The organism is Psychrobacter sp. 1Y4, from assembly GCF_051847555.1.
In genome coordinates, this window is sequence record NZ_JBPYDE010000010.1 from 57672 (window position 1) to 115342 (window position 57671).

The 57671-nt window shown below is 42.6% G+C and carries 47 protein-coding genes (2 of these 47 cut by a window edge); 17 read left to right on the forward strand and 30 right to left on the reverse strand.

Translation table 11 applies throughout. The features are described from left to right. Together ACS8FC_RS09880 and recD are read left to right on the forward strand one after the other, a co-directional pair. On the forward strand, window positions 1-122 hold the 3' portion of the coding sequence (locus ACS8FC_RS09880; protein WP_439296621.1) for a UvrD-helicase domain-containing protein. 4468 nt of this gene lie to the left of the window's left edge; only the last 122 of its 4590 coding nucleotides appear in the window; the start codon falls outside the window, past its left edge; its stop codon occupies window positions 120-122. A gap of 103 nt (window positions 123-225) precedes the next feature. Continuing rightward, window positions 226-2487, forward strand: coding sequence for an exodeoxyribonuclease V subunit alpha (gene recD / locus ACS8FC_RS09885; protein WP_439296622.1), 2262 nt, complete (start codon window positions 226-228; stop codon window positions 2485-2487). 106 nt (window positions 2488-2593) lie between these two features. Here the strand turns inward: recD and ACS8FC_RS09890 are convergent, their stop codons facing one another. Next, window positions 2594-3157 carry a hypoxanthine-guanine phosphoribosyltransferase gene (locus ACS8FC_RS09890; protein WP_299220671.1) on the reverse strand — a complete coding sequence of 188 codons (564 nt, stop codon included), beginning with the start codon at window positions 3155-3157 and terminating at the stop codon, window positions 2594-2596. A gap of 111 nt (window positions 3158-3268) precedes the next feature. Next, entirely contained in the window at window positions 3269-3937 is a 669-nt protein-coding gene (locus ACS8FC_RS09895; protein WP_439261357.1) for a hypothetical protein, read from the reverse strand. Window positions 3938-4278: 341 nt separating this feature from the next. Here ACS8FC_RS09895 and ACS8FC_RS09900 point away from each other — a divergent pair, with 341 nt between their 5' ends. From ACS8FC_RS09900 to ACS8FC_RS09910, 3 genes are all read left to right on the forward strand, one after another. Then, window positions 4279-5958 (forward strand): carbon starvation CstA family protein, encoded by a 1680-nt coding sequence (locus tag ACS8FC_RS09900; protein WP_439296623.1) that lies wholly within the window; start codon window positions 4279-4281, stop codon window positions 5956-5958. Between the two features lie 153 nt (window positions 5959-6111). Next, the gene (locus tag ACS8FC_RS09905) at window positions 6112-6387 is read left to right on the forward strand and encodes a cory-CC-star protein (protein WP_439296624.1); all 276 of its coding nucleotides are present in this window, start codon (window positions 6112-6114) and stop codon (window positions 6385-6387) included. A gap of 83 nt (window positions 6388-6470) precedes the next feature. Beyond that, window positions 6471-7499, forward strand: a complete 1029-nt coding sequence (locus ACS8FC_RS09910) for an ArsA family ATPase (RefSeq protein WP_439296625.1) — start codon at window positions 6471-6473, stop codon at window positions 7497-7499. Between the two features lie 134 nt (window positions 7500-7633). On the opposite strand, the gene ACS8FC_RS09915 is transcribed toward ACS8FC_RS09910, so the two are convergent. The 4 genes from ACS8FC_RS09915 to ACS8FC_RS09930 all read right to left on the reverse strand — a co-directional run bounded on the left by ACS8FC_RS09915 (window position 7634) and on the right by ACS8FC_RS09930 (window position 12294). Next, complete coding sequence (locus ACS8FC_RS09915) at window positions 7634-9322, reverse strand: DUF3482 domain-containing protein (protein ID WP_439296626.1); 1689 nt, start codon at window positions 9320-9322, stop codon at window positions 7634-7636. A 21-nt stretch (window positions 9323-9343) separates the two neighbouring features. Further along, window positions 9344-9541: a hypothetical protein gene (locus ACS8FC_RS09920; RefSeq protein WP_439296627.1), complete on the reverse strand. Its 198-nt coding sequence runs from the start codon at window positions 9539-9541 to the stop codon at window positions 9344-9346. Between the two features lie 155 nt (window positions 9542-9696). Then, the gene (locus ACS8FC_RS09925; protein ID WP_439296628.1) at window positions 9697-10674 is read right to left on the reverse strand and encodes a sterol desaturase family protein; all 978 of its coding nucleotides are present in this window, start codon (window positions 10672-10674) and stop codon (window positions 9697-9699) included. Window positions 10675-10890: 216 nt separating this feature from the next. After that, entirely contained in the window at window positions 10891-12294 is a 1404-nt protein-coding gene (locus tag ACS8FC_RS09930; RefSeq protein ID WP_439296629.1) for a DUF2868 domain-containing protein, read from the reverse strand. Window positions 12295-12701: 407 nt separating this feature from the next. On the opposite strand from ACS8FC_RS09930, the gene ACS8FC_RS09935 reads away from it, so the two are divergent. Next, window positions 12702-14192 carry a nucleobase:cation symporter-2 family protein gene (locus ACS8FC_RS09935; RefSeq protein WP_439296630.1) on the forward strand — a complete coding sequence of 497 codons (1491 nt, stop codon included), beginning with the start codon at window positions 12702-12704 and terminating at the stop codon, window positions 14190-14192. A gap of 152 nt (window positions 14193-14344) precedes the next feature. After that, window positions 14345-15127 carry an SDR family oxidoreductase gene (locus tag ACS8FC_RS09940; RefSeq protein ID WP_439296631.1) on the forward strand — a complete coding sequence of 261 codons (783 nt, stop codon included), beginning with the start codon at window positions 14345-14347 and terminating at the stop codon, window positions 15125-15127. Between the two features lie 88 nt (window positions 15128-15215). Here ACS8FC_RS09940 and ACS8FC_RS09945 read toward each other — a convergent pair whose 3' ends face one another. The 5 genes from ACS8FC_RS09945 to prpF all read right to left on the reverse strand — a co-directional run bounded on the left by ACS8FC_RS09945 (window position 15216) and on the right by prpF (window position 21361). Then, window positions 15216-16712, reverse strand: coding sequence for a bifunctional 2-methylcitrate dehydratase/aconitate hydratase (locus ACS8FC_RS09945; protein WP_439296632.1), 1497 nt, complete (start codon window positions 16710-16712; stop codon window positions 15216-15218). A gap of 204 nt (window positions 16713-16916) precedes the next feature. Next, the gene (locus ACS8FC_RS09950; RefSeq protein ID WP_439296633.1) at window positions 16917-17525 is read right to left on the reverse strand and encodes a GNAT family N-acetyltransferase; all 609 of its coding nucleotides are present in this window, start codon (window positions 17523-17525) and stop codon (window positions 16917-16919) included. A gap of 12 nt (window positions 17526-17537) precedes the next feature. Continuing rightward, on the reverse strand, window positions 17538-17930 hold the full coding sequence (locus ACS8FC_RS09955; RefSeq protein ID WP_439296634.1) for a hypothetical protein: 393 nt from the start codon (window positions 17928-17930) through the stop codon (window positions 17538-17540). 43 nt (window positions 17931-17973) lie between these two features. After that, window positions 17974-19839, reverse strand: a complete 1866-nt coding sequence (locus tag ACS8FC_RS09960) for an ABC transporter ATP-binding protein (protein WP_439296635.1) — start codon at window positions 19837-19839, stop codon at window positions 17974-17976. A 286-nt stretch (window positions 19840-20125) separates the two neighbouring features. Then, window positions 20126-21361 (reverse strand): 2-methylaconitate cis-trans isomerase PrpF, encoded by a 1236-nt coding sequence (prpF, locus tag ACS8FC_RS09965; RefSeq protein ID WP_439296636.1) that lies wholly within the window; start codon window positions 21359-21361, stop codon window positions 20126-20128. A gap of 100 nt (window positions 21362-21461) precedes the next feature. Between prpF and ACS8FC_RS09970 the strand changes: the two genes are divergently transcribed. Together ACS8FC_RS09970 and ACS8FC_RS09975 are read left to right on the forward strand one after the other, a co-directional pair. Continuing rightward, window positions 21462-21683, forward strand: a complete 222-nt coding sequence (locus ACS8FC_RS09970; protein ID WP_058368813.1) for a TA system antitoxin ParD family protein — start codon at window positions 21462-21464, stop codon at window positions 21681-21683. 17 nt (window positions 21684-21700) lie between these two features. Beyond that, a complete protein-coding gene (locus ACS8FC_RS09975) occupies window positions 21701-21991 on the forward strand; it encodes a type II toxin-antitoxin system RelE/ParE family toxin (protein WP_439296637.1) in 291 nt (96 codons plus the stop codon). Here the strand turns inward: ACS8FC_RS09975 and ACS8FC_RS09980 are convergent. The 6 genes from ACS8FC_RS09980 to ACS8FC_RS10005 form a co-directional block, all read right to left on the reverse strand. After that, window positions 21975-22223 carry a type II toxin-antitoxin system Phd/YefM family antitoxin gene (locus ACS8FC_RS09980; protein WP_439296638.1) on the reverse strand — a complete coding sequence of 83 codons (249 nt, stop codon included), beginning with the start codon at window positions 22221-22223 and terminating at the stop codon, window positions 21975-21977. The genes ACS8FC_RS09975 and ACS8FC_RS09980 overlap by 17 nt on opposite strands. A 117-nt stretch (window positions 22224-22340) precedes the next feature. Next, a complete protein-coding gene (acnD, locus tag ACS8FC_RS09985; protein WP_439296667.1) occupies window positions 22341-24986 on the reverse strand; it encodes a Fe/S-dependent 2-methylisocitrate dehydratase AcnD in 2646 nt (881 codons plus the stop codon). Window positions 24987-25200: 214 nt separating this feature from the next. Further along, entirely contained in the window at window positions 25201-26331 is a 1131-nt protein-coding gene (gene prpC, locus ACS8FC_RS09990) for a bifunctional 2-methylcitrate synthase/citrate synthase (protein WP_439296639.1), read from the reverse strand. Window positions 26332-26396: 65 nt separating this feature from the next. Beyond that, on the reverse strand, window positions 26397-27287 hold the full coding sequence (prpB, locus tag ACS8FC_RS09995; protein ID WP_299220726.1) for a methylisocitrate lyase: 891 nt from the start codon (window positions 27285-27287) through the stop codon (window positions 26397-26399). A gap of 446 nt (window positions 27288-27733) precedes the next feature. Beyond that, entirely contained in the window at window positions 27734-29011 is a 1278-nt protein-coding gene (locus ACS8FC_RS10000) for an NRAMP family divalent metal transporter (protein ID WP_439296640.1), read from the reverse strand. A gap of 309 nt (window positions 29012-29320) precedes the next feature. Beyond that, window positions 29321-30319, reverse strand: a complete 999-nt coding sequence (locus tag ACS8FC_RS10005; RefSeq protein WP_439296641.1) for a LysR substrate-binding domain-containing protein — start codon at window positions 30317-30319, stop codon at window positions 29321-29323. Between the two features lie 154 nt (window positions 30320-30473). Between ACS8FC_RS10005 and ACS8FC_RS10010 the strand changes: the two genes are divergently transcribed. Then, window positions 30474-31487: a hypothetical protein gene (locus ACS8FC_RS10010; RefSeq protein WP_439296642.1), complete on the forward strand. Its 1014-nt coding sequence runs from the start codon at window positions 30474-30476 to the stop codon at window positions 31485-31487. Between the two features lie 580 nt (window positions 31488-32067). Next, window positions 32068-35211 carry an ESPR-type extended signal peptide-containing protein gene (locus tag ACS8FC_RS10015; RefSeq protein WP_439296643.1) on the forward strand — a complete coding sequence of 1048 codons (3144 nt, stop codon included), beginning with the start codon at window positions 32068-32070 and terminating at the stop codon, window positions 35209-35211. Between the two features lie 289 nt (window positions 35212-35500). On the opposite strand, the gene ACS8FC_RS10020 is transcribed toward ACS8FC_RS10015, so the two are convergent. Continuing rightward, window positions 35501-35986 (reverse strand): hypothetical protein, encoded by a 486-nt coding sequence (locus ACS8FC_RS10020; RefSeq protein ID WP_439296644.1) that lies wholly within the window; start codon window positions 35984-35986, stop codon window positions 35501-35503. Between the two features lie 155 nt (window positions 35987-36141). On the opposite strand from ACS8FC_RS10020, the gene ACS8FC_RS10025 reads away from it, so the two are divergent. Both ACS8FC_RS10025 and ACS8FC_RS10030 read left to right on the forward strand, forming a co-directional pair. Further along, window positions 36142-36816: a hypothetical protein gene (locus tag ACS8FC_RS10025; RefSeq protein ID WP_439296645.1), complete on the forward strand. Its 675-nt coding sequence runs from the start codon at window positions 36142-36144 to the stop codon at window positions 36814-36816. Between the two features lie 368 nt (window positions 36817-37184). Next, the gene (locus tag ACS8FC_RS10030; RefSeq protein WP_439296646.1) at window positions 37185-38105 is read left to right on the forward strand and encodes an alpha/beta hydrolase family protein; all 921 of its coding nucleotides are present in this window, start codon (window positions 37185-37187) and stop codon (window positions 38103-38105) included. 65 nt (window positions 38106-38170) lie between these two features. On the opposite strand, the gene ACS8FC_RS10035 is transcribed toward ACS8FC_RS10030, so the two are convergent. Next, the gene (locus tag ACS8FC_RS10035; protein ID WP_439296647.1) at window positions 38171-38914 is read right to left on the reverse strand and encodes a M90 family metallopeptidase; all 744 of its coding nucleotides are present in this window, start codon (window positions 38912-38914) and stop codon (window positions 38171-38173) included. Window positions 38915-39421: 507 nt separating this feature from the next. On the opposite strand from ACS8FC_RS10035, the gene ACS8FC_RS10040 reads away from it, so the two are divergent. Then, on the forward strand, window positions 39422-40180 hold the full coding sequence (locus ACS8FC_RS10040) for a 5-oxoprolinase subunit PxpA (protein WP_439296648.1): 759 nt from the start codon (window positions 39422-39424) through the stop codon (window positions 40178-40180). Window positions 40181-40225: 45 nt separating this feature from the next. Beyond that, the gene (locus tag ACS8FC_RS10045) at window positions 40226-41710 is read left to right on the forward strand and encodes an amidase (protein WP_439296649.1); all 1485 of its coding nucleotides are present in this window, start codon (window positions 40226-40228) and stop codon (window positions 41708-41710) included. Window positions 41711-41883: 173 nt separating this feature from the next. Here ACS8FC_RS10045 and uvrA read toward each other — a convergent pair whose 3' ends face one another. From uvrA to yghU, 6 genes are all read right to left on the reverse strand, one after another. Next, window positions 41884-44442 carry an excinuclease ABC subunit UvrA gene (gene uvrA / locus ACS8FC_RS10050; protein WP_439296650.1) on the reverse strand — a complete coding sequence of 853 codons (2559 nt, stop codon included), beginning with the start codon at window positions 44440-44442 and terminating at the stop codon, window positions 41884-41886. Between the two features lie 231 nt (window positions 44443-44673). Then, window positions 44674-45213: a redoxin domain-containing protein gene (locus tag ACS8FC_RS10055; RefSeq protein ID WP_439296651.1), complete on the reverse strand. Its 540-nt coding sequence runs from the start codon at window positions 45211-45213 to the stop codon at window positions 44674-44676. A gap of 161 nt (window positions 45214-45374) precedes the next feature. Next, window positions 45375-46619 (reverse strand): DUF819 family protein, encoded by a 1245-nt coding sequence (locus ACS8FC_RS10060; protein ID WP_439296652.1) that lies wholly within the window; start codon window positions 46617-46619, stop codon window positions 45375-45377. 204 nt (window positions 46620-46823) lie between these two features. Beyond that, a complete protein-coding gene (locus ACS8FC_RS10065) occupies window positions 46824-48455 on the reverse strand; it encodes a DEAD/DEAH box helicase (RefSeq protein ID WP_439296653.1) in 1632 nt (543 codons plus the stop codon). 556 nt (window positions 48456-49011) lie between these two features. After that, window positions 49012-50232: a DUF1176 domain-containing protein gene (locus tag ACS8FC_RS10070; RefSeq protein WP_439296654.1), complete on the reverse strand. Its 1221-nt coding sequence runs from the start codon at window positions 50230-50232 to the stop codon at window positions 49012-49014. 339 nt (window positions 50233-50571) lie between these two features. Beyond that, window positions 50572-51426, reverse strand: a complete 855-nt coding sequence (gene yghU / locus ACS8FC_RS10075) for a glutathione-dependent disulfide-bond oxidoreductase (RefSeq protein ID WP_439296655.1) — start codon at window positions 51424-51426, stop codon at window positions 50572-50574. Between the two features lie 287 nt (window positions 51427-51713). Between yghU and ACS8FC_RS10080 the strand changes: the two genes are divergently transcribed. Next, the gene (locus tag ACS8FC_RS10080) at window positions 51714-53090 is read left to right on the forward strand and encodes a DHA2 family efflux MFS transporter permease subunit (RefSeq protein WP_439261326.1); all 1377 of its coding nucleotides are present in this window, start codon (window positions 51714-51716) and stop codon (window positions 53088-53090) included. Window positions 53091-53271: 181 nt separating this feature from the next. Here ACS8FC_RS10080 and bfr (ACS8FC_RS10085) read toward each other — a convergent pair whose 3' ends face one another. The 3 genes from bfr (ACS8FC_RS10085) to ACS8FC_RS10095 all read right to left on the reverse strand — a co-directional run bounded on the left by bfr (ACS8FC_RS10085) (window position 53272) and on the right by ACS8FC_RS10095 (window position 54940). Beyond that, complete coding sequence (bfr, locus tag ACS8FC_RS10085) at window positions 53272-53754, reverse strand: bacterioferritin (protein WP_439296656.1); 483 nt, start codon at window positions 53752-53754, stop codon at window positions 53272-53274. 68 nt (window positions 53755-53822) lie between these two features. Continuing rightward, complete coding sequence (gene bfr, locus ACS8FC_RS10090) at window positions 53823-54311, reverse strand: bacterioferritin (protein ID WP_439296657.1); 489 nt, start codon at window positions 54309-54311, stop codon at window positions 53823-53825. A 437-nt stretch (window positions 54312-54748) separates the two neighbouring features. Further along, window positions 54749-54940 (reverse strand): (2Fe-2S)-binding protein, encoded by a 192-nt coding sequence (locus tag ACS8FC_RS10095; protein WP_299220789.1) that lies wholly within the window; start codon window positions 54938-54940, stop codon window positions 54749-54751. A gap of 623 nt (window positions 54941-55563) precedes the next feature. Between ACS8FC_RS10095 and ACS8FC_RS10100 the strand changes: the two genes are divergently transcribed. Continuing rightward, window positions 55564-55875, forward strand: coding sequence for an ArsR/SmtB family transcription factor (locus ACS8FC_RS10100; RefSeq protein WP_299220792.1), 312 nt, complete (start codon window positions 55564-55566; stop codon window positions 55873-55875). A gap of 102 nt (window positions 55876-55977) precedes the next feature. Here the strand turns inward: ACS8FC_RS10100 and ACS8FC_RS10105 are convergent, their stop codons facing one another. Both ACS8FC_RS10105 and cysW read right to left on the reverse strand, forming a co-directional pair. Further along, window positions 55978-56700, reverse strand: coding sequence for a sulfate/molybdate ABC transporter ATP-binding protein (locus ACS8FC_RS10105; RefSeq protein WP_299220795.1), 723 nt, complete (start codon window positions 56698-56700; stop codon window positions 55978-55980). A 101-nt stretch (window positions 56701-56801) separates the two neighbouring features. Next, on the reverse strand, window positions 56802-57671 hold the 3' portion of the coding sequence (cysW, locus tag ACS8FC_RS10110; protein WP_439296658.1) for a sulfate ABC transporter permease subunit CysW. Its footprint extends 81 nt past the window's final position; only the last 870 of its 951 coding nucleotides appear in the window; the start codon falls outside the window, past its right edge — the gene reads right to left on this strand; the stop codon is at window positions 56802-56804.

Here is a 57671-nt window from a genome sequence, read left to right on the forward strand (position 1 = left end):
GCAATGTTACTAACAATACTAATAATAATGTTAAAAGCTATGGCCGTATTCAATGGCAAATACCTTTTGCGCTAGTACAAGCGTTAGATGAGATGTTTGGCACTCCTAAAGTATATAGTTAACACACTTTAAAATAGGTACAGTTTAATACCAGCAGCACGTGGGAGAAGGTGCGCCAATTTTGTTTAGCATAAATTATAGTACGATGATAAAAATGGATGAATAATGAGTAAATCTACAAGTATTACGCAGCGAGTAGCAAGCAGTGGCCAAAATCAAGGCGCTATCGATATTGGTAGTAGTTGGGCAACCACTGTCAGTCAATATTTATTGCAACGAAGAGGGCAGACGCAGGCAGCCTATCAAGCTCAATTGCGACTTGATGAAAGTGATGTACACCCTGCCACACAGGATTGGTTGTTTGAGGCCATTTTTGAGGTGCTTATACAGCGCTTAGAAGAGGGTCATACCGTAGCCATGCTTACAGACGATGACAGCCAAGCAAATCCGGAACTAGAGTCTGAGAGCTATACTGGGCTTTTAAATTGGCAACAGCAGCTAATACAACCATTATTACAGCCACTATTGAGTCAAGCTGAAGGCATCTTGGGTCAGGTAGTTGATATTGATTCACTTATGAATAATGAGCACGCATTATGGAATGCTGCGCTATTACAGTCGATACTATCGCAATACGAGCAGCAAATTCTACAGCAACGCTATAGGGCAGCGACTGAACTTTATCAGTATTTAAAAACAATGACAGCGACTAAAACAAAAGTACCATCAGTAAATAGCCTAAGCAAATTCGTACAAACTTTAAGAGAGCATCCATTAATTCAGAACAGCAAAAACAACTACAACTGGAAAGATATTAGTCAAAACGATAGCCCGATCGTTTTTCAAGTAAAAGAAAACACGCAGTTTGATAAGCAAAAACTAATACTGACTCTATGGCTACACCGTACATGGCAGGCAGAGTATGCACTCGCGCACAATATTATCCGTATCAAAGATCAGACCGTTGACATTTTACCGATTGCATTAAATCCACTTTTAAACACTGAGCAACAAGATGCCATTCATATGGCCAATCGTTCAGCGTTTAGCATCATTACTGGTGGGCCAGGTACCGGAAAGACGTTTACCGTCGCTCAGCTAGTAATGGCGCTCCATCAAGCACAGTCAGAGGGCGAAATAGAAGACAAAGTAGGGGAGGCATCCACCAATAGCGTAAACCTTGCCCTAGCTGCCCCAACGGGTAAAGCAGCTCAGCGTATGCAGGAGTCCTTGCAAGACGCGTTACAACATGCAGGCGTAGCAATGCAGCTGCCAGAGGCTAAGACCATTCATAGATTGTTAGGTATTGGGCAGGGCGGGCAGCCTCGCTATCATAAAGACAATCAATTAAGCGAAGATATTATCATCGTAGATGAAGCTTCTATGCTTGGCGTAGAGTTAGCCAACTATTTAGTCAGTGCAGTCAAACCAAAAGCTCGGTTAATTTTATTGGGAGATGCTAATCAGCTAGCGGCAGTAGACGCTGGGGCAGTACTGGCGGACTTATGCCGCATACCAGCATTACAAGAGGTACATCAGCGTTTAGAGGTTAGTCGCCGCTTCACAAAGGAGTCTGGTATCGGTAAGCTTGCAAAGCTAATCAATCAAGACGCTAGTGATATAGGGCGAAGTATGACAGCCGTTTGGCAGCTAATGCGTGAGGATGAGACTTTAGAATTTTATCATCTGACTCATACACCCTCAACGCAAAGGGACAATGATATAAATAATAAAGATAATACAATAAAAAATAGCCTAAGCAATCATAAATTTTATTCAGAAATACTCAAAAATTATAAATCCTATATGAATCAAACCAACAAAAATTTAACAAGGGTAAAGGTAACCAAATCCATGCCAACGGCAGAGTATATCGCAATTTTCGATGAACTAATTTCACTACTCAATCAATTTAGGGTGCTCACTGCCGGACATCATGGACGCTGCGGGGATCATTCTATTAATCGCTACCTAAGTGAGCAGCATCGCAATCAATTAAAACTACCCTTATCCAAATCTCCTTGGTACCACGGTCGACCTATAATGGTATTACAAAATAACTATGAACTCGGCTTGTTCAATGGCGATATTGGTATTTGTCTACAGACTGAAGGCGGGCGTTTGCAGGTATTTTTTGAGAACAAACCACAAGGTATCTCAGTAAATATGCTCAGTGATGAGATGATTGCTACTGCGTATGCGATGACGATTCATAAGTCGCAAGGTTCTGAATTTGAGCATGTTGCTATTAGCTTTGACGATCATAACGCGCGGCTGCTTAGCCAGGAGTTAATCTATACAGCAGTTACGAGAGCAAAAAAGCAGGTGTCGGTATTTAGTACAGAAAGCGCATTTGCACAAGCTTTGGCTACACCAACGGTGCGCCAGACAGGATTAAGCTTGCAGTTTGAAGGGTCGATAGAGTAGGTGATAGCAGCTATAATAATATTTATCTATTTAATTTCAAAAAATGTTATCAATAAAAAAGCATCCGATTTGGATGCTTTTTATATGGAATATGTAAAGTTTGAGATTATAATTTGTCTTCTTTAATAGCGTAAATGCCAGGCAGATGACGCAAGTAACCATGAAAGTCCATACCACAGCCATAAACATAACGGTCGGCGACATTAATACCGACAAAATCAACCTCGAACTCTGCAACTTTGCGATCATGTTCTTTATTAAGTAATACACAAGACTCAATAGAGAGTGGCTTTTCTTTCCCTAGCTCTTCTACGATAGCTTTTAGAGTAATACCTTCGTCAAAAATATCATCAATTAGTAATACGTGTTCGCCTTCAAGACTAACGTCCGGTTTGAATTTCCAATCAAGGTCATTGGTACCTTCGTTATTACGATAACGTGATGCATGAATATAGTGCATACGATGATAGAAGGTTAGATGAGTCAGCAACTGACCAGCTGGAATCAGTCCGCCATTCATAACAACCATAACGATTGGATTAAGACCGGCATAATGAAGATTAAGTTGAGCGGCAAGACGCTCATAGGCCGCAGCTACTTCGATACTACTAATGAGGCATTCTGAGTTGCGCAGGGTTTTTTCAATTTCTTGATTACTGATTTGAGTCATGAGTTGCGCCTTCGAGGAAAAGTGCCGCTTATTTTAGCAAGTTTTGGTGAATTTGCCCAACGAGATATTACTTTAAAGCAAAAATAGTGATTTATTTTTATCGTTATCTATTTAGTGAGCCATTTTTATAAGAAAAGGACGGTAAAAACGGGCTAAGCGATTTAGTCCAGCATCAGGCAGCTGCGGCAATAACTTATTTAGAGCCATACCCATACCTTTATCGATACCTACTTTTGCAACCGGAATAGATTTACGTTTGATCATACCCAGCTTGAGCGTTTCAGTGAATTTACTAATGAAATGATCAAGTGCTTCTTCATTCATAGTTTCAAGCGCAATTTTAAACCTATCTTTATCGACATTGTCGGGGGTAATTGCATCAAATCCCTCTATGATAATATCGGCAGATGCTTTTGGTAATTCAAAACCTACACGGCGAATACCTTCATTATCTATAAACATCGTTTGATTTTTTAAAAAGTTGAAACTTGGTAAAACGTCTTCGTTTTCATCTTTACCAAGCAAAACGTTGAGTAGTGTCTCTGTTGCGCGTTCAATGGTATTCACAATTTTGCGCATGGCTGCTTGGCGGTCTGGGTTTGGAATGACATCTATCAAGCTAACCAATAAATTGTCGTTTAGTTCGCGAGCAATTTGCTGCGTGAGATCATTGCGATAGGGATAATAAGCTACTTTTTCGCCTGATATGATGATACGCTCAGCCTCATTAATCATGTTGTTTAATTTATCTGATGGGACAAATCCAAAATAGTATGTCATTTTATTCCTCTTGAGTGTTTTATCATATCCAGCGTCAGTATGGTCAAATATCTGTATGAGGACATCTTAAGCCAATAAAATGACGCTATAACGCTTGTATGCATTTACTGTCGCAATAATTTGTGCAGGTAGCGTATAGGTATGGAAATATCGAACCTGCATTTTAACAACTATCACTGCCTAAACTGTATTAAGACTACGTTTATACTACTGTGTAACAAATATACTAATCGTTACACTTTAGGTCGGACAGACTTAAGCAAAGACTAATAACCATAAGATCAAAAAAGGTAGGGGGATATGTAATTTGATCCTCATTATCTTATCTAGGGAGAGATAAAATGAATAGTGCTATTGTATTATTATTCGGAATTGCTGCGATGCTTTGCGGCTATCTTTTTTATTCAAAATTTATTGCCACCAAGATTTTGGCGTTAGATAATAGTCGTCCTACGCCAGCCCATACGATGAAAGATGGGATAGATTATGTGCCTACCAATAAGTATGTATTATGGGGACATCATTTCACCTCTGTAGCAGGTGCTGCACCAATTATCGGTCCGGCCATTGCAGTCATTTGGGGCTGGGTACCAGCGGTGCTTTGGGTGGTATTTGGGACGATATTTATGGCTGGTGTTCATGATATGTCAGCCATTTGGGCGAGTATGCGTAATCGCGGTCAGTCTATCGGCTCTATCGCTGGTACGGTCATGGGCACACGCGTACGCAGTCTGATGATGGTCGTTATATTTTTATTATTATTAATGGTCAATGCTGTATTTGGTGTCGCTATTGCCAATATGCTTATCAAAACGCCATCAGCTGTCTTGCCAGTATGGGGAGCATTGATTGTCGCTTTCATTATTGGTCAATGTATTTATCGCTATAATATGAGCTTGGGTTGGGTTTCTATTATTGGGGTAACGGCCTTATACGGACTGATTTATCTTGGCCCTATGTTCCCAGTCGTATTACCTGAGACTGTCTTTGGACTGCCAGATAATGCCGTTTGGATTATCATTTTGTTCACCTATGCCGCCATTGCCTCATTATTACCAGTATGGATGCTATTACAGCCCCGTGATTATATTAATGGGTTGCAGCTATTCGTCGGTTTGATTCTATTATACGCTGCCATCTTTATCTCAACACCTAATATTGTCGCGCCAGCAATCAACACCGACTTACCAATAGGCACGCCATCTATGTTGCCATTATTATTTGTGACGATTGCTTGTGGCGCTATTTCAGGATTCCACGGCTTAGTCGCGACAGGTACGACCTCTAAGCAAATCGACAAAGAAGAAGATGTACGCTTTGTTGGTTACTTTGGTGCACTTGGCGAAGGGATGTTGGCATTAGGCGCCATTCTTGCTGCCACCGCAGGTTTTGCGACCCTTGGTGATTGGCAAGCAGTTTATCAAAAGTTCGGTGATGGCTCGGTTGGCGCATTTATTGATGGCGGTGCTGCGATTCTCAACGCAGGCGTTGGTATTGATTTGGTCTTATCACAAACAATGCTCACGGTAATGGCCGCACTATTTGCCGGTACGACCATGGACACGGGTGTCCGTCTTCAGCGCTACATCTTCCAAGAGTTTGGGGAGTTTTATAATCTGCCAATTTTGAGTAAAAGCGTCGTTGCTACTTTGCTAGCAGTCGGGTCGTGTTTGTTATTAGCATTTGGTGCAGGTGGTATTGATGGGGCGGGCGGCATGATTATTTGGCCACTATTTGGCACTACTAACCAGCTAATGGCGGCATTAACATTGATGATCGTAACCGTTATCTTATTACGTAAAGGCAAGACGGTTTGGTATACCTTAGCGCCCTTGTCATTTTTGTTGATCATGACCGTATTTGCACTGATGATACAGCTCAAAACCTTTTACACAGATGGTAATTGGTTACTCATTATTATGGATATCATCATTATGATTGCAACGATTTTGGTTACTTTTGAGAGTCTGTCTGTGCTACGCCGTGAATGGTCGCAGCATAAAGGTAAAAATGAGACTTAATTAAATCTGAAATATTTGAGCAGAACAAAACGCTAGCAATTGCTGGCGTTTTTATGCTTTGGAATATTGTTTTATAGGATATGGTTAGTACAGTGTAACCCACCAGTTAATGATATTATCTAATAAATAAGTTGTTAGAACCAAGGCAAAACTATGGACGAAACAAAAAACGACCAGCCTTTATGGAAAAGATTCCTAACAGGACTTAATGAGTTCTACCATGCACCATATCGGCAAACAATGGCACGCGCCGCACGCGATGAAGAAGATTTATTTATGCTAATGATGTTTGCGGAGAGTCTCGGCATTGATAACCCAGCCAGCTTTTATACACTTGAGCTACAGCCACTATTTTTAGAAAATTTCCATGAATGGCATACACGCATGGGTATGGAAAAATGCCCCTTTGACCATGTCGGCTGTTGCTAGTTGGGTGACTAATTAGATTGTTAGAAGTAACTATAAATAATAACTATAAGAAAAAAAATACAAACAGAAAATGGGAAAGGATTATGGCTCTACAACCATTAGATAAGCTAGCCACACAGTTAGCTAGCCAGCCGATTATATTTGTCGGTGGTAAAGGCGGCGTTGGTAAGACAACGACAGCTGCCGCACTTGCCAGCTATTATGCTACTCAGCAAAAAAAAACGCTCATTATCTCGACTGATCCAGCGCATAGCTTGGGCGATGTATTAAATGTAGCGCTCAGTAACGAGAAGACAGCAATTACCCCTTACCTTGATGCGCTTGAGCTCAACCCTGATATTATCGTTGATAACCATTTTGCGCAGGTCGAACGTACCATTAAAGGTTATGCCAATCCTGACATGATGCCCAAGATTCGTGAGCATCTACGTCTGTCAAAGTCTGCGCCGGGAGCACAAGAGGCGGCCATGCTCGAATCGATGTGTCAGCATTTGGTAGCAGCAGCGGATGCTGACTCTGATAAAAGGTACGAGCATATAGTCTTTGATACCGCTCCAACGGGGCATACCTTGCGTTTATTAGTATTGCCAGAGATGATGGGAGCGTGGACGGATGGATTATTAGCTCAGCAGCGGCGGCAGGCTAAGTTACGCTCGGCAGCAACGAGTCTGGATTTAGATAACAACAATTATAAAGACGATGATAAAAATAACGTCTCAAACCCCTTTGCCAAGCAAAAACCAGATCGATGGGAGCAGGCAGTATCTGTACTAGAAAAACGCAAGCAGCTGTTTCGTGAAGCAGGGTCGTTACTCCATGATCGTAAGCAAACAGCCATTGTATTGGTAATGACTGCTGATATACTGCCATTGGCTGAAACGAAGCGTGCCATCCAGCAATTAGAAGAAACCAAACTCACGCCAGCGGCAATCGTAGTCAATCAGCTAATAACGCCTACGCAAACCGATGAGTTTTGGCGTACACGTGCGGATAGACAACAAGGATTAATGAAAGAGATTGAAAGTAATTTTACAGACTATCCAATCTATCCCATTTATTTACAGCAGACAGACGTACGCGGTAGCGAAGCTTTGAGTGAGTTATTGAGTTAGATAAGTTATTGAGTTAAATCTGACTCTCAACTTAGTATGGACTTTCGTAGGGTGCATTCCACAATGCACCCTCATAATTTGATAGGTGTTTAGAAAGCACCCTACGCTCTAGAGCGCGTCAACAATCAAAACCATTAACCACGGTCAAGATTATGCGCCTGCAATTTACTTGAAAGTGACCATGCAGCATCAATACGTAAGCTTTCCGCCTGCTCAGACTTACCACTACTGAGTGATGACCATTGCGGCTTGCCACGAGCTTTTTTTAGCTCACTTGGCAGTTTGTGGGTAGACCAAGGGGTAATCGGATTGCTCTCATCATCGTTAAGTTCAACATTGCCATCATTATTTGTTATTTGCTCTTTTGCATACAACAGCTGCGTCGCATCAGTTGCAGCGTGACCACGATGACGCACGGCAACCAACAAGTCCATAGCGCGGGTAGCAAGGAGGGTTAGGGTAGCGGGGTCAATATATAAACGCTTCATACCGGATAACTTGTCCGCGATACTACCTGTATTGGATAACAGCCCACCTGCGATCCCACCTATCGCAGCACCCAATCCCAAAGTCGTACCCAATGCAGCTGCATCAATACCCAATCCCAATAACGCGCCAGCCGCCGCGCCAGAAGTCGTACGAATACCATAACTTTTGAGCAATTCAGGATCAAATGGATCTTGCTGATAAGCTTGCAACTCAAGCGGAGTCGCTGCCACAGCATTATCATAAAACTTGTAAAGATTTAATAACTTATGCTGCATGCTACGCTCGCTTTGGCGCACGGCTTCTTGCATCTGCTGTAACACAGGCATCGGATCATCGTCTTCATTAATTTCTTGGACAAATGCGGCGACATTTAATAAAAAATCTGCAATGATAATATTGGCCTCGTCGTACAGACGTGCCCAGTTTTCAGTCCGGCGTTGCATCAGTTGCTCAAGCATCTCAGCATGAGTAAGCATGGTAGCTAAATTCTGCCAAAGTCGCATCTCGTCGGCAAATTCAAAAGCGACAGAGTCAAAACGGGTGGAGATATGCAAATTACGCCGCGCCAGCATGGTTTGCCATTCATCAATATTGGCGTCTTGGCTATCAGTAAAGTTGAATACGGGCATAACTGGAATGGCTGCCCACGACAAAATGGTTAATTCGTCTTTATACTTACCGAGCACAGGCTCACGCGCATCGACTACATAAATGGTCATATCACTCGCCAGCAGCTGGCGAATAACTTTTGCTTCTTGGCTATAATCCTCACTGCTACCTAAGGCATCACCACCTTGTGCAATGTCTGTTGCCAAAAATTGCTGCAAACGCTCAATACCATCGCGGCGACTGGCAGTATTGTCCTCGAGCCAATCCATCAGACCAGACGCATCCTCCAAACCCGGCGTATCGTATAAGGTGACCAGAACTTCACCCGTTTGGTTATCCGTTAATTGCGCGCGCTCCACATGGCGGGTAGTCGCCGCCTCGTTTTTGACTTCACCAAAATAGACGTCACGTAGTAAGGTGCGCAGTATTGAGGTCTTACCTGTATTGGTATGACCAACGACTGCCAATTTTAATGGCTCGTCACTGGCAATTGTGGTTTTACTGGTTGTTTTAGTCGCGTCCATTGGTGACGTTGATAAAACCGATGAATCGGTTAGACGACTATCGGTAGTAGATTGATCAGTATTACCCGCACTCTGCTCTTTACTGATATCAATAGGTGGCGTACCCTCAGTAGGCTTGGTAGAAGAATTAGACGCATAATAAGCCTTGTCCGCAAATAGGCTTTTAGGCCGACTGTCAGAATTATTATTGTTATTATTCATGATAGGGTCTTATATTGAATATTATTGGTCAATGGCGGCTTTTAATTGACGGATAACAGCACTTAACAACATCTCGTCAATCTCAGTTAGCTCGTTTAATCCGTAATCATACGTTTTTAAGATCATTGCTTTTTGATCTCGAGTAAGGTGTACCGATATATCACCATCTTTTACCATTCCTCGATAATCTTCTAGCGTTACTTTTTTATCATTTTTCATGTCCAACCTCCTCTTGACTGTCGATACTGTCGATTTAGCAAATACTGTATAAAAAATCACTCTTTTTTATACAGATACATCCTCATCTATAAGCTATTGTAACCAAACGCTCTTATATGGTCTATATACGCGATGTTATTGCTAATCAGTCAGTTTTAAACGGCACTAGGTGGACGAAACAATACTTTAAACTTGTTCTTTAGCCCTTTGGTACGAAAGAAGCGTTGCCACATACGATAAAAGACACCAAATATTAGGCCAATAATATTATCGTGACTGGTCACGCCTACCGCACCATATTTCACTGGGTTATTAACCGTATCTTCTTCTACGTAAGTGCCAAACCAACGATCAAAAAGAATAATAACGCCGCCATAATTTTGATCGATATAGTCGCCATTGGTACCATGATGCGCACGATGATTGGAAGGAGTATCAAAGATATATTCAATCCATCTAGGGAACTTACCAACCGTTTCGGTATGAATAAAGAATTGATAAATCAGATCAAGCGCGTAGAAGAAGAAAACCCAAACCGGATGGACGCCAAGCAGCATCAGCGGGACAAAGAACAACCACCAGCCTGTGACTGAGTACAATAAACTTTGGCGCATAGCGGTTGATAAATTCATTTGATCGTCGGAGTGATGTACCACGTGTGCTGACCAAAACCAGTTGATTCGATGTGAGCTACGATGAAACCAGTAATAGCAGAACTCGACTGCAATAAAAATAGGAATGGCCGTGAGCCATGTGACTTCAATCGTAAACAAGCGATATTGATATAACCACAAGCAAATAGGCAGCACGACAAGTGCTTGTATGACCAGCTCAAACCCTAAATAAGAGCCGCCTAAGCTAAAGTTGGTCATGGCGCGACGCCAACCAAAGGCAGATCCACGTCCACGCTTAGATTGATAAAACCATTCTGCCAAAAATAATAAGAAAAAAGGTCCACCTGCCAGCGGTAATAGCCACTCTTGCCAGTGTGCAGGTAAGATACTCGCCAGCATAGGCTGCCATGACTCAGGCGCGATGGCTAAGATACTTTGATTGAGCATCTCTTTGTAAGCATCTAGGGTCTGTCCGTACTTGCCTAAACTTATTAGACCGTTACTACTATTATCTGTCATCGCCATAACATCCTACCGCATATCTACCATTATGGTCATCCTTGACTCTTTAATATAAGCTTGACGCCTTATAAAAGCAGCATTGCTTATGAACGCATGCGTCATCTACAGTCAGTCTAGTCTTATACAAAATGGTAAAGGGCTACTCATATGGATTTTTTGCAGCCTCTGTCTGCGCAGGTACCACAAGCAAGAAAAAATTATACCAGTAGAACCTTATAATGAGCGACTCTCTACCAAGCCAATATTACGTGCGGCTAATGCCGTTTGCCATTGTTGATAACGGATAGTCTGAGGCGATTTCGGGTCAGTAACCACCACAGATGTTGAGATATCATTAATATCGGCGCTATCCGTTCTGTCATTATTTAACAATTGAACGTTGAGGCCATGTTTTGCGTGAGTAGCAATGCGATCAAGCTTACGCAGGGTGCCGCGATCTGGCAATGCCTGACTATGAATACCTAGCAATACTTGTACTGGATTTTGCTCCAAATAGGTCGTTAGGCGATCCATATCATCCCGGTCATCAACGATACCGAAATCTTCAACCTCGCTATTGCTATCAGTACCCTCAAGACCTGCTTGCCACCAATGATCCTGCTCTGATGGATACTCAAGTAACGCAACCAGCTTCTTGCCCGCACTAACGCTCGCCTTTGGTGCTACCGGTACTGGTGCTTCATTGAAATCATCGGCATCTACTACTTGACGCTGCCAAAAGCTTAAAATCTTTTGATAATAGGGGAGTTTAATATCCAAGCGCATTTTTTTGCGGCGAAACATTAGCGCACAAAATGTCCAAGCGATCGCCCGTGGAACGATACCATACATAATTAGGCTACCAATTAACAAACTTGCCCATTGCCGCGCGACAGATAGTGGCATGGCATCTGTGACCAGTCGGCTCTGCACAATAGCAGCATTGTCCGGCACATCGAAACCAACCATACTGGGCAGCCAGCCAAGTACTTGGGTCAAGCCAATCAGCGCCTGATCTGATAGTAACGTCGACTCCCAGCTAAAGCTATACTGACGTACAATTAATAAAAAAATAATCGCAAACATCATGCCTGTCAGTGTTGCCAGCCACAATTGATGACTAAACCGACCTAGATACCAGCGCATCCCACTATGCTGCAATTGACGCTCGTATAACTCGACTGCCGCCTTAGTGACATCGTCCTTACCACGTATTAGGTAGCTGGGACTCACAAAGTTTGCAAACCAACTGGGCGACTGGCGACCTTGATTAATCAGTGTCATCACGAGCCAGCCACCGAGCATCAATGTATGAAAGCCCAGCAGGCAAACCAACACATAGAAAAAATTGACCACGTTGGTCTGCAATAAGGTAAACAAACCCAAAAATCCTGACACGCACCAGACGATGCTCATGACTATCATGATGCCTTTAATGCGGCCATCGATTTTCCCCAGTATCCGTGCAAGATTGCCATTACTGTCAATACGCGAAGCTCGCCGATGGAGCTTTTGAATCGGCTTACCGTCTTCTGCCTGTAATTTTTCGGTTACCAATAAAGGATCGGTCGTAAAGACGTGCTGCTCGGTCTCAAGCGTACGTACCAGCTCAGTTAATTGGTCTTGGGGTGATAGCATGATAGGGAGATATCCATATAAATAGAACAAACATTAATCCAGTAAAGTAAACAACTATTACGAACATTGTAACCTATTCAAGATTATTTTCATTCTTGCTTGAATAAACAAGAAATAAGGGTAAAATAAAAAGCTGACCAAATGGTCAAAATACAACCAGTAGTTATGGATAATAAAATCTACCCTAAAATTAAGTTATAAATATTATGACATATTCAATCATATCGTAATCTACTATACCTTCTCTTCTTAAAGAGTCTCTGCCACAGATATGGACTCTAGTGATCGTTTATAGCAAAGCTAGACAATACGATTGTGGTTGTATTTAAGCTTTATTTTAGGCTTTAGACAAAATATACATATCTAAAATAGATTAATAATAGATTATGCAGGGAGCACATCTATCTATGGATATCAAATCTACTTCTCAACCTCTATTAGAACGGCCAGAAGATGAAAACCTAGGCACTGTCGCCAATATTGCTTATGGCTTCCAACACGTACTAACTATGTATGGTGGTATTATTGCTGTGCCACTGATTGTTGGGCAAGCAGCAGGTCTAGTACCTGCTGAGATTGGCTTACTGATTGCCGCATCTTTATTCGTTGGCGGTTTAGCAACATTATTACAAACGCTTGGACTGCCGTTTTTTGGTTGTCAGCTGCCACTGGTGCAAGGGGTCTCTTTTGCAAGTGTCGCGACTATTGTGGCGATTGTCACTGCAGGAGGCGGTTTACCATCGGTATTTGGTGCTGTCATTGCTGCATCCGTTCTCGGGCTTTTAATCACCCCTGTTTTTTCAATGATTATTAAATTCTTCCCGCCACTGGTCACAGGCGCTGTCATCACAACCATTGGCTTGACCTTGATGCCCGTAGCAGCGCGCTGGTCGATGGGCGGTAATAGTAATAAGCCTGATTTTGGTAGCATGATCAATATTGGTTTAGCCGCCTTTACGCTAGCATTGGTGCTGTTATTAAGTAAACTTGGCAGTGCCGCTATCAGTCGCTTGTCGATACTACTCGCTATGGTCATCGGTACTTTTGCCGCTTGGGCAGTTGGTATGGTTGATTTTTCTGGTCTGATGACAGGACCTATCTTTGCCTTTCCTACTCCCATCTATTTTGGTATGCCAACCTTTGAGATTGCAGCTATTATCTCTATGTTTATTGTGGTGCTGGTCATTTTGGTAGAGACTTCAGCAGATATTTTAGCCGTTGGTGATATTATTGACACCGAAATCGATTCACGTCGTTTAGGCGATGGCCTACGTGCAGATATGATTTCAAGTATCGTGGCACCGTTTTTTGGTTCATTTACCCAAAGTGCATTTGCGCAAAACGTAGGTTTAGTTGCTGTGACTAACGTAAAAAGCCGCTTTGTCGTTGCTGCCGCTGGTATTATTTTGGTGACATTGGGACTATTACCAATCATGGGCCGTGTCATTGCGACTGTTCCTACTGCTGTATTAGGCGGTGCTGGTATCGTGTTGTTTGGCACGGTCGCCGCGAGCGGTATTCGTACCCTTGCGCAGGTAAGCTACGAGAATAATATGAACCTTATTATCGTTGCTACCTCTATCGGCTTTGGCATGTTACCAATTGCCGCCCCAGCTTTCTATGACCAGTTCCCAGATTGGTTTGCCACGATTTTTCATTCTGGCATTAGCTCTACTGCTATTATGGCCATTTTACTCAATTTATTATTTAATCACTTAAAAATAGGTAACTCAGATCAACAATCAGTGTTTGTAGCTGGTACGGAGATCAGGACAGTACGCTCTGATATTATTGTAGATTTGAATGAGGGTGATTATTTTGTTGAGGGTAAATTATTCGATTGTGACGGACAAGAGGTACCTGTGGAGCCTGATCAAAGGCAGGTTGCTCATCATTAATCTCTCTTTTATATGACTTAAGATACTAAACCGCTTATTGACAAAGGCGGTTTTTTTATCTGTCATCTTATGCCATAGTAATATTAAAAAATGTAATATTAAAAAATCAGCCTAAATAACCCATTAAGATAAACAGATGACAAGGAGTCGGTATGAGTAATATAAGTAAGAAAGACAAAACCTACCTAATCATCGGTGGAACAGGGGGCATTGGTCAGGCAATGGTTAGACAGCTGGTGCAAGCGACTACCGATGAGCAAAGCAACAACAGCACGCAGGTTAGAGTCTTTGCCACTTATCATAGAAACGTCCCCGACTTTGAAGCGGCTAATTTGTACTGGTTACAAATGGATGTCAGTGATGAGAGTAGTATCAAACAAGCCGTTGAGGACATAAAGCAACAGAGCACCCATCTTGATTGGGTCATTAACTGTGTAGGGCTATTACATACTAAAAAGTCACAACCAGAAAAGGCACTCCGCCAAGTTGAAACGGAATTTTTCTTACAGAATATGCAAATCAATGCACTAGCAGGGCTACTTATAGCTAAGCATGTCAGGCCGTTACTTGCCAAAGCCAAGCGCAGTACTGATAAGCCGGCGATATTTGCGACTATATCGGCACGTGTGGGCAGCATTGGTGACAATCAATTGGGTGGCTGGTATAGCTATAGAATGAGTAAGGCTGCGCTGAATATGGGCATGAAAAACCTAAGCATTGAATGGGAACGCTCATTAAAAGATGTGTGCATAGTGGTCATGCAGCCAGGAACGGTCAACACCCAGTTGTCAGCACCATTTCAGGGTAATGTCGCTGATGGACAGTTATTCTCGCCAGCCTATAGTGCAGAATGTCTACTAGAGGTACTGTCAGGTATGAGCGCTGCCCAATCGGGGAGTTTTGTCGACTGGGCAGGGGAGACAATCCCGTGGTAAAAAAGGACTTAAAAAAGTGAATTGTTAAAATAAGAAAAAGGGTATGTCATAATTCAATCAATGACATACCCTTTTTATTTATAGCACTCTAATTGATAACAAACAAGTCCATAAACTCATGAACAGGCGTCTGCTCTAATCGACTTTGATCGTCGCATAGCGCAACAATCTCGTCACAACGGCTCTCAATAAAGCGAGTCGCTAAACTGGCGCGAAACTTTGCTTCTAGTATAGGAATGCCTTCTTCACGGCGGCGTTTGTGTCCGATCGGGTATTCCACAGCGACTTTATCGGTACTAGTGCCATTTTCAAAGAAGATTTGAATCGCATTGGCAATTGAGCGCTTGCTTGGGTCATGATAGTCTGCTGAGTAGCGCTCGTCCTCTTCTACCACCATTTTGCTACGCAGCTCATCAATGGATAGATGCTGCTCATGATAGTCATCTTCATAGTTCTCTGCCATGAGATCGCCAGTTAGTAGAGGGACGGCAACCATATATTGTAGGCAGTGATCACGATCAGCAGGATTGGCAAGCGCGCCTTCTTTTGAGATGATTCGAATCGCTGAGTCATGCGTGGTCAGGACGATTTTTTCAATCTCATCAATTCTATCTTCGATGCGCGGATGTAGAATAACTGCGGCTTCACAGGCGGTTTGTGCATGAAACTCTGCGGGGAAACTTATCTTAAATAGTATGTTTTCCATCACATAGGTGCCAAAGTCACGCTGAAAAGTAAAGCGGCGCTCATCTTCAGGCTTGAGTGCGAGATCTTTATTGGTATGACTAAATAATACATCATAAAATCCCCATTGCGGCGCGGTCAGTGCACCAGGGATTCCCATCTCGCCGCGACGGGTGATATCGACCAAGCGTACCGCTCGGCTGGTTGCATCACCTGCTGCCCATGATTTACGGCTACCAGCATTCGGTGCATGGCGATAGGTACGTAGCGCTTGACCATCAACAAGGGCTTGTGAGATCGCGGCCATAATGCGCTCACGTGGTAGGTCGTATAATTTAGCAACGACAGCGGTTGATGCAAGTTTGACCAAGAATACATGATCCATACCCACGCGGTTAAATGAGTTTTCAAGCGCCATAACACCTTGGATTTCATGCGCCATAATCATAGATTCCAGCACATCTTTCATAGTAAGCGCTGCGCGACCTTTACTGACGTTTTGCTGACTAATATAGTCGGCCACTGCCAAGATGCCACCCAAGTTGTCTGAGGGATGCCCCCATTCAGCGGCAAGCCATGTATCATTATAATCAAGCCAGCGCACCATACAGCCAATATCAAAAGCGGCCTTGATGGGATCTAGTCGATGAGAAGTACCGGGGACGCGCGCGCCATTAGGCGTTATCTGATCGATGCATTCAGGCCCTAGATGCTTGGTACATTCAGGAAAACGTAGTGCCAAAAGGCCACAGCCTAGCGTATCCATTAGACAGTGACGTGCAGTCGTCCAAGCATCGGCGCTATTTGGAGAGTCATCAATAGAGTAGTTGAGAACATAATCGGCGATTTTTTGAATCTCGTCATCATATTCTGGACGGACATTGCTTTCTACATTAGACATAGTCGTTACCTCTTCCTTGAGTCAGATGATTTTTTGACTATCGACCGTTTATCAGTATCTTCAGTCTTACGATCATAGTCATGACTCAAAAGTAGCACAATCAATATAGAACAACAGTGAAGTCATGTAAAAGAACTTTATCGTTTGAGGCTTTATACGTAAGATCTCATGATTGCGTCAATTTTATCAAATCAAGTCAGCCACTTAAGTCATCAAGTAGATTAAGCCTGCGATGAATAAGAGGCTCAATACTAAAAGCAAAAAACTCAACAATTTGGTGACAAATCCTGAACTTTCAGAGCCAGCTGATTTCTGAAATTTTACTTTACCCTTTTTTAAAATGGGTAAGACCATGGTGATATGTTCGATATTGTCTTCAAGATACACAGGACCTTCAGGAACAAACCCCAATGATTCGTAAAAGCTGAGCAAATAGGTCTGTGCTGAGATAATAATCGGTTTTTTACCGTACTTTTTGCGGCAATACTTGATGGCATGCGTCATGATTTGCCGTGCTAAACCATAGCCTCGATGATCGCTTAATACCAGCACTCTTCCGATAGCAGGCATTGAGTGTGCTGAGTTTTCTAAATAATTTTTGGGATTAAATTTAGGTCCAATAATGCGACAATAGCCAACCAGCGCCTCATCCTTATGAGCGATCAGATGCAAGCAATCAAAGTCTACCTCATCCATATCTTGGTAAGCACAGTGTTGCTCGACAACGAATACTTGCGAGCGGGCCTTTAAAATATGATAGAGGTCAACTGAGGTCAGCTCATCAAAGGTTTTTATAGAAAATTCACAGGTCATAATTAATGATTCTTAACGGTTTAGACGTTTTTGGTTTACCTTTACAGTCGCTGCATAAGGACTAATGCCTTTATCTAATATTTTAATCGTTTCTTCATCGATATCATGCTCAAAGTTATTAAAAGCATGATAATGCCCTAACATAAAACGTTGACAGCTGCTCATCCATTTATTTAATAAAACCGATTGTGATGACATAATTTGCAAATTTATATCACTAATAGAATCTACAAAAGCTTTTTGCTTTTCTTCAACCATAGTAAATATCTCTTTTTGTTGCAATGTGGGGTTCATAGGAGAGGTGGCAAGCATCCAAACTCTAGAAGCCATAATTTGTGGCACAGCCGCGCACATCATCATGGTTTTTTTCTGAAGATTGACTGCACTTACTGAGTTCATTAACATTTTTTTCTCAATATACTTTAAGTTAATTTAACATTATATAGGCTTAACCATGGAGTGTTTGTCTAATTTTGTCCAAGTTTAAACTATCCGACATGGCGCTAAATATCTCATAATACTTACCACCTTTATCATACAGATCTTCATGCGTCCCAGTCTCAACTACTTGACCGTTTTCTATTACTACCAAATCATCGGCGTCAATAATCTGCGCGATATTGTGCGACACCATAATCACCGTACGATCTTTTTTGATTAAATCTAAGCTTTTTTTGACCTGCTGACTGGCGATAGCATCCAGGCTGGCGGTTGGTTCATCTAAGAACACAATCGGTGGATCTTTTAAAAACATCCTTGCCAGCGCAATGCGTTGCTGCTGACCACCTGATAGTGATTTTGCCGTACTCTCATAACCATCTTTAAGCTTCATAACTTGCTCATGAATCGAGGCTTTTTTGGCAGCGACAATAATGTCCTCTTGTATCGCATTGGTATCGCCATAACGGATATTTTCGCTGATAGTCCCTGAGAAAATATGATTACTCTGTAATACTAAGCCAATATTGTGACGTAAATCATGAGTATCACAGTCTGCTAAATCATGACCATCCAAGTAGATCACGCCTGCGTCTGGCTCGTAGAACTTGACTAACAAGCTAATAATGGTGCTCTTGCCAGCGCCAGAGAGGCCAACAAGAGCGGTAATACGATTGGGACGAATCTCAAAACTGACGTCTTTTAGTGCTTGCGTGCCGTTAGGATAAGTAAAATCGACGTTTTTTAGCTCAATATGACCCTGCAGATCTTTACTACTGATACCGTCAATATTCTCAACTTGTTTGTCATCTTCCAATATCTCAAAAAACCCTTCTGCATAAGTGAGCGCATTATTGATCTGATCATAAATGCGATGCAATTGACGGATAGGGGCGGCGACGTTCTGAAACAGCAGTACATGAAACAAAACCATGCCGATGGTCATCTCGCCTTGTAAGACAAAATAGGCAGTCAATAAAATAATAATGACGATGCCAATTTGCTCAATAAAGGTCTTTACCGCATCATAGATAAAGCCAATGCTACGAATGCGCAGCTGATTGCCTGTCATCTCTTTTTGAATCTTTAGATGCTTTTGCGCCTCGATCGGCTCACGGACGAAGGATTTGACCACGCTAATAGAGTTAATAAGCGAGATAACAAGCCCGCTTTTGGCCTCCCGAAAGCCGCGCATCTGCCGGCGGTAACCTTGTAAGCGCCTAGCTTGCTTTTGACTAATAAAAAAGTAAATGGGTATGATAATCAAACCAACGAGGCCAATCCAAAAGTTGGTCGAGAACATAATAATAAGCGACACAATGGCACTGGCAAACAGTGGCAGCATATCAATAAAGAAGTTTTGCACTAGGCTGGTCAGGCTCATCACACCATAATCGATGCGGGTTTGCAGCTTGCCACTATCGTTTTGACTACTGGTATAAAACGCCATACGGTAGGTGAGAATGCGTTCTATAATCTTTTGTGATAAATCGCGTGACAGATTAATACGAATTTTCTCACCAAAAAAACGCTGACCAAAAGAGATGAATATCGATAATATCTCTTTAGTCAACAACACGGCACTAATAATACCTAACATACGCAAACCTGCCTGCCAAGGGTCGGCAAGCGCGGCAATCTCAGTTAAAGTATCAACGGTATAACGCAATACAAAGGCATTGACCTGTGCGGTAAAAGAGCCAAGTACGGTTAAGATTAAAGTGGCTACGATTAACACTTTGTAAGGCGCGGCAAAGGTAGCAAGCTTTTTTAGAATATTCCACAGCAGTGCACGGCGCTCCGTTTTTTCAACGGGTGCAGTATTTAAGAAAGGATTATCATTTAGGACACGTGTGGGTTTAAACGGTTTTGGCATATTAAGGTTTTGGTCTTACGATTGAAGCCAATAAAATTTAGAGTCAAAAATATAGCAGCTGGTAACTATTCTATTATCCCGCATTTTATTTAAAAATACAGCGGATGACTGTTAATTTTAGATATCACTATTTATAAGTTAACGTAGGCTATGGTGTTAGCCACGTTTTCTATTTTTTTGCAAAGGTTTTGTAGAGTACGCTGCAAGTACCAAATATTATAAATGGTGCGCGGGACGTGCCCTACATACTACATATCACCTTACATACTTCATACCGCTAAACGTTTTAAAAAGTATCCGCTGGCACAAATACTGCGCCTGCCATAATACGTCGGGCTGAGCGACTCATGGAGACTTTTTTGGCTTGCCAGCGTCCAGCGACTTGTTCAGTCTTGCCGCCAACCAATAGCGTACCTGAAGGATGACCAAAACGCACCTCTGACAACTCGCCACCACCAGCGGCTGCATTCACTAATGTTCCCTGAGTAGTCGCTGCCGCGGCAATAGCGACCGCTGCCGTACCCATCATCGCATGATGCAGCTGTCCCATACTCATCGCCCGCACCACTAAGTCGATGTCGTCTGCGCTGACGTCTTTACCACTCGACGCGCTATAGCTTTGTGCAGGGGCGACCCAAGCGATTTTGGGAATATGTTGGCTGGTTTGTGCCTCGCTCTCGTCTTTAAAGAGTCCCATCGCCACACCGCCACGCGCGCGTATTTTTTCTAGTCTTGCTAACGTTTCGCTATCACTGTTAATATCGCCTTGTAGCTCAACCCCCGTAAACCCTAAGTCATCGCTTTTCATAAAGATAGTTGGGATACCGGCGCTGATAAAGGTCGCTTTAACGTTATCAGTATTTAGACCGCAACCAGACACATCAAATTCATCAACTAGATTGTTTGTTGGAAACATATCGCTTGATGAGTCAACGGGATCGATAAATTCAATTTTCACTTCGGCGGCAGGGAAGGTGACGCCGTCTAATTCAAAGTCGCCAGTTTCTTGTACTTGCACCTGGCCATTCTCATCTTTGTATACAGGGACATGAGCAATGATGGTTTTGCTGATATTCTCTTGCCAGATACGCACTTCGCAAATACCGCTATCGGCATCGACATCAATGCTACTAGAAACCTTGTCCGCGTCAACGATACCCATGTTGATAGCACAAGCACCAACTGCGGCGGTTAAGTTACCGCAATTGCCTGCCCAATCAATCATCGGCTTGGCAATATTCACTTGTCCAAATAAATAATTGACATCGTGGTCTGCTTGCCTTGCCTCAGATAGAATCACCGTTTTTGACGTGCTAGAGCTACCATTACCTAGACCATCGATTTGTTTGCCATAAGGGTCAGGGCTGCCGATGACGCGCAGTAGAAAGTTATCACGTGCCTTGCCAGCCATTTGGCAGCGCTCAGGTAAGTCGGATAGTTTAAAGAAGGTGCCTTTGGAAGTACCGCCGCGCATGTAGGTGGCAGGTACGGAGATTTGCGGGGCGAATTTTGGTTGGGTCATTTTTTCATTCCTTTGTATCTTCTTATAGTGTGATTAGTTAATATTTCTTATTTGTGGTAAAATACCACAAAGGTTAGCGTTATTAAATAAGGAGGACATTATGTCCACTGCAAGTATACGACTTAATAAGTCACTAGTTGACAAAGCTCATGCTATTGCAAAAGCACAACATCGGACACCACCGAAGCAAATTGAGCATTGGGCAACTATTGGTCAAATTATGGAGGATAATCCCGATTTATCCTATGAGTTTGTTCGTCAGTTATTAATTGCACAAGCAGAGGTTGATGCTGGTATGACTGAGCCTTATGAATTTGGCTAGTTTGATTTGGAAAAACTATGACTCAATTTCTACGTGTTATTCAGTCTCATGGATTCAAAAAAGCGGTTAAAAAATTGCATAAGAATCAAAAAGCAGACCTTGATGCTGCTGTACAGGCTATCATCGATAATCCTCATTTAGGCATACTCAAAGCAGGTGATCTTTCGTCTGTGCGCGTCCATAAATTTAAAATGACAAAACAGTTAACGTTATTAGCTTATCAGATAGATGATGGTCAGCTCGTTCTTACGCTGCTTATGCTAGGAACACATGAGAACTTTTATCGTGATGTTAAGTTAATGCTTTAAAGCTAACCTTTTCAGCTTGATACTGCTCAATAGATTTAGCCGAATGCGCTGCATTTGCAGGCGACCCTAACGAATAAAGTGTCTCTTTCAAACTATTATAATGAGCATGCGACATGACAACCGCATCATCATTGTTTTGATGCTTTATACAGACCACATTAGTATCATCGTTCACTATATCTAAAATTTGTTTAAAATCTTGATTAGCTTCTGCAAAACTGAAAGTTTTCATAAGATGTCTCTTTTTTAATTCGAGATTAAGACTTACGTTATCAACTATAAAAAGGCCGATGCCATATTTCTATACAACATCGGCTCATTTACTAATTATTAGCGTTTACGCCAAAAACTAAGCAATATCAATCGTTCCTTCAATAAATTCTTTGGCAAAACGCTGTAGCATACCGCCAGAGTTATACATCTTCACCTCATCAGCGGTATCTAAGCGGCAGATGACAGGCGTTTTATCAACTGTGCCGTCTTTGCGATGAATCACTAACGTCATCTCGCCGCCCGCTGATACGTCACCTTCGATATCAAAAATCTCAGACCCGTCAATGTTTAGCGTCTCACGGTTGGTGCCGTCTTTAAACTGCACGGGAAGCGCGCCCATACCGACTAAGTTTTGACGATGAATACGCTCAAAGTCTTCAGCGACAACGACTTCCACGCCAGCCAGACGCACGCCTTTGGCCGCCCAATCACGGCTTGAGCCTTGACCATAACCGTCACCGGCGATGATGATCAGCGGCTGTTCACGATTCATGTAAGTTTCAATCGCCTCCCACATACGCATGACTTGGCCTTCTGGCTCTACGCGAGCGAGTGACCCTTGGATAACGTCGCCTTTCTCATCACGTACCATCTCATTGAGCAGTTTCGGGTTAGCAAAAGTGGCGCGCTGAGCGGTTAAATGGTCGCCACGATGCGTGGCGTATGAGTTATAGTCCTCGCTTGGTAATCCCATCGTATCGAGATACTCGCCAGCAGCGGAATCTCCCATAATCGCGTTAGAGGGCGACATGTGATCGGTTGTGATGTTATCACCAAGCACAGCGAGTGGACGCAGACCTTTTAACTTATTCATTGCCGCCATCTTACCTTCCCAGTACGGAGGACGACGGATATAAGTACTCATCTCACGCCAGTCGTACTGAGGGTCGATAACCGACGCTTCATTACGACCTGCCTGTGCTTTGGCTTCATCAAACATCGGAATATAGACGGCATTATACTGCTCAGGTTTCACCGAGGCTTTAACGATAGCATCAACTTCCGCGTCATCAAACCAGATGTCTTTTAGATACACATCGTTGCCATTTTGGTCTTTGCCAAGTGAATCTTTTTCGATATCAAAACGGATATTACCAGCGATAGCATAGGCGACCACCAAAGGCGGTGAAGCTAGGAAAGCTTGCTTGGCATATGGATGAATACGGCCATCAAAATTGCGGTTGCCTGAGAGGACGGCGGTACTAAACAAATCCCGCTCGATGATCTCTTGCTCAATCTCTGGGTCGAGCGCACCGCTCATGCCATTACAAGTGGTACAAGCAAAGGCGACGACATCGAAGCCCAGTTTTTGTAGCTCGGGCAATAAGTTGGCTTCTTCTAAATACAGTTTAACGGCTTTTGAGCCTGGCGCGAGTGAGGACTTCACCCAAGGTTTGCGAATCAGGCCTTTTTCTACTGCATTACGAGCGACAATACCCGCAGCCACCATGTTGCGCGGGTTTGAGGTATTGGTACAGCTGGTGATAGCAGCAATAATGACGGCGCCATCTGGCATCAGACCATCTTTTGGTTCTGGCAACTTGTTACCTTCGCCATGAGCGATGCCTTCTTTTACCAAATCAGTCGTCGATACGCGCGCATGGGGTCGTGACGGGCCTGCGATATTACGCACGACTTTTGATAAATCAAAACGTAGCACGCGCTCATATTCGGCATCTTTTAGACCATCTGCCCACAGACCAACCTGCTTGGCATAGGCTTCAACCGTTTCGATTTGCTGCTCTGAGCGCCCAGTGAGACGCAAATAATCAATGGTTTGCTCATCGATGGAGAACATCGCAGCCGTTGCGCCGTACTCTGGTGTCATATTGGAGATAGAAGCACGGTCGCCAACGGTCAGATTGCGCGCGCCTTCACCGTAAAATTCTAGGTAGGCGGAAACCACGCCTTCCTCACGTAAGAACTCCGTCATGGCGAGTACCAAATCGGTACCGGTAATGCCTTCTTGTAGCTTACCGGTTAGCTCAACGCCAACGATGTTTGGCAAGCGCATGTATGAAGGGTTGCCCAACATGACGCTTTCGGCTTCTAGTCCGCCGACACCGATAGAGATAACGCCGAGCGCATCGACCATTGGTGTGTGACTATCAGTACCGACCAAGGTATCAGGGAAGGTGATGGCATCGCCGTCTTGGTCAGCCACCACTTGTACCACTGGCGACATTTTTTCAAGATTGATTTGGTGCATGATACCGTTACCGGGTGGTACCACGTTGACGTTATCAAAGGCGTACTGACACCAGTTGATAAAATGAAAACGGTCTTCGTTACGGCGCTCTTCGATAGCACGGTTTTTTTCAAACGCATCTTCCTCAAACCCTGCATGCTCGACCGCTAAGGAGTGATCGACGATAAGCTGTGTTGGTACGATAGGGTTCACTTTGGCAGGATCACCGCCTTCTGCTGCGATAGCATCACGCAAGCCTGCCAAATCGACAAACGCAGTCTGCCCTAAGATGTCGTGGCAAACCACGCGGGCAGGGTACCAAGGAAAATCTACTTCTTGCTTGCGATAAATATGCTGTGATAGCGCCTCGGTCAAATCTTCCGGTGGACAACGGCGGACAAGGTTTTCACACAGCACTTTTGAGCTAAATGGTAGTTTGGCATAAGCGCCCGGCTCAATCTCATTCACTGCTTGCTCGACGTCGAAATAATATAGATCAGTATTCGGCAATGGCTTTTTATACTGCTCATTCATGGTTTGCGGATTAACTTGCGTTAAAGGCTGCTTGCTGTCGCTCATGGCGTGCTTTCCTTTATAGTGGGTTTTATTAGGTGTCAAAGTATTTATTTAGCAAAATATATTATGAATAATAGGTTTTGCTAAATAAACATCATGATAATTTTAGAGAATGATAGGGTACGCCATACGTACCCTATAATGAAACAAACTATTAAATAACGATACTCAATTAACCACGCTCAGCGATAGAAGGCACGTCTCTTGGCTCTTCACCGATGTACTCTGCACTTGGACGAATAATACGGTTGTTAGCACGCTGCTCAAAGACGTGGGCTGCCCAGCCAGTCAGGCGCGAGCAGACAAAGATTGGGGTAAATAGCTTGGTTGGGATACCCATAAAGTTATAGGTTGAGGCATGGAAAAAGTCAGCATTACAAAACAGTTTCTTCTCACGCCACATCACTTCTTCACAACGTACCGATACTGGGTATAAAACCGTATCACCAACGTCCTCAGCCAGTTTTTCCGCCCATTGTTTGATGATGACGTTACGCGGATCAGACTCGCTATAGATAGCGTGACCAAAGCCCATGATTTTGTCTTTACGCTCAAGCATGGCCATCATCTCTTTTTCGGCTTCATCTGGTGAGCTAAAGTCTTCAATCATATCCATCGCTGCCTCATTAGCGCCGCCATGCAAGTGCCCGCGCAATGAACCAATCGCACCGGTGATGCAAGAATGGATATCTGACAAAGTAGAGGCGCAAACGCGCGCAGTAAAGGTAGACGCATTAAACTCATGCTCTGCATACAAGATAAGTGAAACGTTCATCACGCGTTCGTGTAGCTCATTTGGCTTCTCACCTTTGAGCAGATGCAAAAAGTGACCTCCAATAGTGTCATCATCGGTTTCAGTCTCGATACGCTCATTGTCATGGCTAAAGCGATACCAGTAGTTGATGATTGATGGGAACACCGCCAGCATACGATCTGTTTTATCATTTTGCTGTTCAAAGTCGGTTTCCATCTCAAGGTTACCCAGCATTGAGCAGCCCGTACGCAATACATCCATCGGATGAGCATCTGCTGGGATACGCTCAAGCACGTCTTTTAATGCTTGTGGTAGACCGCGCATCTTTTTGAGTTTGGTTTGATAAGCATCTAGCTCACTTTGAGTTGGCAGGTTGCCATAAAGCAGCAGATAAGCCACTTCTTCAAAGATACATTGCTCAGCCAAGTCTTTGACATCATAACCACGGTAAGTAAGACCTGAGCCTGATTTACCGACAGTTGATAATGACGTCTTGCCAGCAACTTGACCACGTAGTCCTGCGCCTGATAGTTGTTTGCCTGCTGCCATGATTAAATTCCTTTTGTTGGTAGCTTGTTGTTAAGGTGATTGAGTTAAACAGTATTGACTGTTTCTTACTTATTGTCCGCAAATAGCTTATCTAGGGTTTGCTCAAACTCATGATAATTTAAGAAATCATAAAGCTCCATGCGTGTCTGCATGGTATCGACGACATTTTCTTGCGTGCCGTCATCTAAGATATGTTGATAAACGTTTAATGCCGCTTTGTTCATCGCACGGAAGGCTGATAATGGATATAGCACCATATCGACACCTACGCCATGTAGCTGCTCAGTGGTATACAGGTCAGTTTGACCAAACTCAGTCATGTTGGCCAGTACCGGAATATCTAATACATCGGTAAATTTACGATACATCTCAATGTCAGTTAATGCTTCTGCAAAGATCATATCAGCGCCCGCCTCTTGAAACGCTACCGCTCGCTCAACTGCCGCATCAAGCCCTTCAACTGATAGTGCATCAGTACGCGCCATTACCACAAAGTCAGGGTCAGTTTTGGCATCAAGCGCAGCCTTTAGACGGTCTACCATCTCTGAGATACTGACGATTTCTTTATTAGGGCGGTGACCACAGCGTTTTTGCGCGATTTGATCTTCGATATGAACCGCTGCCACGCCTGCTTTTTCCATTTTTCTTACAGATTGGCTAATGTTAAATGCGCCGCCCCATCCCGTATCGATGTCGACTAATAGTGGAGTGTCGACGGCGTCAGTAATGCGGCGCGCATCTTCAAGCACATTATCAAGGCTGGTCATACCCAAATCTGGTAGACCAAATGAGGCATTGGCAACCCCGCCACCAGATAGATATATTGCCTGATGACCGACTTGCGTTGCCATCATGGCCGTATAGGCGTTAATAGTACCGACGATTTGTAGTGGTTGGTTATTATCGTTCTTTTGTTTCATGGCATTGCGAAAGCGCGCGCCAGCTGATGATGTCATTTGAGAGTCCTTGCATGGAGGGTTAATCTTATTATCACCATACAAAATCCTAGTCAGTATCTTGTATGGTCAAATTTTTATTAACTTAGAGTATACGCATTTGACTCTAATTTGGAAGTAAACATTGCTAATGTAAATTTAGTAAATATTTATTAAAAGTTAATTTAATTTAACATTATTCACTTATTGAATAATAGTATCTATATATTGATGATATCTCTATTCTGTTATGCATATTAATAAAAACAACACGCTATAACCAAGTTACTATGAAATATTTAGTTACACTTGCACTGTTTATAACTCATCAATTATAGTCGATTGACTATGGGGGACGTCTCATCGGAAGGGCTTTTACATTTTTTGTAATAAAAAAGCCCTAATAGCTAGCAGCTAAAAGGGCTTTGATTATTTATGGCTTAAATTGTTCAATACGCTTCACGCTTTTAGCCAAGCAGACCGGCAAGGTTGGCTAAAAATAATAGAGCGACACTTCCTAAGAACAGTAAGCTTACTATCGAATAAGCATTCATACCTGCTGATAGTTTTTGATGATTTTTTACTAAAGTGTAGTTCAACCAACCAAAGATAGGCGCCGATACAAAGGCTGATATCATAGCAAACTTTAACATAGCGCCTAATTGTCCGGTGAAGAAAGTGATGATAACCAAGCCACCGCCAATTGCATAAGTCGTCCAAAAAGCAACTTGCTTCTTATTAATCTCGCTCTCACCTTTTAGCAAACGCCAGCATTCAGCATTGGCACGGCCATAACCATCCGCACAGGTAATCGTAGTACCAAACATACACATAAAGGCGACAAAGGCAACCAGCAGCCTTGACCATTCACCAATAGTAGCAGTATACATATTGATAAGCTGATCAATATAAGCAACGCCTGCGGTTTGAATCTCTTGACCGGAGCCATATTGAACAAAAACACCTAAGGATAAGAAGAACAACGCTAAAATAGCAGACACTAAAAAGCCCACATTAAAATCAAGCAGACCTTGTTTATGAGTGGTATTGTCCGCTTTTCTCTTTGCAGAGGTCCACATCGAAGTAATGGCAGCAAACTCAAGTGGCGCTGGCATCCAACCCATCAATGCCACAATAAACCCTAAAGTCGCTAAATTCCAAGGAGACGTAGGAATAAAGTCAGCAGTCATTACCGTCGGTTTGCCAGCAGCAATCAAGACTGCTAACACTGTTGCGGAGACGAGTGCAATCATAATCCACTTAGTCACCCCATCGAGCAACTTATAATGACCAGCAATGAGAAAAAACCACGATACAGCAACGATTATGACCGCCAAGCTGATACTGGACAGCCCTATAGAAGCTGGCAACATAAAGCCCAATATTACCGCGGCCAGTAGCGTCACGGCACCTGTACTAATCACCGCGGATAAGATAGATAAAACAAAGTAAATCCAAAGATACGCTTTTGAGCGTTTGGCATAACCGGCGATCAAACTTTCGCTGGTATCATAAACATAATCTGTGCCAAAACGAAAGAAAGGGTACTTAAAGACGTTGGCCAGAATAATCATAATCGCCAGCTGCCAGCCGTATATAGCCCCCGCCTGCGTTGATGAAATCAGATGCGAGCCGCCGATGGCAGCAGTTGCCATCAAAATACCTGGCCCAAAGATACGCCAGCTAAAGCCTTCTTGTTGAGCGGTGCTAACCGTATCAGGGTTATCAATTGGTCGTGTGGTCATAAATACCTCGAGATGGTTAAAACGGCAAATTATCACTTACCTGTGTCAGCTTGCCAATGATCATTAAAAAATCGTTCTATATAGGATTGGTTAAAATGTAAAACGATTCATATCGTATCGACTTTAGCACATCAATACTATTCAGGATAACAATTATTCCAGTTATCATTACTATTTTCTTGTATGGCTATTCCTGTTGGTTATCATAGTAAACAACCAATATCAAGTATTGGCATCGTTTATTTTTTAGCGGTTCTTTATATCACAATACGCATCTGATATAGGATAATTTTAGACTATTCTTATAATTTATAGCTTTGATCCAAACTTTTGTCGTCGATAAGTAATACCACGTTGTTCATAAACGGCATAGATTGCATCTAAGAGATTGGGGATTTTGGGGTGGATAAAGTCTTTTAGTGTATGCAAGTACACAGGAGAGGTGATATTTTCATGAATCAAACGCTGATAACTGATCTGTTCGGTGCGTACTGTGCGTAGGCTGGCGGGTACTAATGTAATACCTTCGCCTGCCGCCACAAGTCCAAGCGCAACTTGCAAGTCGCTCACCTCAGTCGTCATTAGCGAGGTGATGCCATACCTTGCAAACAAGTGCAACAAAGGTTCGGTGACAGGCTCACTAACTGATAACGGTTCGCTGTCTGTCTCGCCATTTTTGGTCGCTAGGGTTGTGGCTGCGGTAGTAGATACTGGTAAATGTGTTTGATGATATAAAATTAGGCGGTTGTTTGCCAAATCGATCAAGCGTTGATCTGTAGTATTGGCAAGTGGGTGGGCTTTGGGCAATGCCACCAGATAGCGCTCATGACGCAATAGAATTTGCTGTATCCATGCATCTTGATGAGCAAAGCGACCAAAGCCAACATCAATATCACCAGATTTTAACGCTTCTACTTGTTGATATGAGCTGATATCTTTAAGATTGACTTCGATATCAGGGTTTTGCTGTTTTAAGGACGCAATGATGTCTGGTAAGTGCCCATAAAGTACTGATGGCACAAAACCTATGTTAAGTGCTTTACTTGGTGCTGATAAGCGCTGGGTCATACTGGTGATGGTATTGAGCTCTGTCAATACTGTACTGACTTTATCATAAAAGAACTGACCGGCCTTAGTCAGTTGTAGTGGCCGATGATAACGATCAACCAGTATCACGCCCATACCCGCCTCAAGCTGCTTTAGCTGGCGACTAAGACTTGGTTGTGATAAGCCTGTTTTTTTAGCGGCAGCACTAAAGCTTTTGAGATCGGCGATAGCAATAAAAGCATTGATCTGCTTTAAATCCATTGTTTATAGTCCTATCATAGTAGCTTTTTTCGTCTTTGATCGAATTAATGGCGTCGTGCGTATGTCAATTGGATCCAAAGTATCATAACGCAGTTATGATAGCGTAGTTTTTGCAATCACTTAATATTAACGGCATTACTTGGTTTATTAACATATGAATGAATTCAACAAAGGTAACTTAGAAAAAATTAATTTAGATAACCATAATTTAAGCAAAAATAAATCAGACAATAGTGATTTGTACAAAAATAACGTGGAGGGAAAAGAAAGTTTATCTGCCTCCGTTTGCAGAAAAGATAATAAAACCAGTGACATATATGAGCGTTTTATTAATCGCATACAGGGTATTAGTGAATCTAATGTTGACAAAAATTTAAGTCGTGCCAATTTTAAAGAAAAATTACCTCATGCAGAAACTGCATCTGAACCTTTAGATAATGCAGAGTGGCAACTTTCTTTAGAAACTGAACAGACCTCACACAATGATCAAAAAATCAAAGCCCAACAGCTAGATACCTCTAAAGCAAATACAGAAAACACTGATGATGGGTTGGAGCTGTCTTTGCTATCTTCACATGAAGATCCTACGCTTGACGACGCCGCGACAGCATCCGTACTACCTACTGACTTAAAAGCAGACGCTGACATCCAAAAAACAGGCGTATCAGAGGATAAGCAAGTTAGTAGCCTAAAACTAAAGCTATTGATTATTGGCATTGTTTGCGGGTTACTGCTGAGCGCACTTGTGGTTGCTATACTGACTATGACAGGTATATTTGCTAATACTGAGCCAGCTACAGAAAGCTCAAATACAACAGTGGTGAGCGCTGATGGACCAGATACTGCGGGTATAAAGCCATTGAGTAGTGAAGAGACGGTAGCGAAATCTGACAATGTAAGTGAGACAAATTTGTCAGATAACGTTGCAACGGTAGGGGAGTTGTCTGTAGACAAGTCAATCGACAAATCTAAGTTAAGCGATGAACAAATAAAAGATACACTGTTAAAGACTAGCACAACGCAACTGGTTACTGCAGTATCTCCAAAGACCGATACCAGCGATACAGAAGCTGACCTTGTCAAAAATAGCGATAATGAGGCTATAATTAGTTATGAGGATTTTGCAGAGGAGGCGCAAATTACTCTATATCGAGAAACGAATAACTAGTCGTTGTAACATATAATCAAATTGTAAGTACTTAAAGTAGGTTTTATAAGAAACAGCTTTAGATTTATAGTAAAAATATTTAAAGATAAGATATAATATTAATGCTATTTTTTTATAGAATTAATAAGTGAATATTGTAGTAAGATAACAAATACAAACAAAACTATTTAAACAGACTTTTGTTATTAAGTTATTTTTATCGACAAAAGACTACATTTGTTTGAAAGAGTATTGGTATTGAAAGAAAGATAGTCGCAAGGTGGTAATACTTAGAGTTAGGCTACTGGTTTATCAAGATTAAACACGCTCTATTATTGGATAATTATTATTCAATAGTAGAGCGTGTTTTTTTATATTGGCGGTATATTTTCGATAGTTATAGGAATACCATATACTTTGTAAGAGATTAATTTTCTCATTTATTAAATAGATAGAAAATTGTTCGCTAATATTCTCGTCATGTTTTTTTGTATAGAGTAGTAATAAAAAATTACGGCCTATTTACATTTTGTAAGCTTGTAAACATATTCGCTTTGATGAATACTAATTGAAACTATTTATTAAAATGAAGGAGCAAGCAGTGAATAAGATCTTCAAAAAAATCTGGAACCAATCATTAGGGCAGGTGGTAGTCACCTCTGAGACAGCAAAAAGTGCAGGCAAAACCAGCGGCGTAACTGGTAGTATTAGCCAAACGATTAGCCTATCTAGTCCTTCATCCAACAGTTCATCTAATTATCCAATGCTGACTCTAAAAGCTTTAGTTCTTGGTATGACAGCGATTAGCGCTACTGTTTGGGCAGATACCGGTTTTGATAATACAGATCCTAGTTACATTGATTTAAATAAAAACAGTAGTGATGTAGACCTTGATGAAAATCCAATGCCTTCATTCAGCACTGAAGTTGGTTTTGATAATATGGCAGGGGGTATATTTAGTAGTGCGGTCGGTAGTAAAAATCAAGCAATGCACGATGGTAGCAATGCTCTAGGTTATAATAATAAGGCATTCGGTCATCAGAGCAGTGCTGTGGGTAGTAACAATAACGCGCAGACTTGGGGAACTAGTGCGATAGGCAATGGCAATGCAGCATTAGAAGAATATAGTATCGCAATAGGTAATGGTAATGTCGCAGAGGGTGGTTGGAGCAATGCACTAGGCCGTGGCAATGCTACATCAGGGTATTATAGCAGTGCATTGGGTAACGAGAATACTGCTTCAGGTGAAAATAGTAGTGCCGTAGGTTATATCAATGATGCATCGGGTGAAAACAGTAGTGCGGTAGGGGCTAATAATAAAGCAGAAGGTACTGATAGCAGTGCAGTAGGTCATAATAATACTGCAAGCGGTCCCTTGAGTAGTGCCGTAGGTAATGGTAATACTGCATCGGGCAATAGTAGCAGTGCGGTAGGTTTCGGTAATGAAGCATTATTTACAAACAGTAGTGCAGTGGGTAATAGCAATACCGCACGGAGTAGATACAGCAGTGCGGTGGGTTATAACAATATCACATCGAGTAGGGACAGCAGTGCTATAGGTAATAACAATCAGGCGTTGGAGGAACATAGCAGTGCGGTGGGTTTTAGCAATACAGCAGTGGGCTTGTTAAGCAGTGCGGTGGGTTCTAACAATACCGCATCGAGTGAATATAGCAGTGCGATGGGGGCTTTTAATGAAGCATCAGGTGATGGTAGCAGTGCGGTAGGTGTTGGCAATACAGCAGAAGGTACTGATAGCAGTGCAGTAGGTCGTCTTAATATTGCAGAAGGTAATAATAGTAGTGCAGTGGGTTTTAGCAACAGAGCATCGGGGGGAAATAGTAGTGTGTTGGGTTATGGTAATAGCGCAAGTGGCTTTCTTAGCAGTGCTGTGGGTAGTGATAATCATGCAGAAGGTAGTGAGAGTAGTGCGGTAGGTAACGAGAATAGGGCATCAGGCGGTTGGAGCAGCGCAATGGGCTCTGGAAATACGGCATCGGGTGAAAAAAGCAGTGCGCTGGGTCGCTCCAATACGGTATCGGGTAGATTTAGTAGTGCGATAGGTTTCAATAATGAAGCATCGGATGACTTTAGCAATGCAATAGGAGCTGCTAACAAGGCATCAGCACGTAATAGTAGTGCGATAGGAGTTAGTAATATAGCACTGGGTGTTGATAGCAGTTCGCTGGGTCGCTCTAATACTGCATCAGGAATTGTTAGCAGTGCAATAGGTGTTTCCAATGAATCTTCGGGTGCTGCTAGTAGTGCGATGGGTCGTAAAAATAAAGCAAGAGGTACTGATAGTAGTGCAGTGGGTTCTAATAATATAGCATCTGCTAGCAATAGCAGCGCATTGGGTAGTGATAATTATGCATCTGCTAGCAATAGTAGCGCAGTAGGTCGCTCCAATACGGCATCAGGTAATATTAGCAGTGCCATAGGCATTAGCAATAGAGCAGTGGGTATTGCCAGCAATGCTGTAGGTCGTTCCAATATCGCATCAGGTAATGCAAGTAGTGCGGTGGGTTACAAGAATGACGCGGATGGTGAATATAGCAGTGCGCTAGGCTCTTTTAATAAAGCAACGGGCATTAGTAGTAGTGCGGTGGGTTATAGAAATATTGCCTCAAGTAGTTTTAGTAGCGTATTTGGAAGTAACAGCCGCGCTACAGCAGCACGTGCCACGGCCATTGGCCATAATTCTCTTGCGGATGAGGTAGATACCATTTCAGTGGGCCGCGCAGGTAGTGAGAAACGTATCACCAACGTTGCTGGTCCACAAAACGATTATGATGCTGCCAATAAACGTTACGTCGATGATCAAATACTAGTGATACAAAGAAACTTTTTAGTTGCCCCGCAGTCAGCTATGATTCAGCCTGCATCTATTGGACCTTCACCTATTGAGAATGAAATCAGTAGGTTTACGTCTGCAGAGTTTGCAACTGCCGACAATGCAAGTATGAGGTCGGTAGAGGCAAATGCTATAGACAATAATGCTACGAGCGACAATAACGCAGCCTGGCAAGGTGAAGGTGAGCAATCTATTGCCATTGGTGATGGTGCAGAAGCAAGCGGTGTGCAATCCATTAGTATCGGTACCGGTAATAAGGTCACAGGAGACCATTCTGGGGCGATTGGTGACCCAAGTGTCGTCAGTGGCGACAACAGTTACAGCTTCGGTAACGACAACACGGTGTCTGGTGACAATACTTTTGTAGTAGGCAACAACGTGAATACATCAGCTCAAAATGCGGTGGTATTGGGTAATGATTCTAGCTCTGATCGTGACAATACGGTGTCGGTTGGCTCTGCTAATGACCAACGTCAAATTATTAATGTTAAGGATGGTACTGATGAGCATGATGCGGTGAACGTAAGTCAACTACAAGCTGAGAAAACGAACGCTATCGAAACGGCCAATGCCTATACCGATACTGGTATAGCGACTTTGAATAACACATTCCAAAATTATGAGGTTGAGACTGACAGACGTTTTCGCGAAGTTGATGAGCGTTTTGATCGTCAAGGAGCGATGAGTGCTGCTATGCTAAATATGGCGACCAGCACCTCAGGTTTGTCAGGTAAAAACCGTATAGGCGTAGGTGCAGGTTTTCAAGGATCTGAGCAAGCGGTTTCAGTCGGCTATCAACGTGTCATCCATCCTAATGCAAGTGTCAGTGTTGGCGGTGCTTTCACCAAAGATGAGACTTCTGGTGGTGTAGGCTTGGGTTATAGCTGGTAAATACTCACTAAGCACAAACAAGGGATATTTATTTATCCTTTGTTTTTTTATAGACGTGAACTGCCATTATAGTTTAATATAAAACAGTCTATTTAACATAATATACATTATGCGAAAACAAACCAACGGTCTTAGACGTTGAGTGTATAATGTTTTAGTTCAATTATTTGTTATCCAGTTCTGTCTACAAGTCTTGCCATTCATTTCTAAAAGAAATTTATTTCATACTTAAATATCTATATTCCTTCTTAATAAATATTAATGCTCACATCTACCTCTTATATTCCAGCTAACGACAATGCTTCAGTAAATGCTCTCGTAACGATGTGCCATCCTCATCTAAGATGACATCTGCTACTTGGCAATTTTCTTCATTATCGATGCTATCACATGACAGCTCATAATAAACATCATTACCTTGCACTAAGCTGACTTTGACCAAACCTTTTGTGGTCACTGAAAACTGCTTGTCTTGTGCATAGTCAGGATCTTGAGAACTCCACAACACATCATAACCAATATGACATGACACTTGCTCTTTATCGAAATAATCCTGCTCAAGCTGCATGGCCGCCTGTAGCTCTGGACTACCATATTGTTGTAGTACAACTGGATAATCTTGACCTTGGTTTCTCGCATCCTGCCGGTACATTTTGGCAATAGTATTAACTTTCATAGCAAAAACTTTCTGTAACGGCTCAGTTAGATTAGCGCTAGCCGTCATAGCAGAAAACCCTATTATTAGCATTATTATAGACAATATCGTTTTTTGCATGGTGTCCTCCATGGATGATGACATCGTAAGTATTAAATTCATTAAAACACATATAAACTATCATTTTACTGCATAATTGTTTAGTATTTATATTAGTCTAACTTTTCTCCAATTCCACTTTTATAAAAATAATAAGCTATGATAAGGATATTGTTATGATGCCGTCATCTCGTTTTGATATTTCTAAGTCCTATCTTTATAAACTATCAGCTACTGTATGCTTTGCTTCAATACTGGTTACTACCGGTTGTCAATCTTCTGCTGAGTCAAATGCAACCGTTACTCATCAATCAAACGGTAACTCATCGACAACAGTTGTCTCAGATATAAGTCAACAAACCCTTAGACAGCAAGCGTTACGCATCCAGCGGGCACTTGCTAATAATGATTATGCTCGCATCACCAATGATATCCATCCGACACGTGGTGTGCGCTTCTCAATGTACGCTTACGTGCGCCCTGAGTCTGATAAAGTCTTTAGCCGTGAGCAATATGCACAGTATCTAAAACAGCCTAACATTCGCTTCACTTGGGGCGAACTTGATGGTACTGGCAATCCATTAATAATCCCACTACCAGAATACCTAGCTACTTGGGTGGACACGCAAAAGTATAATAATAGCGCCATCAGCATCAATGAATTCCGCCAAACTGGTGGTATGATTAATAATATAAGAGATATCTATCAACACTCGGATGTGGTTGAGTTTTATTATAAAGGGTCTGAAGAATATGATGGTATGGACTGGCGCATCATGCGCTTAGTGTTTGATGACTATCAAGGTAAACGCTATTTGGTCGCTATTATTAATGACCAATGGACAGTTTGATCAACAATTAAGCATATGATTTTATAGTCAAATTCCATTAAAAAAGGGCAATGCATCGTATATGATGCACTGCCCTTTTTGTATCAAAATAAAGAGATTAGCTATAACTATCTGTTCGTTTTTTTTAAAATATAGAATTCTAAAAATTTTTTAGTATATGTGAAGAAATTTTAACTAAAGTTACAATTTTTTAATGAAGAAAAATATATACACTTATACAAAATTCTGATATTTTGTAAATAGATTGTAATTTAAACTTACGAAATTTGTATTTAGAAATGCAACTTCAATTGCTTAGAAATAATTATTAAAATTTATTCAAAAATAAAGGTATGTGATGAGAAATAACTAACAAGGATGTTAATATTATGAGATTCATTATAGTAATGTTAGTTTCGGCTCTTTTGTCTGGTTGCTCAACACTTGGAAAAATTACAACAAATAGTGAAAAAGGCAGGTATTTTTGGTGCAATGATAGATACCTTCATAAGTTAGATTCTCCTTTTGGTAAGGAACATCTTAAAGTAGCTGAGAGAGGTTATATATATGCATTGGCTAGTTCATTAGTACTTCAGGGTCAAGATAAAATAACACAAGAAAGCAAAGACCATTTTTTTCAAATACCCTCTTATTTAGAAGTACATCACTGGCCTAAGTCAGACAAGTCTGGCTTTGGCGTTGGGACATTTAAGCTATATGAAACATCTGATAAAATAAAGCTTAAAGAAATAATAATTGCATTCACTGGCTCAAATCAGAAACGTGACTGGATATTTACAAACTTACTTTTTAGTAAAAAACAGTACAAATTAGCAGAAGAATACGTTCTACAAATAGCGGAAGCAAATCCAAACACTAGAATTGTTGTTGCAGGTTATTCACTCGGTGCAGGATTAGCAGTTCATGTTACTAAAAAAGATTCAACAAAATATAAGATAGCTGAGGCTTGGGCCTTGAATCCAAGTCCAAAAACTTATACACATGGAAAATCAGACAATAAAATATGGTTGGCATCAACTGATAATGAAGTATTGAAAATAGTAAGAAGCCCGTTTTTTCATAGATGGCCTGGAGTTGATAATATTGGTGCACCTGAAGATCAGACTGCTGAAGAATACAATCTGATAAGATCAATGGGTATCTACTCACATTACAGATGGGTTCTTACACGCAATATGCTTTGGGTTGCTGACCTATCTATATATAACCGCACAAAAGCTGATATGACTGAACCATTAAAGATAATTAAAAACTCAAGTTTTAAATCTTGCCAACAATATATTAATTAGGAATGAGTGAGAGTTGGTTGACAGAACTTAGTTCACTTTACCTTCCTCAAATCTATTATCTTCGTTCAATTCGGCGTCTGGCGAAAGAACTTGACCATAATCTCATAAATATCAGGATAAGCGTCTATCAGTTTTTGCGGGGTCTCAAAAAATACTTCGCTAAGTACCGCAAAGAACTCAGCCGGATTGGTCGCACCGTAGCGATCCAAGCCTGATTTACGATGCTTTTGAAAGTCTTCAAAGTCGCGGCTCATAATTGTCGTCCAGCGCGTTGGATCCATATCCGGCTGCATGGGCGGGAAGCCATTGGCGCGGCCATTAAGCATATCAAGCTTATGCACAAACTCGTGAATGACGACATTATGACCATCGCGCTCGCCTGAATGCTTGGCATCCTTCCATGATAAAACCACAGGTCCACGCTGCCACGCCTCCCCGCTTCGATGTTGCTGGCCTTCATGAACAATACCAAACTCATCTACTGTTTTGGTCTCACTTTTGTATGAACCAGGATAGATGATGACTGACGACCAGCCAGCGTACCACTCAAGTCCTAAATTTAAGATAGGCAGACAAGCTTGCAAGGCAATAGACTGCTTAACAGCATCGGTAATCTCAAAGCCTTGAGCGCCGTTAATAGATTTGTCGTCCAAAAACAATGTCGCCAAATCAAACAAACGAGATATCTCATCCTTGTCTAGTCTATCGAGTATCACAATACGCTTGGCAGCTTGCATCCAGTCAGCCTCGGTAAATTCGCTATTATCCAGTATTCGCTGCTCGCGCCAGTCTTTTATTATTTCAAACATATTGATTTTCCTTAACGTTAACGTTTAAACCATGTTTATCCCATCTATTCACTGCACAATGTTATCAAACAAACTGAGAGCAGCGATGATATTTATATAGTGCTTGATATCGTTGTGATTTAACGTGTGCAAATATGCCAGCGCCCTGCTCTATTTTTCATCTTTTAAAAGTAAAGCCTAATATATGTGCCTTAAAAATATAAGGATCAAAAAGCTGTATGTTTTAGTCTAAAATGATTCATTACGTTGAGCTTACCTTTTTCAAAAAAACTTAAATTAAAAATTACATTGTAATATATCTCTCTTCTATCAAAGCGTCTATGATTAAAGTAAATGTCCTACAGCTTCGCATAAAGCTTTTATCTTTTATAACAATAAACCGTTTTGCTTTAGCTACTACCTGTGCCACTTTGACTTTGCGCAACCCTCATTCATAAATGGCTTTAATAACATTCATATAGCTTTTTAATGGACATAAATATAAAGATATTGCTAAGGAGCTTTTCGATGGTATCAACGATTGACTTAAATTCAGATATGGGAGAAGGATTTGGCGCTTGGACGATTGGCGACGGGGTCGATCCCGATATCATGCCACTTATTAGCTCAGCCAATATTGCCGCAGGTTTTCACGCCGGCGACCCCTCTATTATGGCTGAGACGCTGCGGCTGGCAGCGCGCCATGAAGTATGCATTGGTGTCCATCCAGGTTTTCGTGACTTGGTCGGCTTTGGACGTCGCCATATCTTAGCATCTGCTGATGAACTGGTGAATGATGCATTGTACCAATTAGGTGCTCTACGAGAACTTGCTCATCTTAAAGGTCTAAAGATGCATCATTTCAAACTGCATGGCGCATTATTTATGCACGCAGCACGAGATGAAGAATTTGCTGAAAAGCTAACTTCTGCCCTAGCAATTGTCGCTCCCAACTTAGCTATTTACTGCTTGGCAGACACAACAATTGATCATGCAGCAAAAAATGCTGGGTTACATAGAGTGCATGAGTTTTATGCAGATCGTGATTACGACGATGAAGGAAATCTTGTGTTTGTGCGCAAGATCAAGCCACTTGATCCTAAGCGTGTGGCACAAAAAGTATTACGTGCCTGCCAGCATAATGAAGTAGAGTCAATTAATGGCCAGCTATTAACGGTTAAATTCGATTCTGTATGTATTCACAGTGACACTCCAGGCGCCCTTTCACTGATAAAAGCAGTACGAGCAGCTCTTGATAACGCGGGTATCGAGGTAGCGGCTCCTTAACTTAACTTTCATTAATAATAATTTCAAGGAAGAAGGAAAATCATCATGAAAAATCTCGAAATTGAAGAATTAACTATTGCTGATATGCAGACGCACCTTAAGAATGGATCGCTTACTGTACGAGGCTTGGTTGAAGCATACCTCGACCGAATCGAAGCCATTGACAGATCTGGTCCTACTCTTAACTCTATCATTACTATTAATCCACTCGCGCTCGATGAAGCCGATCGCCTTGATTCACATTTTGCAGAAACAGGAGAGTTTGTTGGGGCGTTGCATGGCGTACCGGTGCTTGTAAAAGATCAGATAGAAACCAAAGAAATGATGACGACCTTTGGTTCTATCGCTCAAGACGGCTACCAACCAAAAGACGACGCAACCGTTGTCAAAAAAATCAAAGCAGCAGGTGCTATTATCCTTGCTAAGACAGTATTGCCAGATTTTGCATCATCATGGTTTGGCTTCTGCTCAAAACAAGGCGAAACCAAAAATCCTTATGTTTTGTCACATGATCCAGGCGGCTCTAGTAGTGGTACAGCTGCTGGGATAGCGGCGAATCTAGGGTTGGTTGGAGTTGGCGAAGATACTGGTGGCTCTATACGTCTGCCAGCCAGTTTTACCAATCTTGTTGGTGTCCGTGTCACACCAGGCCTGATCAGTCGCGACGGCACCTCACCGCTTGTGGTATTTCAAGACACAGCAGGACCGATGGCGCGTACCGTTACAGATGCTGCTCTTCTTTTAGATGCAATGGTAGGCTATGATCCAAAAGATGAATATACTACTGCCGCGAGTATTGCCAATCATCAAGGCAGCTATACGGATGCGATGGATATTAACAGTCTAAAAAATGCACGTCTGGGCGTTGTCCGTAATGCTTATGGCTCAAATGACAATAATGAGTCAGCAGAAGTTAATCAGATTATCGACTCAGCGCTTGAACAAGCAAAGAGCGCTGGTGCAGAACTAATTGACGTTGAAATTCCAGATATGATGGAGCACATTACTGAAACCTCCTTATATGGTTCGCATTCGCGACACGACATTAATGAATTTTTAGCCTCACGTGAGAATATGCCAATCAAAAGCCTTGAAGAAATCAAAGAAAAGGGCTTGTTTCACCCTGTGCTGGACCTTTTAATTGATATCTTTGAGGGGCCAGTAAACCCAGAAGATGAGCCTGATTATTTCAAAAAACTTGCCGCTCGTGACAAATTCCAGCGCCTAGTTGCCGGAATCGTTGCAAAAAACAACTTAGATGCACTGGTATTTCCTTGCATTCAGATTCTGCCACCATCGAAACAAGATGTCCGTGATGGCAAGCATCAAGTATTAACTTTCCCAACAAATACTTTGATTGCTTCACAAACTTGGATGCCATCGATTTGTTTGCCTGCTGGATTTAGTAAAAATGGGTTACCCGTGGGTATGGAGCTGGTTGTTTTGCCCTATCACGAGCCTGATTTATTCCGATTGGGTTATGCGTTTGAACAAGCTAACAATGTACGTCAAACGCCTAAGTATTTATGATTTTCTAATTTTAAGACTCGCTTTAACGGCTATAGTACTGAGTTACTTAAATGCAATGATCTACTCGATAATTTTCACCATCTGCAGCAGTTGTCGAAAATACTGCGACAACTGCTTATTTATCCAGCTTACCTTTTTTAAAGACATTGTTAGTTTGATTAATACTAATAACACTACACCAATAAAAAGGGTGCGGTACGACTAGTCTTGGACTGCGCCACCTCAATAGGCGTGCCTTGAGCAACGATAGATCCACCCGCATCCCCTGCCCCTGGACCAATATCAATAATCCAGTCGCTATTGCTGGCCACTTGCATATCGTGCTCAACCATAATGACAGTATTGCCCGCCTCGACGAGCGCATTCAATTGCGCCATTAGCATCGACACATCGGCAGGATGCAGACCGATGGTCGGCTCATCCAAGATATAGAGCGTATCACCACGCTGGGTACGTTGTAACTCGGTGGCAAGCTTGATACGCTGCGCCTCCCCGCCCGACAGTTCAGTCGCTGGCTGCCCCAGACGCAAGTAGCCAAGACCAACTTGCAAGAGAGCATCTAAAGCACGTAATATCGAGGCTTCTCCGTCAAAAAACGCATAAGCGGCTTCTACCGTTAGATCCAGTACTTCAGCGATGTTTTTATCTCGGTAAGTGATCGCCAGCGTGTCATTATCATAGCGCTGACCGTGACAAACTTGGCAAGGCGCATAAACACTCGGCAAAAATAGCAGCTCGACACTGACAAACCCTAGCCCTTCACAGTTGGGGCAACGACCCTTTGGCGTGTTAAATGAAAAACGGCCCGCATCATAACCGCGCGCTTTGGCCTCTGCCGTTGCCACAAACAATTTACGGACATCATCAAACAGCCCTGTATAGGTCGCAAGGTTTGAGCGCGGCGTACGGCCAATGGCTTTTTGATTGATATCAATAAGGCGGCTGACCTTGTCCATGCCAACAATTATTTTGCCTTTAGTAACCGTCTCAAACTCCTGCTCTAACAAATCCGCTTCATCCGCTGGCGCGTCTGCACTGGATTTTTTTCCTAATGCCTCATTGACCAGCTCAACTAGAGCTTGACTGACCAAGCTTGATTTGCCTGATCCCGATACGCCAGTCACACAGCTCATAACCCCTAGTGGCAACTCAATACTTAACCCTTGGATATTGTTACGCTCTATATCAGCAAGCTTTAGCCAAGCGTTAGGTTTTCTAAGCGGTTGTTTGTGTGTCGTCTCTTTATCGGTAAAGAGATATTGCGCCGTTGTTGATGCAGCAACCTTGCGCAAACCCTCTACAGGTCCGCTATAGACAATCTCGCCGCCATGCGTACCTGCCTGTGGCCCGACATCGACCACCCAATCGGCATGACGAATAACGCTCACATCATGTTCAACGACAAACACTGAATTGCCAGCGGCAATAAGCTCATCCAATGCACCGAGTAGTGCTTGCGTGTCGGCAGGATGCAGACCTGCGGATGGCTCATCAAGCACATATACCACGCCAAACAGCTGCGAGCGTATTTGCGTGGCCAGACGCAAGCGCTGTAGCTCCCCTGGCGATAAGGTCGGTGTTGTGCGCTCAAGCGATAAGTAACCTAAGCCGAGCCTCGTTAGTGCCTCAACACGCGCTAAAATGTCGCTAGCGATCCGCTGTGCGACGATGGCTTTTTCGCGGTTGGGGGTGTCATCTTCGATTTTTGTATGCGCTGTTTTTTCCAGCGTTAACGCCAAATCGGTTAAAGTAAGTTGCGACAGCTCGCCGATATCCAGCCCTGCAAACTTTACTGATAGCGATTCTTTTTTAAGCTTTTTACCGTGACACTCTGGGCATACAGATATTTGCATAAACTGCGAGACCCGTTTTTTGACCCGTGGGCTTTGCGTGGTGGTAAAGGCATTTAAAATAAAGTTTTTGGCACTGATATACGTGCCCATATAATTGGGCTTCTCTCCTTTTTCAATTGCAGCACGCGTTTGCGTCACATTGTATTCAGGATAGACTGGTACCGTTGGCGTTTCATCAGTAAACAAAATCCAATCGCGAGACTTTTTGGGCAATTTGTGCCACGGCGTATCGATATCATAGCCAAACGTGGTCAATATCCGGCTCAAGTTTTGTCCTTGCCAAGCGCCGGGCCATGACGCAATCGCCCGCTCACGAATGGACTTGGTACTATCAGGCACCATCAAATCTTCGGTCACATCAAACACTCGGCCAATACCAGAGCACGCTCGGCATGCACCTTCTGGCGTATTGGGCGAAAATGCATCAGCGTAGAGCATGTCTTGATCTGCTGGGTACTCGCCAGCTCGTGAGTACAACATCCGCAAGCCGTTCGATATGGTCGTGACACTGCCAACGGAGGAGCGTACAGAGGGTGTGCCGCGCTGCTGCTGTAAGGCGACTGCGGGTGGCAGGCCTTCTATGGCATCGACATCTGGCTCGTCCACTTGATCGATCAAACGCCTTGCATACGGTGACACCGAATCCAGATAACGGCGCTGTGATTCGGCGAACAAAGTCCCAAACGCCAGCGATGACTTGCCTGAGCCTGATATACCCGTGAACACCACAAGTGCATCACGTGGCAAGTCAACATCGACGTTTTTTAGATTATGGACACGTGCGCCTCGGACTTGAACGTGATTATTTGGTTGCCTGCTCCGTTGATGATTGGGAGTGCTATAAAGATCGTGGAAGTTTGTGTTATTGTACTTGGCCATACCGCAGTCTTTCCTCTTAACTCATTGTTATTATAAGATTTGATTCACAAGAGGTTAACACACCTTGATTGTAGCCTATGGCTCGGCTTACGTATTCATAGTATAGAGAGACAAAACGATAACTTGAAACTAAAAAGAATATAAAAATAGCGCGCTAAAGACATCTTTAGCGCGCTATTTATTTACAAGTCAATGCGTTTATAACTTATGACGCGTAATTATTAATAACTATTAATAATCATGAGTACCACGAATGGGATAGTCTTTGTCTCTGATAAACGCCAAACCTTCTGCAAGTGTTTCAAGATCGGGTCTTACAAAAGGATTATTTGAGATATCCACGACCTGAATATCCCCTTTGTCGTTGACCACGTAGATACCAGGTTCAGCGAACGGATGATCGGTTTCTTTTTCTGAGCGCGGATTAGAGATATAAAGCCCCAGCGTTTTCATTTGCTCGACGCTCAAGCCATAAGCAATCGGGAAATCGATATCTATATCGTCAAAATGGCTTTCTAGCTGCTCTTTACTGTCGCCAGATACCGCAATGATATCGACACCTGTTTTATAAAAAGACGTTTTTCTAGTCTCAAGCTCATTGAGGTATTTGGTGCACATCGGACAATGCTGACCGCGATAAATAACGACCAGTTTCCAATCATGACCATGGGCCGGCTTCCCCAATGACTGCATCCCACCGTTATATAGCTGTACTTCCATCTCAGGAAACTTGGTACCAGAAAGCAATTTTTGATTGTAAGATGCTTGCATAATTTTATCCTTATATATTCTCATTATTGTAACTTTGAAGATTGATTTTGACCAATCGTTCAACATCTCACCAACGATGGTATAACTAAAAAGCCGACAGTTAAGTCGACTTTTTGTTATGAAATGATACGTATTGGCAATCTATAGAGATATTTTTAATCTCACCCCACCACCAGCCGCATCATCTGCGTACTGATATAACCGCCAAAGGTGCCGACCGCATAACCAAGAATACCCAAAAACACGCCTACAGGTGCCAAGGAAGGATGAAAGGCGGTGGCGACAATTGGTGCTGAGGACGCGCCGCCTGTATTGGCGTTGGAGCCGACTGCCAAAAAGAAAAACGGCGCACGAATGAGCCTAGCGACAGCAAAGACAATCACTACGTGAATACTCATCCATAGCAGACCAATGAGCAGCAGTCGCCACTGTGAGACGATGCCCGCCAGATTGATTTGCATACCGATAGCCGCGATGAGTACGAAGATAAACACCGTACCGATTTTGGAAGCACCCACATGATCAAGCCGGCGAACTTTGGTAAAGGAAAAAATCACCCCTATGATGGTAATGATGACCACCATCCAAAAGAAGCTGCTGGCAAAGCTATATTGTACTGCCCAACTATAGGGCGCAAAGAATTCTGCGATTTGCCCACCGATAAAGTGTGCCACTCCTACCATAGCAAAGCATAAGCCGAACATCACCATTAAGTCATTAAGTGTCGCTGGACGTGCATGGTCACGCTCGTAGCTCTCAACCGCTGCAATCACTTTATTAATACTACTGCTATCAGCCCTTAATAAGCGATCTATCTTATCGCTGTGCTTGGCCATGACCAAGATAGCCAATAGCCACAATGAGGCATTGGTCGTATCAACCAAAATCATCATGCCAAACAAATCATCACTGACCCCAAACAATTCTTTCATCGCTGCCTGATTAGCAGCACCGCCAATCCAGCTACCTGCCACTGCTGAAAACCCGCGCCATAACGTATCATCGGTAAACATACTGGGCGATACCCACTTAGCCACACCCAAACTAATCGGACCACTGATAATAATGGCAATACTGGCGGCAAAAAACATCGCAATGGCTTTCCAGCCTAAGCCCAGTATCTTGGGTACATCCATCGACAGGGTCATCAGTAGTAAGCTGGCTGGTAACAAGTAGGTAGCGGTAAAGCCATAAATCTGTGAGCCAATACCATCAGCAAAGAAGCCCAAGCTATTCAACGTCGCCGGTATAAAGCAGCACAATACGATACCGGGCAATACAGCATAAAAACGTCGCCAAAACTTACTGGGCAATCCTTGGGTATAAAATACCAAGCCTATAATGGCCATGATAATACCAAATGCTAGTGGCAAACTATCAATTGCAAAACTTGAGGTAGCGGGCATCAAGGGGCTCCGAAGTGTGCGATTTATCAAAGTTTGTCAGTATAGACAAGGCAAAAAATAGGTGCAAGCTGCTATTTGGCCAAATCCTAAATTGAATAGACACAAAAAAGCCAGATAACACGTATCTGGCTTTTTCCGGCTTTACTATAGGGCTAAATGAGCGGCTTTACTATAAACCGTGATTAGCCGTTAGAGCTAACGTTATTACGAGTTTCTACCACGATTGCCACCAGTTGGACGACCTTGACCACGGCTGTCAGAACGATTGGCTGGACGACCTTGGCTACCACTTGGACGACCGCGACCAGAGGCGGCACGTTCACCGCGCGGCGCGCTATTACCGTCACCGCGGTTAGGGCCACTGCGTTTACCTTGGTATGGTTTGCCGCCTGAGCGCTCATTTGGTTTGCCTTGATAGCCACTGTCGTTGCTGGCGCGTTGACCAGTCGCTGCGCGATCACTTGAACGACCACCGGTGGACTTGCCAGCATAACCGCCGCTTGAACGGCCACGGCCTTGACCACCACCGTTAGAGCGTCCGCGACCACGGCCACGCCCTTTACCTTTGTTTTCACTCGGTACATAAGTTTTCTTTGGCTCCATGCCTTCAATGACACAGACTTCCATCTTACGATCTAAGTAGCGGTTGATAGCGTTTAGCTGTGGACGATCATCCATACTACATAAGCTAATAGCCACACCAGTACGACCTGCACGGCCACAACGGCCGATACGGTGGACGTAGTCTTCTGTTTGACGCGGCAAATCGTAGTTGATGACGTGTGAGATGGCTGGTACGTCTAAACCACGGGCTGCAACATCAGTCGCTACCAAGATTTTGCACTTGCCATTACGCAAGTCTTGCACAATACGGTTACGCTTACTTTGTGGTAAGTCACCATGTAGGAAGCTGGCTTTATGACCTTGTTCTTGTAACGATTTGGCCAATTTTTCCGTACTACGTTTGGTCGCTGCAAAGATGATAATTTGGTCCATCTCTGGTTGACAAACAATTTTATCAAGCAAACTATTTTTATGATTAAAATCATCACAGTAATACACTTTTTCTTCAATGTGTGCTGATTCAACTTTGATTGACACACGCTCAGGATTTTTAGTAAAGCTTGCAGCAATTTTGCCGACCGGGCCGTCCCAAGTCGCTGAACACATAATCGTCTGACGATCCGTTGGTGCCGCACTCAAGATATCACTAATGTCATCAGCAAAACCCATGTCTAGCATGCGGTCCGCTTCATCCAGCACGAGTACTTCAAGGTTTGATAAATCAACACGGCCTGCTTTGATATGGTCAAGTAAACGACCTGGTGTGGCGACAATGACCTGTACGCCTTTTCTTAACGCTGTGATCTGACCGTTGTATGGTGCGCCGCCAACCAATGGCACGCAAAATAGACCGCGCATGTCTTTAGAGTACGTACGCACACTGTCATGCACTTGTTGGGCAAGCTCGCGTGTTGGCGTTAGAATAAGGGCTTTGGTGAGCTTATCAAAGCTGGTAGCACGGCTCAAACGATCCAGTACTGGGATGACGAATGCCGCCGTTTTACCACTACCGGTTTGCGCCGACAATAATAAATCACGGCCTTGTAGGGCAAAAGGAATGGCTTGTGCTTGAATAGGGGTTGGGTTGGTATAACCAACGCGATCAAGCGCTGTCAAAATTGGCTTGGCAATATTAAGGTCAGTAAAGGTAACTTGATCTTCTTTGGCAGCAGTAGCCGCTTGATTATCAGTATCAGAGGTGTCGGTATTTGCAGTAACAGTATTTTCGATGATGCCGTTTTCAGCGGCAATGGTAGATAAGATATCAGTCATGAGAATCCTTGGTAAGTATAAGCTGCTGCACATTCAGCAAGCTTGATGCATACCACTGATAACCGTTCATCACGCTGCTTTTATCGACCATTACCGAAACACAAAAAAGTGTCGATAATCAAAAGCCAAGCCAATAAAGCTTAGAGCCTCTACAATAAATGCGTGCGTGCTGTCTGACGTATTTTGGTGGTAGTGCCGAGTGTCTTATCCTTGTCTGATACAAGCGCATTATCGATACTTTATCCAAAGCAGATAAGGGCGAATAACAACCAATCTAGCCCATACTCATGGGTCAGTAGATAAGATATGAGTCAAAAATAACTGACATATTATAAAGGTTATTTAAGTACACAAAATCATCGGCAACAATTACTAATGGTCAATCCTAGACCCAAAATCGCAGGCGATGTTATCAATCTCATAATTCACGAAAGCCTATGCTAACGTGGCGACGCAGTATAGCACAATGAAACGGCTATCAATACCTATTTTTTAATGTATTGGCAAAAACATAATGTTTGCAAGTTAAAAACAGGGTTTTATGAATCTATAGAGCTTAACGCAGGGTGTTGACCTCAGATACATAAGTTGGCAGTTGCCATGCCCCGCCCGCTTCAATCATACGGCACAGCCCTGTACTACTCTCATGACTTTTTACAAAACTCTTACCCGTCCATATCCAATCAATTTTATTTAAGCAATCACCAATACCGCGGCCTTTTTGTACAGAGCTGATCTTACCGTTTGTATAATCAGTCGCCTCAGTGGTTATTAGCACCGGGTTATAAGGTTTTTTATCATTGATTAGCCACATTCCTGTTCCCGCATTATAAGCACCCATCCAGCAGTTATGTTGGATTAGCAATTGTGACCCATTCAGACGACTGATTCGCCAAGGTGATTTGTCTGTTAAATTTGGGCAGTCAGTATCTACATTGGCTATGGTGCCTCTTGTCAATGCCGATAACTGTGAGGACTTCATACTAAACTTCTCTTTACGGCTTGATGTGGCCCTGATGTTAGGCACTATTAAACGCAGCTGAGGAGCAGGTTTGGGTGGTAGTACATTACTGTTAGACTTGCTTGTGCCATTGGTACTGACTAGCGCACTAGGTGTCCCTACTCGCCCTTGTGCTTCATCAGCTTTTATCATCACCGCCGTTGCGCCCTTATCAGACAACTCCCAACGCGCGTTGCGCATGACCAGTTCAATCTTACTAGATTTGGTCAACGCTTCAAGCAATGCTGAAACTTGGGTGGTAGTAAGCTCGGCATCACCTGCAACTGTTGAAAAAGGCTTGGTTTCTCCCAAATCTTTACCATCAATAAATAACGACATACGGTGGCGATTACCCAGTTGTAGCAGCGCTTTGGTAGAGCTCTCTTTGGTTCCGCCAAGCTTGACTTTACCCATGACATTAGCATCACTACCTGCACGGCGCATGAGTAATATTGATATAGGAAGCTCGCTATTTTCTGCTTGATAACCTGCTAGCCGGCAAGTACGCGTATTGTCACAAGCCACTTGCCAGTCTTGATGCGTCAGCTCAACCGCTGCGCTACTTATCGAACTTAACGCTATAGCACTGATGGCTACTAGTGTCGACGCTGCTATCTTATTTATAGGGAAAATACTTTTTAAAGAGGCGCGGCTATGTGCTTTGTCCCAAGAAGTACCCATTATCCAAGCCAATTTATTCTTATTATTTTTGTACTGCATACCAGTATTGCCCACAGTCCTATTTGACTGTATAGGCTTATAAAATAAACCTTTCATAACTCTCACTCATCAACAGAGGAAATATAAAACTGTAGCATTGATGACCACAGCTAATTATTGTCTTAGCCCACTGACGTGTCAATTTGTTATTACAATGTATCATTGTGTAATGCCATAAGCAAACAACTTTCAACCAGTTATCATTAATATTTCAATCAGTTAGTAATAAAAAAGCCAATCAGTATGGTGCTGATTGGCTTACAGGTTTTCTTCTACCTAAAATACAAATTATGTCTAAAAACAACCAATGTAGGAGCCGCTATTAGATAATAATTGAATTAAATACCACAAAACGTCAATCATCAAAATTATATTAAATTGAAAATAATAAGTTATTTAAACGATGGCTTTTAATGACAGGTCAACCGCTTTTTTTACTGCTGGACGTTCAGCGATATTTTGTGCCCAGCGTTTGACATGCTCATACTCATCCACTTGTAAGAACTCAGCGGCATCATAGAGCTTGCCAAGCACCAACTGTCCATACCATGCCCAAATAATCATATCAGCGATATTGTAATCGGCATCGTCATTACCGCCCATGTATTTGTGGTCTTTTAAGTGCTTGTCTAATACGTCAAGCTGACGTTTAACCTCCATCGTATAGCGATTGATCGGATACTCTAATGGCTTTGGTGCATAGGCATAAAAATGTCCAAAACCGCCCCCTAAGAAAGGCGCACTGCCCATCTGCCACATGACCCAAGACAAGCAGTCTGCACGCGCTTTACCTAAGGATAAAGGAATAAATTTGCCAAACTTTTCGGCCAGATACATTAAAATAGCCCCAGACTCAAAGATGGCCACAGGCTCGTCAGCTTCACGATTAGAATGATCGACTAAAGCTGGTATTTTTGAATTGGGGTTGATGTCCACAAAGCCTGAGCCAAACTGCATACCCTCAGAAATGTCAATTTTATAGGCATCGTACTCGGCGCCTTTGACGCCCAGCTCAGCCAGCTCTTCTAAAAGGATATTTACCTTGACACCATTTGGGGTATTAAGTGAATATAGCTGCAGGGGTGCATCGCCTACAGGTAATGCTTGCTCGTAACGCGCGCCTGCGGTTGGACGATTAATATTAGCAAACTTGCCACCGTTGTCTTTGTCTTGTACCCAAACCTTGGGCGGTGTGTAAGCCGCGTTCTGCTCGTCAGTATTGTTGTTAGAATGGTTGTTATCCTGACTCATAATATATCCTTAATTTGCGTTTATTAATTTACGTTATCGATGTTTTATCAACTCATGTTTTTTGTCTATTTTTTACGTAAGCATCAAGCCAAGGTTCACTATAGCGAAAAATTAACGGCATATTAAAGTCCTCTCTTGTAATCAATCTAGCGCTTCAAACATGACCTTTTATAAAATACTACCTTGATTTACTATTATTGTGAGCCGCTCTTTCTTATACTACTCAGCTTGCACCGCTTAACAGGCCGTTTTGCTTGTCTTAAAATCAAAAATCCAATGAGAGTGACATGGTAACGCTAACCCCAACGCAAGAAAAATACCTGCCCTATGTGTTAGCGGTAGCGCTGTTTATGCAAATCCTAGATGCTACTATCCTAAACACCTCGCTACCGCAAATGGCTCAAGCACTAGGCGAGTCGCCACTTAAAATGCAATGGGCGGTCATTAGTTACGCGTTAACATTAGCGATTTTTATACCTATTAGTGGTTTTTTGGCTGACAAATACGGCACACGTCGCATCTTTTTGACTGCCATTGTCATATTTTCTATCGGCTCAGTACTGTGCGCCGCATCCCCAACGTTAGACTTTTTGATAGGTTCGCGGGTGATTCAAGGGATTGGGGGCGCCATGATGACGCCGGTTGCACGCTTAATACTGGTCAAGTCTTATCCACGTAATAAACTACTGACCGTCATGAATTTTGCGGTGATACCAGCATTGGTTGCGCCACTCGTGGGACCAGTGCTGGGTGGCTATATTGTTCAGTATGCCAGCTGGCATTGGATATTCTTGATTAATATTCCGATGGGTATTTTAGGGTTTGTCATGGGTAAAAAGCTGGTGCCCGCTTTGTTTGAAGACACCAAACGCCTTGATTGGCTAGGCTTTGGGTTGTTTGCAGCAGCAGCTTGCGGCTTCACTCTTGCTGTAGAATTTGGCTCGCAAGTTGGGCGCGGTATATATGGCCTCTTATTGGCTGTAGCAGCAAGTGTATTATTAGGCGCTTATGTGGCACATGCTAAACGCCGCGCAGCACCCCTGTTTCCGCTTACTCTATTTGATATTCGCACCTTTCGCATCGGTATTACAGGCAATTTATTTACCCGTTTGGGCATCAGTGCTGTGCCGTTCTTACTGCCTTTATTGTTACAAGTGGTATTTGAGTACTCGCCATCACAAGCAGGTTGGTTACTCGCCCCTATTGCTATCGGAGCCATCGGTATTAAACCTTGGGTCAGTAAAATTATCCAGCGGTTTAGCTACCGTAAGGTTTTGGTATTAAATACTTTATTAATCGGCCTATTAATTATCGTGTTAGCACAGTTCGATAACCCTGATAATTGGCTATGGTTCATACCTCTTCTCATCATGATGGGTGCGTGTAATTCCATGCAATTTAGTGCGATGAACACCATTACTATCGGCGACCTAGAAGGCGCACAGACCAGTAGTGGTAATAGCCTAATGGCCGTCAATCAGCAGCTAGCAATTAGCTTTGGTATTGCTTTTGGGGCAGCGGTGCTCAACCTGCTGCGTGAGCGCTTTGAGCTTGATACCTTGGCGGCGTTTCAAACGACTTATTGGGTACTTGGCGTGTTAACCATTCTCTCGGGATTATACTTTTTACGACTCAAGCCTGAAGATGGTCGCGGTTTATACTAACAACCGTAATGTCTAACTCTCTCAAACCCATCGATGTTATGGGTGCTGTAAACGGCATACTCTAAAATCATAAACATAAGACATAAAAATGCCAGCCTAACCTTAGATATATATCCAAAGACAGGCTGGCAAAAATAGTCTATTCATAATAAAACTAACGCAGTGTTAGACGCTGAGCATCTTATAGCGCGTCATCATCATGCATTTGCGATTGGATATAGCGCTCGACCCCAATACTCTGTATCAGATCTTCTTGAGTCTCCAACCAGTCGTCATATTCTTCATTACCATCTTTTAGAGTGACCAACAGCTGGCGCGATACATAGTCACGATGCGTTTCGCACAATGTAATCGCATCAGTGATGATAGTAAACTTTTGCCTTTCTAAACGCAGATTACACTCGATCATCTCAGGTACATCTTCTGCAAGAAACATCTTGCCATAATCTTGTAAGTTTGGCAGACCGCCTAATAACAAAATACGTGCAATCAAGTCATCCGACCACTTCATCTCAGCGATAGACTGTTTGTAACAGTTGTCGTTTAACGCTTCAAGCCCCCAATGACGAGCGATGCGTGCATGCAAAAAGTACTGATTGATCGCAATTAATGACTGTCCGAGTACTTTATTTAAGGCGCGAATGACCTCTTTATCCCCTTTCATATTTTCTCTCCCTAATCTATTCAATCTATTAATACATGCTCTAATTATTGCAACTCAGTATGACAATACTAGACAATATCAGAAGACACTTCCGCCATTTGGCTTTGCAGATAGTTAGGTAGTCCGATCATATCGATAAGGCGTAGCTGCTGCTCTAACCAATGTGCATGATCTTCTTCAGTATCTTTGAGCTGCTCAACCAACATCTCACGGGTCACATAATCCTGCTCTTCTTCACACAGCGCAATACCGCCTTTTAGATGCTGCTGCACCTCATACTCTAAATCAAGATCATATTGCAGCATCTCAGGAACAGTGCTACCGACTTTAATCTCATTAACGGTCATTTTTGGCGTACCGCTGAGCATCAAAATACGGCGAATAATAGCCTGCGCATGCAAAGTTTCATCTTCCATTTCATGATGGATACGGTCATATAGCTTACCGTAATGCCACTCAGCATACATCTCTGAATGGATAAAATACTGGTCACGGGCTGCAAGCTCACCGCCCAGTAAGAAATTTAAATAATCAATGACTTTTTGGCTGCCTATCATAACGCGTACTCCTATTCCTATACTCATTCGATTTTTTATTTATTCTAAGATGGTTCTGTTAATACAAAAAAATGTATTTATCAGTCGTTTATTGACCTTCAACTATATCCAATATATGGCTAAAGTATCTAACAGCGTTAGTGAAATATACTAGCACAAAGGCAGGATAAGGGGTGTAACGTTATGAACTAGGAATAAGATGTCAGTTGAGAATAATAACTAACATCATTGTAAGAGTGACTGTAAAGAATCAGATGACGCTTAAACATAATTTGGAATTGTTGATAAAAAGGGGAAAATATTAGGTAGTGGAAAGTTACTACATATGCCTTACCAAGTGTTCATTTTTGGAAACTAATATGCTTTACAACTTATTTGTGTCAATTAACCGTCTTTAATCAAACACTTGCTTTTCATTGGCATAACAATTGCATCATTTAAACCGCATAAGCCAATATATCGAGCTTGGCATGATGCTCGTTTAAATAGTCATTCACCATGGGTTCACAGCATCCACAACAAGTAGCAACATCAAGAGAGTCTTTTAAACCCTCAAGGGTATCGACTCCTGAAGCGATAGCCGCTTGAATTTGCTTCTCTTTTACATCGTTACAGATACATACATACATAGTTTGCTCCTATCACTATAGCTAGTTAGTATTGTTTATAATAACGATAATTATTACCATTTACAATGACTGTTTTGACAACAATTTTCAATAACGATTTATTTGGTGTGCCTAATTGGTAGGCGTTGGTAATGCTACAAAAACATAAAAAATAAGTTTACTGATATCAAAATATAGAAAAATATATTTATATATCCGTAAATATTAATATATTGCCGATGAACGGTGTTAAAATACAGACGAGTGGGCATATAAAATATATTTTTACGTATATAAATATATATTTTATGTTATTATTGTTTTCAGTTGCTTAAATGTTTTTTATTGTTCGTTTAGCTTATCATTTATGTATACTTATGTATGAACCGAATGTTCAATTTTGGACTATAGCTGAAGTGATATTGGTTAGCTGACGTTAAATCGACTTTGTTTACAAGACCAATATAATTATGCTTCAAATCTTTTACTAAATGAATGCGTTTTAATGACTCGATTGATTAGATAGTAAGTTATCGGATACTACTGGGTAATGGATTATCTATTTTATTAACTACTCAACTTCTCTCTTATTAAGATGAATAAAATTCATAAGTAAGTGTGACAATCTATTTGGAATATACTCTATGTCTGACAATAATTTTGCTATGCAGCCTCTTGAATTATTTAAAGTACTGTCTGATCCAACTCGTTTGAAGTTGTTCCAGATTTTATTTAATAAAGAGTCACGCTGTGTATGCGAACTGGTAGATCTGCTTGATCAACCGCAGCCTACAGTTTCTCGTCACCTAAACCATCTAAAAAAGCTAGGCATTCTTAGTTGCTCGCGCGAAGGTACATGGATGTGGTATGAAGTGGCTGATGATTTACCAGAGTGGTGTCAAGAAATATTAGAAATTACTTATAACACGCTACAAAGCCAGCCAGAAGCCAGTTAGTAGTCAGCTTTGCTATATGCATCTTTTGCAAATAAAAAAAGACCTATACTATTTAGGTCTTTTTTTATTCTTTATTGAAACGTTTGTTATGGCAAATATAAATTATGCTAAGTCTAAAAAATCACTGACAAAAGCATTGGTTGGATGATGAATCAACTCTTCTGAGGTACCTACCTGCTCTACACGGCCATGATTCATAACCACAATCTCATCGGATACTGCACGTGCCTCTTCTTGATCGTGCGTTACCATAATGCTGGTGATGCCAAGCTCGTGGTGAATGTCTTTTAACCAAGTACGTAGCTCTTTACGTACTTTAGCATCAAGCGCACCAAATGGCTCATCAAGCAGTAACAACTTTGGCTTAACCGCTAAAGCGCGTGCCAACGCAATCCGCTGACGCTGACCACCAGATAGCTGATGTGGGTAAGCATTCGCCAATTGCGGTAACTGAACCAAGTCTAATAGCTCAGCCACACGCTTATTGATATCGGTCTTGCTAGGACGTTCATTCTTTGGTAATAGCGTCAGTCCAAAAGCGATGTTATCCGCGATATTTTTATGTCGAAATAGCGCATAATGCTGAAACATAAAACCAATACGGCGTTTTTGTACTGGCGTATTGGTCACATCAAGCTCATCGAAAAGTATCTGTCCAGAATCTGCATACTCAAGACCAGCAATAATACGTAGCAAGGTGGTTTTACCGCAGCCTGAAGGTCCAAGCAAAGTAGTCAATTTACCAGTAGGAACGGTAATATTAATGTCATCTAAGGCGGTAAAGTTACCAAAGTTTTTATTTACGTTACGAATTTCGATGCTCATAATGGTACCTTTATTTATATTTTGCTTATCGTGGCAAATTGTTTGAGGGCGACAGTATTAATTGTATTCAAGTCGACCATCACCATTTTAGGCCCTATCACCTATACATTCCCTGAGCTGTTAGCGGTCTGTGACGCCGAGGTGTCGGTAGCATTGGCACTCACTGGCAGTTCGGGTGCACTAATCAGCCGTTCGGATTTGGCAAACTTGTGCTCTTGTAATTTGGTCATTACTTGCTGTATGAGCAACGTTACCAAGGCAAGTGCAGCAAGCAAGCTTGATAACGCAAAGGCAGCGGTAAAGTTATAGTCGTTATAAGCGATCTCAACCAGTAGTGGCATGGTATTGGTTTCGCCGCGAATATGACCTGACACTACACTGACAGCGCCAAACTCGCCCATCGCTCGGGCATTGGTCAAAATCAAACCATAAAGTAATGCCCACTTAATATTTGGCAAGGTGACATGCCAAAAAGTCTGCCAACCACTCGCGCCTAAAGTAAGCGCGGCCTGCTCTTCACTATCACCTTGCGTCTGCATGAGCGGTATCAGCTCACGCGCAACGAATGGAAAGGTGACAAATAATGTCGCCAATACAATTCCTGGTACAGCATAAATTACCTGAAAACCCAGGCTCTCAAGCCAGCCGCCAACGGTAGAATTCAGACCAAATAGCAACACAAACATCAAACCTGCGACCACTGGCGATACCGAAAACGGCAAATCAAGTAAGGTGGTGACCAGCTGTTTGCCTTTAAATTGATAACGCGTGACCAGCCAAGCAATCGCAATCCCCATCACCATATTGATCGGTAACACGATACCCGCGGTAATCAATGTCAGCTTGATAGCTTGCAAGGCTTCTGGGTCAATGAGCGAGGCGATATATAACTGCCAGCCATTCTTAAAAGCCTCGTAAAACACTGCCAGTAGTGGTATGACCAACATAACAATCATAAATAAAACCGCAAC

Excerpts from the sequence above, each read along its gene's own strand:
- yghU (WP_439296655.1), bottom strand. The coding sequence starts at position 51,426 with ATGAGTCAGGATAACAACCATTCTAACAACAATACTGACGAGCAGAAC.
- ACS8FC_RS09895 (WP_439261357.1), bottom strand. The coding sequence starts at position 3,937 with ATGACATACTATTTTGGATTTGTCCCATCAGATAAATTAAACAACATG.
- ACS8FC_RS10080 (WP_439261326.1), top strand. The coding sequence starts at position 51,714 with ATGGTAACGCTAACCCCAACGCAAGAAAAATACCTGCCCTATGTGTTA.
- ACS8FC_RS10020 (WP_439296644.1), bottom strand. The coding sequence starts at position 35,986 with ATGCAAAAAACGATATTGTCTATAATAATGCTAATAATAGGGTTTTCT.
- ACS8FC_RS09925 (WP_439296628.1), bottom strand. The coding sequence starts at position 10,674 with ATGACAGATAATAGTAGTAACGGTCTAATAAGTTTAGGCAAGTACGGA.
- ACS8FC_RS09910 (WP_439296625.1), top strand. The coding sequence starts at position 6,471 with ATGGCTCTACAACCATTAGATAAGCTAGCCACACAGTTAGCTAGCCAG.
- ACS8FC_RS10010 (WP_439296642.1), top strand. The coding sequence starts at position 30,474 with ATGAATGAATTCAACAAAGGTAACTTAGAAAAAATTAATTTAGATAAC.
- bfr (WP_439296656.1), bottom strand. The coding sequence starts at position 53,754 with ATGAAAGGGGATAAAGAGGTCATTCGCGCCTTAAATAAAGTACTCGGA.
- ACS8FC_RS09915 (WP_439296626.1), bottom strand. The coding sequence starts at position 9,322 with ATGAATAATAACAATAATAATTCTGACAGTCGGCCTAAAAGCCTATTT.
- ACS8FC_RS09900 (WP_439296623.1), top strand. The coding sequence starts at position 4,279 with ATGAATAGTGCTATTGTATTATTATTCGGAATTGCTGCGATGCTTTGC.
- ACS8FC_RS09930 (WP_439296629.1), bottom strand. The coding sequence starts at position 12,294 with ATGCTATCACCCCAAGACCAATTAACTGAGCTGGTACGTACGCTTGAG.
- ACS8FC_RS09920 (WP_439296627.1), bottom strand. The coding sequence starts at position 9,541 with ATGAAAAATGATAAAAAAGTAACGCTAGAAGATTATCGAGGAATGGTA.
- prpB (WP_299220726.1), bottom strand. The coding sequence starts at position 27,287 with ATGACATCATCAGCTGGCGCGCGCTTTCGCAATGCCATGAAACAAAAG.
- ACS8FC_RS09950 (WP_439296633.1), bottom strand. The coding sequence starts at position 17,525 with ATGACCTGTGAATTTTCTATAAAAACCTTTGATGAGCTGACCTCAGTT.
- ACS8FC_RS10030 (WP_439296646.1), top strand. The coding sequence starts at position 37,185 with ATGAGATTCATTATAGTAATGTTAGTTTCGGCTCTTTTGTCTGGTTGC.
- prpF (WP_439296636.1), bottom strand. The coding sequence starts at position 21,361 with ATGACCCAACCAAAATTCGCCCCGCAAATCTCCGTACCTGCCACCTAC.
- uvrA (WP_439296650.1), bottom strand. The coding sequence starts at position 44,442 with ATGGCCAAGTACAATAACACAAACTTCCACGATCTTTATAGCACTCCC.
- recD (WP_439296622.1), top strand. The coding sequence starts at position 226 with ATGAGTAAATCTACAAGTATTACGCAGCGAGTAGCAAGCAGTGGCCAA.
- ACS8FC_RS10005 (WP_439296641.1), bottom strand. The coding sequence starts at position 30,319 with ATGGATTTAAAGCAGATCAATGCTTTTATTGCTATCGCCGATCTCAAA.
- bfr (WP_439296657.1), bottom strand. The coding sequence starts at position 54,311 with ATGATAGGCAGCCAAAAAGTCATTGATTATTTAAATTTCTTACTGGGC.
- ACS8FC_RS10040 (WP_439296648.1), top strand. The coding sequence starts at position 39,422 with ATGGTATCAACGATTGACTTAAATTCAGATATGGGAGAAGGATTTGGC.
- ACS8FC_RS09955 (WP_439296634.1), bottom strand. The coding sequence starts at position 17,930 with ATGTTAATGAACTCAGTAAGTGCAGTCAATCTTCAGAAAAAAACCATG.
- ACS8FC_RS09945 (WP_439296632.1), bottom strand. The coding sequence starts at position 16,712 with ATGTCTAATGTAGAAAGCAATGTCCGTCCAGAATATGATGACGAGATT.
- ACS8FC_RS10055 (WP_439296651.1), bottom strand. The coding sequence starts at position 45,213 with ATGCAAGCATCTTACAATCAAAAATTGCTTTCTGGTACCAAGTTTCCT.
- ACS8FC_RS10000 (WP_439296640.1), bottom strand. The coding sequence starts at position 29,011 with ATGACCACACGACCAATTGATAACCCTGATACGGTTAGCACCGCTCAA.
- ACS8FC_RS10035 (WP_439296647.1), bottom strand. The coding sequence starts at position 38,914 with ATGTTTGAAATAATAAAAGACTGGCGCGAGCAGCGAATACTGGATAAT.
- ACS8FC_RS09980 (WP_439296638.1), bottom strand. The coding sequence starts at position 22,223 with ATGAAAACTTTCAGTTTTGCAGAAGCTAATCAAGATTTTAAACAAATT.
- ACS8FC_RS10105 (WP_299220795.1), bottom strand. The coding sequence starts at position 56,700 with ATGAGCATCGAAATTCGTAACGTAAATAAAAACTTTGGTAACTTTACC.
- ACS8FC_RS09975 (WP_439296637.1), top strand. The coding sequence starts at position 21,701 with ATGACTCAATTTCTACGTGTTATTCAGTCTCATGGATTCAAAAAAGCG.
- ACS8FC_RS10060 (WP_439296652.1), bottom strand. The coding sequence starts at position 46,619 with ATGCCCGCTACCTCAAGTTTTGCAATTGATAGTTTGCCACTAGCATTT.
- ACS8FC_RS09960 (WP_439296635.1), bottom strand. The coding sequence starts at position 19,839 with ATGCCAAAACCGTTTAAACCCACACGTGTCCTAAATGATAATCCTTTC.
- ACS8FC_RS09935 (WP_439296630.1), top strand. The coding sequence starts at position 12,702 with ATGGATATCAAATCTACTTCTCAACCTCTATTAGAACGGCCAGAAGAT.
- ACS8FC_RS10100 (WP_299220792.1), top strand. The coding sequence starts at position 55,564 with ATGTCTGACAATAATTTTGCTATGCAGCCTCTTGAATTATTTAAAGTA.
- ACS8FC_RS10065 (WP_439296653.1), bottom strand. The coding sequence starts at position 48,455 with ATGACTGATATCTTATCTACCATTGCCGCTGAAAACGGCATCATCGAA.
- ACS8FC_RS09970 (WP_058368813.1), top strand. The coding sequence starts at position 21,462 with ATGTCCACTGCAAGTATACGACTTAATAAGTCACTAGTTGACAAAGCT.
- ACS8FC_RS09940 (WP_439296631.1), top strand. The coding sequence starts at position 14,345 with ATGAGTAATATAAGTAAGAAAGACAAAACCTACCTAATCATCGGTGGA.
- ACS8FC_RS10095 (WP_299220789.1), bottom strand. The coding sequence starts at position 54,940 with ATGTATGTATGTATCTGTAACGATGTAAAAGAGAAGCAAATTCAAGCG.
- ACS8FC_RS09905 (WP_439296624.1), top strand. The coding sequence starts at position 6,112 with ATGGACGAAACAAAAAACGACCAGCCTTTATGGAAAAGATTCCTAACA.
- prpC (WP_439296639.1), bottom strand. The coding sequence starts at position 26,331 with ATGGCAGCAGGCAAACAACTATCAGGCGCAGGACTACGTGGTCAAGTT.
- ACS8FC_RS10025 (WP_439296645.1), top strand. The coding sequence starts at position 36,142 with ATGATGCCGTCATCTCGTTTTGATATTTCTAAGTCCTATCTTTATAAA.
- ACS8FC_RS09890 (WP_299220671.1), bottom strand. The coding sequence starts at position 3,157 with ATGACTCAAATCAGTAATCAAGAAATTGAAAAAACCCTGCGCAACTCA.
- ACS8FC_RS10070 (WP_439296654.1), bottom strand. The coding sequence starts at position 50,232 with ATGAAAGGTTTATTTTATAAGCCTATACAGTCAAATAGGACTGTGGGC.
- acnD (WP_439296667.1), bottom strand. The coding sequence starts at position 24,986 with ATGAATGAGCAGTATAAAAAGCCATTGCCGAATACTGATCTATATTAT.
- ACS8FC_RS10045 (WP_439296649.1), top strand. The coding sequence starts at position 40,226 with ATGAAAAATCTCGAAATTGAAGAATTAACTATTGCTGATATGCAGACG.